Annotated in this window: 62 protein-coding genes, 1 other RNA gene and 3 pseudogenes (2 of these 66 only partly in view); 30 read left to right on the top strand and 36 right to left on the bottom strand. The window is 63.6% G+C overall.

Annotated features, from left to right (window positions below; translation table 11 throughout):
* Positions 1–532, top strand: partial view of a hypothetical protein gene (locus tag ACV7NQ_RS25105; protein ID WP_463361882.1) — the 3' end only. It extends 611 nt beyond the left edge of the window; only the last 532 of its 1,143 coding nucleotides appear in the window; its start codon lies beyond the left edge, outside the window; it ends in the stop codon at positions 530–532.
* 457 nt (positions 533–989) lie between these two features.
* Entirely contained in the window at positions 990–1,142 is a 153-nt protein-coding gene (locus ACV7NQ_RS25100) for a DUF6119 family protein (protein ID WP_463365810.1), read from the top strand.
* Here ACV7NQ_RS25100 and ACV7NQ_RS25095 read toward each other — a convergent pair.
* The gene (locus ACV7NQ_RS25095; protein ID WP_463361881.1) at positions 1,118–1,948 is read right to left on the bottom strand and encodes a transposase family protein; all 831 of its coding nucleotides are present in this window, start codon (positions 1,946–1,948) and stop codon (positions 1,118–1,120) included. The genes ACV7NQ_RS25100 and ACV7NQ_RS25095 overlap by 25 nt on opposite strands.
* 252 nt (positions 1,949–2,200) lie before the next feature.
* Here ACV7NQ_RS25095 and ACV7NQ_RS25090 point away from each other — a divergent pair, with 252 nt between their 5' ends.
* Positions 2,201–3,409, top strand: a complete 1,209-nt coding sequence (locus ACV7NQ_RS25090; RefSeq protein WP_463358437.1) for an ISAs1 family transposase — start codon at positions 2,201–2,203, stop codon at positions 3,407–3,409.
* A 94-nt stretch (positions 3,410–3,503) separates the two neighbouring features.
* A complete protein-coding gene (locus ACV7NQ_RS25085) occupies positions 3,504–3,710 on the top strand; it encodes a TIGR04141 family sporadically distributed protein (RefSeq protein WP_463365809.1) in 207 nt (68 codons plus the stop codon).
* Between the two features lie 432 nt (positions 3,711–4,142).
* Here ACV7NQ_RS25085 and ACV7NQ_RS25080 read toward each other — a convergent pair whose 3' ends face one another.
* Complete coding sequence (locus ACV7NQ_RS25080; RefSeq protein ID WP_463361880.1) at positions 4,143–4,811, bottom strand: phosphotransferase family protein; 669 nt, start codon at positions 4,809–4,811, stop codon at positions 4,143–4,145.
* A 253-nt stretch (positions 4,812–5,064) separates the two neighbouring features.
* Positions 5,065–6,390, bottom strand: coding sequence for a helix-turn-helix domain-containing protein (locus ACV7NQ_RS25075; protein ID WP_463361879.1), 1,326 nt, complete (start codon positions 6,388–6,390; stop codon positions 5,065–5,067).
* Between the two features lie 242 nt (positions 6,391–6,632).
* Between ACV7NQ_RS25075 and ACV7NQ_RS25070 the strand changes: the two genes are divergently transcribed.
* Both ACV7NQ_RS25070 and ACV7NQ_RS25065 read left to right on the top strand, forming a co-directional pair.
* Positions 6,633–7,076, top strand: a complete 444-nt coding sequence (locus ACV7NQ_RS25070) for a hypothetical protein (protein WP_463361878.1) — start codon at positions 6,633–6,635, stop codon at positions 7,074–7,076.
* 2 nt (positions 7,077–7,078) lie between these two features.
* A complete protein-coding gene (locus ACV7NQ_RS25065; RefSeq protein ID WP_463361877.1) occupies positions 7,079–7,393 on the top strand; it encodes a hypothetical protein in 315 nt (104 codons plus the stop codon).
* Between the two features lie 583 nt (positions 7,394–7,976).
* Here ACV7NQ_RS25065 and ACV7NQ_RS25060 read toward each other — a convergent pair.
* The gene (locus ACV7NQ_RS25060) at positions 7,977–9,869 is read right to left on the bottom strand and encodes a GIY-YIG nuclease family protein (RefSeq protein ID WP_463361876.1); all 1,893 of its coding nucleotides are present in this window, start codon (positions 9,867–9,869) and stop codon (positions 7,977–7,979) included.
* A gap of 137 nt (positions 9,870–10,006) precedes the next feature.
* Here ACV7NQ_RS25060 and ACV7NQ_RS25055 point away from each other — a divergent pair, with 137 nt between their 5' ends.
* Positions 10,007–10,324, top strand: a complete 318-nt coding sequence (locus ACV7NQ_RS25055) for a DUF6444 domain-containing protein (RefSeq protein ID WP_463361875.1) — start codon at positions 10,007–10,009, stop codon at positions 10,322–10,324.
* Between the two features lie 211 nt (positions 10,325–10,535).
* On the opposite strand, the pseudogene ACV7NQ_RS25050 reads toward ACV7NQ_RS25055, so the two are convergent.
* The 6 genes and pseudogenes from ACV7NQ_RS25050 to ACV7NQ_RS25025 form a co-directional block, all read right to left on the bottom strand.
* A pseudogene (locus ACV7NQ_RS25050) lies at positions 10,536–11,075 on the bottom strand (helix-turn-helix domain-containing protein); the annotation flags it as partial.
* A 53-nt stretch (positions 11,076–11,128) separates the two neighbouring features.
* A complete protein-coding gene (locus ACV7NQ_RS25045) occupies positions 11,129–11,668 on the bottom strand; it encodes a dihydrofolate reductase family protein (RefSeq protein ID WP_463361874.1) in 540 nt (179 codons plus the stop codon).
* A gap of 63 nt (positions 11,669–11,731) precedes the next feature.
* Positions 11,732–12,661 carry an RNA polymerase subunit sigma-70 gene (locus ACV7NQ_RS25040; RefSeq protein ID WP_463361873.1) on the bottom strand — a complete coding sequence of 310 codons (930 nt, stop codon included), beginning with the start codon at positions 12,659–12,661 and terminating at the stop codon, positions 11,732–11,734.
* Between the two features lie 122 nt (positions 12,662–12,783).
* Positions 12,784–13,647, bottom strand: a complete 864-nt coding sequence (locus ACV7NQ_RS25035; RefSeq protein ID WP_463361872.1) for a hypothetical protein — start codon at positions 13,645–13,647, stop codon at positions 12,784–12,786.
* A gap of 67 nt (positions 13,648–13,714) precedes the next feature.
* Positions 13,715–14,101 carry a hypothetical protein gene (locus tag ACV7NQ_RS25030; protein WP_463361871.1) on the bottom strand — a complete coding sequence of 129 codons (387 nt, stop codon included), beginning with the start codon at positions 14,099–14,101 and terminating at the stop codon, positions 13,715–13,717.
* A gap of 28 nt (positions 14,102–14,129) precedes the next feature.
* Positions 14,130–14,840, bottom strand: coding sequence for an NUDIX hydrolase (locus ACV7NQ_RS25025; RefSeq protein WP_463361870.1), 711 nt, complete (start codon positions 14,838–14,840; stop codon positions 14,130–14,132).
* Between the two features lie 337 nt (positions 14,841–15,177).
* Between ACV7NQ_RS25025 and ACV7NQ_RS25020 the strand changes: the two genes are divergently transcribed.
* From ACV7NQ_RS25020 to ACV7NQ_RS25005, 4 genes are all read left to right on the top strand, one after another.
* Positions 15,178–15,492, top strand: coding sequence for a hypothetical protein (locus ACV7NQ_RS25020; RefSeq protein ID WP_463361869.1), 315 nt, complete (start codon positions 15,178–15,180; stop codon positions 15,490–15,492).
* On the top strand, positions 15,489–15,611 hold the full coding sequence (locus ACV7NQ_RS25015) for a hypothetical protein (RefSeq protein WP_463361868.1): 123 nt from the start codon (positions 15,489–15,491) through the stop codon (positions 15,609–15,611). Before ACV7NQ_RS25020 ends, ACV7NQ_RS25015 begins: the two co-directional genes overlap by 4 nt.
* Positions 15,612–16,252: 641 nt before the next feature.
* Entirely contained in the window at positions 16,253–16,486 is a 234-nt protein-coding gene (locus ACV7NQ_RS25010) for a hypothetical protein (protein WP_463361867.1), read from the top strand.
* Positions 16,487–16,602: 116 nt separating this feature from the next.
* A complete protein-coding gene (locus ACV7NQ_RS25005) occupies positions 16,603–16,815 on the top strand; it encodes a hypothetical protein (protein WP_463361866.1) in 213 nt (70 codons plus the stop codon).
* A gap of 227 nt (positions 16,816–17,042) precedes the next feature.
* On the opposite strand, the gene ACV7NQ_RS25000 is transcribed toward ACV7NQ_RS25005, so the two are convergent.
* The 4 genes from ACV7NQ_RS25000 to ACV7NQ_RS24985 all read right to left on the bottom strand — a co-directional run bounded on the left by ACV7NQ_RS25000 (position 17,043) and on the right by ACV7NQ_RS24985 (position 19,081).
* On the bottom strand, positions 17,043–17,486 hold the full coding sequence (locus tag ACV7NQ_RS25000) for a hypothetical protein (protein WP_463361865.1): 444 nt from the start codon (positions 17,484–17,486) through the stop codon (positions 17,043–17,045).
* 101 nt (positions 17,487–17,587) lie between these two features.
* Entirely contained in the window at positions 17,588–18,163 is a 576-nt protein-coding gene (locus tag ACV7NQ_RS24995; protein ID WP_463361864.1) for a hypothetical protein, read from the bottom strand.
* A 305-nt stretch (positions 18,164–18,468) separates the two neighbouring features.
* Positions 18,469–18,627, bottom strand: a complete 159-nt coding sequence (locus tag ACV7NQ_RS24990; protein WP_463361863.1) for a hypothetical protein — start codon at positions 18,625–18,627, stop codon at positions 18,469–18,471.
* A 256-nt stretch (positions 18,628–18,883) separates the two neighbouring features.
* Entirely contained in the window at positions 18,884–19,081 is a 198-nt protein-coding gene (locus ACV7NQ_RS24985) for a hypothetical protein (protein ID WP_463361862.1), read from the bottom strand.
* A 305-nt stretch (positions 19,082–19,386) separates the two neighbouring features.
* Between ACV7NQ_RS24985 and ACV7NQ_RS24980 the strand changes: the two genes are divergently transcribed.
* Positions 19,387–19,560: a hypothetical protein gene (locus tag ACV7NQ_RS24980; protein ID WP_463361861.1), complete on the top strand. Its 174-nt coding sequence runs from the start codon at positions 19,387–19,389 to the stop codon at positions 19,558–19,560.
* Positions 19,561–19,654: 94 nt separating this feature from the next.
* On the opposite strand, the gene ACV7NQ_RS24975 is transcribed toward ACV7NQ_RS24980, so the two are convergent.
* From ACV7NQ_RS24975 to ACV7NQ_RS24965, 3 genes are read right to left on the bottom strand one after another with little or no spacing between them, the layout of a single operon-like run.
* Positions 19,655–19,837 (bottom strand): hypothetical protein, encoded by a 183-nt coding sequence (locus ACV7NQ_RS24975; RefSeq protein ID WP_463361860.1) that lies wholly within the window; start codon positions 19,835–19,837, stop codon positions 19,655–19,657.
* Positions 19,838–19,863: 26 nt separating this feature from the next.
* The gene (locus ACV7NQ_RS24970; RefSeq protein ID WP_463361859.1) at positions 19,864–20,763 is read right to left on the bottom strand and encodes a hypothetical protein; all 900 of its coding nucleotides are present in this window, start codon (positions 20,761–20,763) and stop codon (positions 19,864–19,866) included.
* 18 nt (positions 20,764–20,781) lie between these two features.
* Positions 20,782–21,480 (bottom strand): hypothetical protein, encoded by a 699-nt coding sequence (locus ACV7NQ_RS24965; RefSeq protein WP_463361858.1) that lies wholly within the window; start codon positions 21,478–21,480, stop codon positions 20,782–20,784.
* A 147-nt stretch (positions 21,481–21,627) separates the two neighbouring features.
* Between ACV7NQ_RS24965 and ACV7NQ_RS24960 the strand changes: the two genes are divergently transcribed.
* A complete protein-coding gene (locus tag ACV7NQ_RS24960; RefSeq protein WP_463361857.1) occupies positions 21,628–21,795 on the top strand; it encodes a hypothetical protein in 168 nt (55 codons plus the stop codon).
* Positions 21,796–21,902: 107 nt separating this feature from the next.
* On the opposite strand, the gene ACV7NQ_RS24955 is transcribed toward ACV7NQ_RS24960, so the two are convergent.
* Both ACV7NQ_RS24955 and ACV7NQ_RS24950 read right to left on the bottom strand, forming a co-directional pair.
* Complete coding sequence (locus tag ACV7NQ_RS24955) at positions 21,903–23,372, bottom strand: HNH endonuclease signature motif containing protein (protein WP_463361856.1); 1,470 nt, start codon at positions 23,370–23,372, stop codon at positions 21,903–21,905.
* Between the two features lie 237 nt (positions 23,373–23,609).
* Complete coding sequence (locus tag ACV7NQ_RS24950) at positions 23,610–23,774, bottom strand: DUF397 domain-containing protein (protein WP_463361855.1); 165 nt, start codon at positions 23,772–23,774, stop codon at positions 23,610–23,612.
* Here ACV7NQ_RS24950 and ACV7NQ_RS24945 point away from each other — a divergent pair.
* From ACV7NQ_RS24945 to ACV7NQ_RS24925, 5 genes are read left to right on the top strand one after another with little or no spacing between them, the layout of a single operon-like run.
* Positions 23,773–24,021 carry a hypothetical protein gene (locus tag ACV7NQ_RS24945; RefSeq protein WP_463361854.1) on the top strand — a complete coding sequence of 83 codons (249 nt, stop codon included), beginning with the start codon at positions 23,773–23,775 and terminating at the stop codon, positions 24,019–24,021. The genes ACV7NQ_RS24950 and ACV7NQ_RS24945 overlap by 2 nt on opposite strands.
* The gene (locus ACV7NQ_RS24940; protein ID WP_463361853.1) at positions 24,018–24,266 is read left to right on the top strand and encodes a hypothetical protein; all 249 of its coding nucleotides are present in this window, start codon (positions 24,018–24,020) and stop codon (positions 24,264–24,266) included. The genes ACV7NQ_RS24945 and ACV7NQ_RS24940 overlap by 4 nt, the downstream gene beginning before the upstream one ends.
* A gap of 20 nt (positions 24,267–24,286) precedes the next feature.
* Positions 24,287–24,580 carry a hypothetical protein gene (locus ACV7NQ_RS24935; RefSeq protein ID WP_463361852.1) on the top strand — a complete coding sequence of 98 codons (294 nt, stop codon included), beginning with the start codon at positions 24,287–24,289 and terminating at the stop codon, positions 24,578–24,580.
* A gap of 27 nt (positions 24,581–24,607) precedes the next feature.
* Positions 24,608–30,961: a DEAD/DEAH box helicase gene (locus ACV7NQ_RS24930; protein ID WP_463361851.1), complete on the top strand. Its 6,354-nt coding sequence runs from the start codon at positions 24,608–24,610 to the stop codon at positions 30,959–30,961.
* Positions 30,961–33,186: a 3'-5' exonuclease gene (locus ACV7NQ_RS24925; protein ID WP_463361850.1), complete on the top strand. Its 2,226-nt coding sequence runs from the start codon at positions 30,961–30,963 to the stop codon at positions 33,184–33,186. The genes ACV7NQ_RS24930 and ACV7NQ_RS24925 overlap by 1 nt, the downstream gene beginning before the upstream one ends.
* A gap of 6 nt (positions 33,187–33,192) precedes the next feature.
* On the opposite strand, the gene ACV7NQ_RS24920 is transcribed toward ACV7NQ_RS24925, so the two are convergent.
* Positions 33,193–33,480: a hypothetical protein gene (locus tag ACV7NQ_RS24920; RefSeq protein ID WP_463361849.1), complete on the bottom strand. Its 288-nt coding sequence runs from the start codon at positions 33,478–33,480 to the stop codon at positions 33,193–33,195.
* Positions 33,481–33,700: 220 nt separating this feature from the next.
* Here ACV7NQ_RS24920 and ACV7NQ_RS24915 point away from each other — a divergent pair, with 220 nt between their 5' ends.
* Entirely contained in the window at positions 33,701–34,090 is a 390-nt protein-coding gene (locus ACV7NQ_RS24915) for a hypothetical protein (protein WP_463361848.1), read from the top strand.
* 232 nt (positions 34,091–34,322) lie between these two features.
* Complete coding sequence (locus ACV7NQ_RS24910; protein ID WP_463361847.1) at positions 34,323–34,664, top strand: helix-turn-helix domain-containing protein; 342 nt, start codon at positions 34,323–34,325, stop codon at positions 34,662–34,664.
* A gap of 79 nt (positions 34,665–34,743) precedes the next feature.
* Here ACV7NQ_RS24910 and ACV7NQ_RS24905 read toward each other — a convergent pair whose 3' ends face one another.
* On the bottom strand, positions 34,744–34,956 hold the full coding sequence (locus ACV7NQ_RS24905) for a DUF397 domain-containing protein (protein WP_463361846.1): 213 nt from the start codon (positions 34,954–34,956) through the stop codon (positions 34,744–34,746).
* Complete coding sequence (locus tag ACV7NQ_RS24900) at positions 34,953–35,795, bottom strand: helix-turn-helix domain-containing protein (RefSeq protein WP_463365808.1); 843 nt, start codon at positions 35,793–35,795, stop codon at positions 34,953–34,955. The genes ACV7NQ_RS24905 and ACV7NQ_RS24900 overlap by 4 nt, the downstream gene beginning before the upstream one ends.
* A gap of 248 nt (positions 35,796–36,043) precedes the next feature.
* On the opposite strand from ACV7NQ_RS24900, the gene ACV7NQ_RS24895 reads away from it, so the two are divergent.
* Both ACV7NQ_RS24895 and ACV7NQ_RS24890 read left to right on the top strand, forming a co-directional pair.
* Positions 36,044–36,526: a DNA-directed RNA polymerase subunit beta gene (locus tag ACV7NQ_RS24895; RefSeq protein WP_463361845.1), complete on the top strand. Its 483-nt coding sequence runs from the start codon at positions 36,044–36,046 to the stop codon at positions 36,524–36,526.
* A 252-nt stretch (positions 36,527–36,778) separates the two neighbouring features.
* Positions 36,779–37,264 (top strand): DUF4254 domain-containing protein, encoded by a 486-nt coding sequence (locus tag ACV7NQ_RS24890; RefSeq protein ID WP_463361844.1) that lies wholly within the window; start codon positions 36,779–36,781, stop codon positions 37,262–37,264.
* A 59-nt stretch (positions 37,265–37,323) separates the two neighbouring features.
* Here the strand turns inward: ACV7NQ_RS24890 and ACV7NQ_RS24885 are convergent, their stop codons facing one another.
* From ACV7NQ_RS24885 to tnpC, 3 genes are all read right to left on the bottom strand, one after another.
* The gene (locus ACV7NQ_RS24885; protein ID WP_463361843.1) at positions 37,324–38,085 is read right to left on the bottom strand and encodes an ESX secretion-associated protein EspG; all 762 of its coding nucleotides are present in this window, start codon (positions 38,083–38,085) and stop codon (positions 37,324–37,326) included.
* Positions 38,082–39,803, bottom strand: coding sequence for a hypothetical protein (locus tag ACV7NQ_RS24880; RefSeq protein ID WP_463361842.1), 1,722 nt, complete (start codon positions 39,801–39,803; stop codon positions 38,082–38,084). Before ACV7NQ_RS24880 ends, ACV7NQ_RS24885 begins: the two co-directional genes overlap by 4 nt.
* A 340-nt stretch (positions 39,804–40,143) precedes the next feature.
* Positions 40,144–41,634, bottom strand: a complete 1,491-nt coding sequence (tnpC, locus tag ACV7NQ_RS24875; protein WP_463365536.1) for an IS66 family transposase — start codon at positions 41,632–41,634, stop codon at positions 40,144–40,146.
* Between the two features lie 196 nt (positions 41,635–41,830).
* On the opposite strand from tnpC, the gene ACV7NQ_RS24870 reads away from it, so the two are divergent.
* The 4 genes from ACV7NQ_RS24870 (at position 41,831) to ACV7NQ_RS24855 (ending at position 46,016) form a co-directional block, all read left to right on the top strand.
* The gene (locus ACV7NQ_RS24870; protein WP_463361841.1) at positions 41,831–42,070 is read left to right on the top strand and encodes a hypothetical protein; all 240 of its coding nucleotides are present in this window, start codon (positions 41,831–41,833) and stop codon (positions 42,068–42,070) included.
* 10 nt (positions 42,071–42,080) lie between these two features.
* Positions 42,081–44,351 (top strand): TPR repeat domain-containing protein, encoded by a 2,271-nt coding sequence (locus ACV7NQ_RS24865; protein WP_463361840.1) that lies wholly within the window; start codon positions 42,081–42,083, stop codon positions 44,349–44,351.
* On the top strand, positions 44,348–44,650 hold the full coding sequence (locus ACV7NQ_RS24860) for a hypothetical protein (RefSeq protein ID WP_463361839.1): 303 nt from the start codon (positions 44,348–44,350) through the stop codon (positions 44,648–44,650). The genes ACV7NQ_RS24865 and ACV7NQ_RS24860 overlap by 4 nt, the downstream gene beginning before the upstream one ends.
* A 91-nt stretch (positions 44,651–44,741) precedes the next feature.
* Positions 44,742–46,016: an IS4 family transposase gene (locus ACV7NQ_RS24855; protein ID WP_463365544.1), complete on the top strand. Its 1,275-nt coding sequence runs from the start codon at positions 44,742–44,744 to the stop codon at positions 46,014–46,016.
* Positions 46,017–46,622: 606 nt separating this feature from the next.
* On the opposite strand, the gene ACV7NQ_RS24850 is transcribed toward ACV7NQ_RS24855, so the two are convergent.
* From ACV7NQ_RS24850 to ACV7NQ_RS24830, 5 genes are all read right to left on the bottom strand, one after another.
* Positions 46,623–47,231 (bottom strand): DUF3558 family protein, encoded by a 609-nt coding sequence (locus ACV7NQ_RS24850; RefSeq protein ID WP_463361838.1) that lies wholly within the window; start codon positions 47,229–47,231, stop codon positions 46,623–46,625.
* Entirely contained in the window at positions 47,228–47,617 is a 390-nt protein-coding gene (locus tag ACV7NQ_RS24845) for a hypothetical protein (RefSeq protein WP_463361837.1), read from the bottom strand. Before ACV7NQ_RS24845 ends, ACV7NQ_RS24850 begins: the two co-directional genes overlap by 4 nt.
* A gap of 495 nt (positions 47,618–48,112) precedes the next feature.
* Positions 48,113–48,373 (bottom strand): hypothetical protein, encoded by a 261-nt coding sequence (locus ACV7NQ_RS24840; RefSeq protein WP_463361836.1) that lies wholly within the window; start codon positions 48,371–48,373, stop codon positions 48,113–48,115.
* Positions 48,374–48,551: 178 nt separating this feature from the next.
* Entirely contained in the window at positions 48,552–49,025 is a 474-nt protein-coding gene (locus tag ACV7NQ_RS24835; RefSeq protein WP_463361835.1) for a DUF1772 domain-containing protein, read from the bottom strand.
* On the bottom strand, positions 49,025–49,567 hold the full coding sequence (locus ACV7NQ_RS24830) for a TetR/AcrR family transcriptional regulator (RefSeq protein ID WP_463361834.1): 543 nt from the start codon (positions 49,565–49,567) through the stop codon (positions 49,025–49,027). Before ACV7NQ_RS24830 ends, ACV7NQ_RS24835 begins: the two co-directional genes overlap by 1 nt.
* Before the next feature lie 60 nt (positions 49,568–49,627).
* Here ACV7NQ_RS24830 and ACV7NQ_RS24825 point away from each other — a divergent pair, with 60 nt between their 5' ends.
* The 3 genes and pseudogenes from ACV7NQ_RS24825 (at position 49,628) to ACV7NQ_RS24815 (ending at position 51,291) form a co-directional block, all read left to right on the top strand.
* On the top strand, positions 49,628–49,990 hold the full coding sequence (locus ACV7NQ_RS24825) for a DUF4267 domain-containing protein (protein WP_463361833.1): 363 nt from the start codon (positions 49,628–49,630) through the stop codon (positions 49,988–49,990).
* Between the two features lie 577 nt (positions 49,991–50,567).
* Positions 50,568–50,912 (top strand): annotated as a pseudogene (locus ACV7NQ_RS24820) (alpha/beta hydrolase); the annotation flags it as partial.
* The gene (locus ACV7NQ_RS24815; RefSeq protein WP_463361832.1) at positions 50,896–51,291 is read left to right on the top strand and encodes a serine aminopeptidase domain-containing protein; all 396 of its coding nucleotides are present in this window, start codon (positions 50,896–50,898) and stop codon (positions 51,289–51,291) included. The pseudogene ACV7NQ_RS24820 and the gene ACV7NQ_RS24815, both read left to right, overlap by 17 nt.
* Before the next feature lie 34 nt (positions 51,292–51,325).
* Here ACV7NQ_RS24815 and ACV7NQ_RS24810 read toward each other — a convergent pair whose 3' ends face one another.
* A complete protein-coding gene (locus ACV7NQ_RS24810; RefSeq protein WP_463361831.1) occupies positions 51,326–51,655 on the bottom strand; it encodes a helix-turn-helix domain-containing protein in 330 nt (109 codons plus the stop codon).
* Entirely contained in the window at positions 51,652–51,915 is a 264-nt protein-coding gene (locus ACV7NQ_RS24805) for a type II toxin-antitoxin system RelE/ParE family toxin (protein WP_463365807.1), read from the bottom strand. The genes ACV7NQ_RS24810 and ACV7NQ_RS24805 overlap by 4 nt, the downstream gene beginning before the upstream one ends.
* Positions 51,916–52,005: 90 nt before the next feature.
* Between ACV7NQ_RS24805 and ACV7NQ_RS24800 the strand changes: the two genes are divergently transcribed.
* A protein-coding gene (locus ACV7NQ_RS24800; protein ID WP_463358517.1) for an IS3 family transposase occupies positions 52,006–53,153 on the top strand; the annotation gives its coding sequence in 2 pieces (ribosomal slippage) (positions 52,006–52,276 and positions 52,276–53,153; 1,149 coding nt in all).
* A 309-nt stretch (positions 53,154–53,462) separates the two neighbouring features.
* Here the strand turns inward: ACV7NQ_RS24800 and ssrA are convergent.
* The 4 genes and pseudogenes from ssrA to ACV7NQ_RS24780 form a co-directional block, all read right to left on the bottom strand.
* Positions 53,463–53,835: a transfer-messenger RNA gene (gene ssrA, locus ACV7NQ_RS24795) on the bottom strand.
* 85 nt (positions 53,836–53,920) lie between these two features.
* Positions 53,921–54,340: pseudogene (locus tag ACV7NQ_RS24790) on the bottom strand (EamA family transporter); the annotation flags it as partial.
* A 3-nt stretch (positions 54,341–54,343) separates the two neighbouring features.
* The gene (smpB, locus tag ACV7NQ_RS24785; protein ID WP_463361830.1) at positions 54,344–54,817 is read right to left on the bottom strand and encodes an SsrA-binding protein SmpB; all 474 of its coding nucleotides are present in this window, start codon (positions 54,815–54,817) and stop codon (positions 54,344–54,346) included.
* Between the two features lie 74 nt (positions 54,818–54,891).
* On the bottom strand, positions 54,892–54,995 hold the end of the coding sequence (locus ACV7NQ_RS24780; protein WP_463361829.1) for a hypothetical protein. Its footprint extends 142 nt past the window's final position; the window shows 104 of its 246 coding nt (coding positions 143–246); its start codon lies beyond the right edge, outside the window — the gene reads right to left on this strand; the stop codon is at positions 54,892–54,894.

The following is a 54,995-nucleotide window of genomic DNA, read 5'->3' as shown; positions in this document are numbered from 1 at the left end:
GGGCTTGGTGCGGGTGGCCGATGACGAGTACATGTGGACGTTCCCGCGTGCCCATGGCCTACTACGCCGCGCCCTGTCGGACAGTATCGCCCGATACAACACACCCCCGAGCAGCGTCACCGAAGCGTTCGGCCTTGTATGGAGCATCGAACGCGCCCTCAGGTGTGCGATGCGCGCTGCCGCAATCGAGAGCTGCCCAAACCAGACGTGGCAGACTCACGCATTGAACGGCGATCTCCCCGACGAAGTACTTAGGCGCGCCTCCGGTGACGCCTACCCAGCCGCCAAGAGCATTAAGGAAATCCGGGATCCACTGGAATGGCTCACTCTCGGAGAGCTCCTGAACCTTCGTCAATCCAGGCCGAAGGTCTATGGAAGTTTAGGTATCGAAGATCACGTGTGGCGGTCATTCACAGTCGAGGTGCCCGCCATTCGAAACAGGCTATCTCATATGAGGCTCCTGCAAGAAGGCGATCTTGGGCGCCTGAAGAAATGGCACACCACGCTCGCACGAAAGTTGAAGACGATCTAAATGTCGATGTCCTTTGAAGGCGGATCTGGCCCCTTTCTGTGATCGACCATGGCTCAATGCCACTTAATTTAGCTTGTGCCGCATAGTGTTTTGATCAGCGGTTTCGTTGGTGGCGGCGATTCGGGTGTGATGCAGCTGGGGTTGACCAGGCGGATGGTAGGTGGTCCGGTGTGTCGGGTTCCGTTGTCGCTGGGGCGTTTCACGCGGTAGCTGTTGTGGCGGCCGCGTTTGACCACGCGGGGGTAGCTGCGGTGGCGGCGGGGGTTGAGGTGGCGGCCGGCGGTAATCTCGGTGACGAGGTAGGCGCGGATGCGCCGCTGCTAATCAGGGGAAAAACCGTCCGGTTCGGCGATGCGTTCGCCGATGAGCCGGACGGTGCGGGTGAACCGTGGCCGAAGGGACCCAAACGGTGGAGGCATTGAACTATGCGACCTGCTCGGCCCAGACGGCGAATGATATGCCCAAGAAGGCCGCATCCACCGCACCCCTTAATCACCTTTTCGCACAGGGAGTAGTCGCGGTTGAGACGTTGAGCAGCGACATAACGATACGCAAAAATTTCATTGAGGTGATCTCAGCAAGATTTCATGCGAGCCTTCGGTGTTCGTAATGGGTGAGAGTGAGTGCGGCTTTGACAAGGGCTCCGATCTTTTCGGGGCTGGCGGTGATGTGGCGCAGAATGCGCCAGCGGCCGACGAGAACGGCGAACCCACGTTCACCGAGGGCGCGCAGCCCGCGTAGCAGCGCGTTGTAGGCACGGTTGTCGACGTGCAGTTCAGCGCCGTCGACAGGGTGTTTGATCGGGGTGTGCACGCCGATGCCGGCGCCGTCGTAACCGCCGTCGGCGAGCGTGGGCAGGTCCAGATGGGCCGCGGCCCAATACAACACACCCAGGACATGCTCACGAGCAGCGGTGATGTCGTGGACCGCGCCGGGTTCGACGTCGGACACCCACAGCGGGAACCCGTCCGACGCAGCCAGCATCTGGATCAGCCCACCGTGCTCACAGGCCTTGCCGGAGTACCACAGATCGATCGTTTTCCCCTTCACGCTGGTGGTTTTCTCCCCGCACCGATCGGCGGAAAAGATCTTGCCGTCGAGGATGAGATGTGCAAGCTCGTCGTGGCTGGCCTGTTGAACGGCTTCGTACAGGTCCGGGGCTCGCGCGGCGAGCACATCGATCCCTTCGTCGATGTAGCGGTAGGCAGTGGCGCGGGAAACACTGTGGTCACGACCCAACGCGGCCGGGTCGGTGCGATCGCGGAACCAGCGCAGCACCAGCACCGCCTGCCGGAAGGGGGTCAGGGCCCGCGTGCCCGTGCGGGTGCCGCGGCGGCGGCGCTCGCCGGCCAGCAGCCGGCTCACCTGCCAGGTGAGTTCGCGGGAGACGTCGAGCATGGCACGATAGGCAATCACGTGGAGTTCTGTGAGATGTTGATCTTGTGGTGAGAACTCGTTCTACCGGGACTCCGCGTCCGTTTTCGGCACCTCAATCGGCATGTCGCCCAAGATATTCCGCCAACTACCCAGGGCTCCGGCGTTGTCGGTCTGCAAGCCGGTGAGCTGCGGTAATTAGCTGTGCGACACGCCGTTTCGGATGCGAGGCGGACACGGGTGGCTCGAGGAGGATGAAGGTTCCTTAGGCCAGAATCTTCCCCGGAGTCGCCCGTGTCCGTCTGTTCAGTATCCCTTGTCGAGCCCGTTGTGGAGGTGTTGGATCGACGGCGCGTCGAACCGGAAACCCACACGGTCGCACCGTGTTTGCTGGAGGTGCTGAAGACGGTTCCCGACCCGCGTGATCCCCGTGGAATCCGGTACCCGTTGGTGGGGTTGCTGGCGATCATGATCCTGGCCACGGCGGCGGGGATGCAGTCGGTGGCCGGGTTCGCCACCTGGGTGCGTACCGCGCCACCGGAAGTGTTGGCAGAACTGGGCATCCGAGTGCGTCGCCCGAGCGAGAAGACGTTGCGAACCCTCATCGCCAGACTCGACGCCGCGGATCTGGATCGCCGGTTGGGTGACTATTTCGCCGCCGTGGCCGCTGCCGCGGACTCCGGCGGACTGATGGCGGTGGCCCTGGATGGCAAAACCGTGCGCGGGGCGCGCCTGGGCGGGGGCCGCGCACCGCACCTGGTGTCGATCTTCGCCCACCACGCGCGATTGGTCCTCGGCCAGCTGGCAGTCGCCGCGAAGTCCAACGAAATCCCCACGGTGCGAAAGCTTCTGAAGGCAATGAACCGGACCGGGCTCATCGCCACGATCGATGCGATGCACACGCAGGTCGCCACGGCGAAACTGATCTGCGGGCAGCTCAAGTCGCACTATTTGATGACGGTGAAGGCGAATCAGCCCAAGCTGTTGGCTCGCATTATCGCCCAGCCGTGGGCCGAGGTCCCCATCGCCCACCGTGACGCCGACGCCAAGCCATCGCACGGCAGGATCGAGACCCGCACCATGAAGGTGCTGAGCGTGCCGCGCGGGATCGGGTTTCCCTACGCCCGCCAGATCATGCAGATCACCCGCGAACGCGTCCAGGTCACCACCGGGAAACTGACGGTCGAGACCGTATACGCCATCTGCAGTGTCACCTTCGAGCAAGCCAAACCCCGACAGTTAGCCGAATGGTTGCGAAACCATTGGGGAATTGAGAATGCGATCCACTGGGTCCGTGATGTGACCTACGACGAAGACCGCAGCACCCTGCGGACCGGCACCGCTCCGCAAGTCGCCGCGACGCTCCGAAACACGGCGATAAGCCTTCACCGCATCGATGGTGCCGCCAACATCGCCGAGGCCTGCCGGACGACAGCCTTCTCACCGAACAGAGGCCTCCACCTGCTGACGAACACCCAAAACCCTTGGTCGCAGGCTAGTTAGGCGACAACGCCGGAGCCCTGGCCAACTACCCATCGCAAGCGGGCCCGACCAGGCTATACGGCCATTCCACTGCAAACCTTGCTGAGATCACCTCATTGATCAGCTAAAAACTCGATACCCCAACCATCGATTGATTCACGACTTCGGTAGTTTGAAGATAGTCTTCAGAATCCTACTCAAAGACGGCGTGGACCTCACCGTGGATTCCCTTTTTGCTTTCGCTCAAGTTTCTCTGATCAACTCAGCCCGCCGCTTGCGCGCAATGAATGCAGAGGTAGAAGTCGTATCGATTAAGCGATGATAATAATAGGCGCAGTAATTCTTCCTACACATTAAGCACCGCTTCCTTATCCCTCCCAGGCACGGTTCGCACCTGCCAGTCAGAACTCGTCCGAGCCAGCCTCAACTAACCACCCGCCAGCGTGCTCACCGACAGCAATGCGCCTGGAACACATTTCATCAATGATCGCGCAGGGTATCTGGAGCGACAGACTTGCGTCCGAGCACGGCCTGACCACCATTTCCATCGCTTACAGCCATATCAAAGGGCGCCGTGCACGGGGTTCGTGCCCGTCGGTCCGGGCGGGACCGATCGCGGTAGGGACCGTCCATACCGCGATCGCGACACCACCGACGGACTTTCGCGAAAAATATAGGCCGAACTCCTGCCATACGGCCGCATCACTATGAGCCTCTAGTCAAGTCACGGCATCGAGTCGATCGTCTTCACTTTTTAATGTCCGTGCGGAACGTAGTGGCTCCATGAGGTTGTCCGGTTGCCTGCGCGAATATCATCGATTCGTTGTCGTAATCGGTCGGCGTGCTCTGCTGAAGCCGTCGCTCGTCGCAGCGGGCCGGTTACCTGAACAAGATCGCGCATGTCTAGTAGCACTGGGTATCCAGACCACTGCGATAAGTCGTAGCCATACTCCTCGATGAAGTTCCGAACCCACGTCTCGTCGCGGCCGTAGCGTACCGCGGCGTGCCATGTCGGTATCAGGTCGACTTCTCGCGGTCCGATGCTGACCCAGTCCCAGTCTCCGAGTATCGATCGCACTGGATTTGTTCTGCTGTCCCACAGCAGATTTCCCGCCCAAGCATCGCCATGGATAAGCCCGACGCCCAACCGCCAGTCGAGTTCACTCAGTTCCTTGCGAATCTCGTCAATGCGCCGCAGCAACCATGACCGCTCTTCGTCGCCTATTGCGCCAGCAGTACTGTCCTCGAGCAGCGCCTCGTGCAGAGACTCGAGGGGTGTCCATCGTTGGAGTTCGACCTCCGGCGTAGGTAGGTCATGCAGCGAACGCAGCAGGTATCCCAGCTCTTTCGATGCCGGTCCGGGGATGTCGGACCGTTGCGGGTAGTACTGCCAAAAGCCGACCGTGTACGCGTTGACCCGCACCGGTTCCACGCCAGGCAACGGAGCCGTAGCACCGAATTTGTGCCGTGTGGTCAGCCACTGAGTTACCGCGTACGTCCGTCTCGGCCTGTCCGGGTCCGCCTCGTTAGTGCTCACCCGTCCAACGGCTGCGTGACGCGGCAGGACGTAAACAGCGTTGCTCGAATGGTGAATGAGTTCCGCGCCAATGGGATCGAGCCCGCAGACTTCGCACGCACGGGATAGTGCCGCATACTCTTCTGATGACATGCCAGCCCTACCCCACCAGTGCGACCGTTGTTTGAAATTCGTTCTCGACGTCTTGAACGACGGGCAGGTCAGCGTACGGTGCGAGGCGACGACGAACGACATTGATCGACTCGATTCCGCGAGCGCTGGTCAATCCCCGAGCGGCACGCATCGTGTCTTGGAGCACCTGACAGGCTTGCTCGATCTCGACACTGTGGCCCGCTGCGGTCTCGCCGGGTTCGGGCACGTAGGACGCCGCCAGGGTCGCCGCTACCAACACCTGCCGCCGCTCCATACCAACGGAGTCCGCCAGAACCAGCGGCGCGCGTTGTTGGACATCGACAGCACGCCGCCCATTGTGCGCCACGTACATGAACTCTGCCGACAATTGCTGCTCGGTGAAGAACCGAATCCAATCCGGCTCGTCATCCGGGCGTGCACGGTTCAATCGCCGCTCTGCCTCCAACATCGCTTGTGCGCAAGCGGTCGTGTCTCCCTTCAGAGCGTGCGCACGCGCCAGCAGTGCGTTGCACCTTGCGGTACTGCTCGGCGAACCCGACTGCTCGGCCGCGCGTACCGCAGCGGTGCCGAACCACAGCGCCTCCTTCGTACGGTTCAGGTAGTGCGCCTGCATCGACATGTCCGTGAGGATATGCGCCCCCAACGCGGCATTGCCGCTTGCCTTCGCAAGCCGCAGGGCCTGCCGAAAGTACTTCTGTCCCAGTCCTTGCCGAGCTGAATCGAAGCACATAAAGCCGCTCAAGTCGCACAGTCGCGCCGCGACCGCAAACAGCTCGGACGCGGTGCGACTGTCGTAAGAGCCACGCAGTGCCGGTCCGACTACGTCATCAAGAAACCGCGCCAGAGTTGCACGCGCGTAGCCGCCGCCGAGATGGTGATCCGCATTAGAGAACACGTCGCACATCGACCACATAACCTCGATATCGGCGGTGCCAACACGCCGATGGTTCTCGCCTGTGGCGAAGACCGGAACGGTCTCGTCCAACCATTCGCGCACCGGATCGAACACATCGCAGCCGACCCACGGCGCGTTAGGCTCGTCCGCTACCAGAGGAACGGGTGAATTCTCTTGTAGCGCTCGCGAATTCATGTCTACCCACATGCGTTCGAGAACGCCACCGGTCGCTAGCGCTTCGTCCATCCGCTCTGCGAAATCTCGTCCCGGACGTCGTTGAGCCTTCTCTACCTTGCCGATGAGCGAACCACTGTCGTGACTGATAGCGCCGAGCTGATTCAGCGACATCTTCCGCAACAGTCGCCAGTGCCGCAGTTCCGCGCCGAAGAACTGCTGCGCCGACTCCATAGCGGCCAGCTCACGCGGTTGTTGGGCCATCGTTTCATCCTCTGTGACCTGGTCGTTTGGGACCGGTTCCGGTACAGCCTCGGATGCGGACAGATTTTCTGTCCGCGTCAAACATATACCGACCTCCGTGCGCCAGGTCACAGACTGAACCTGCGTCCGACGTCGGGCCGATGCCGACTCCTATCTCGGCACATCGACCGGCAGTGCCGCTGGTGGGTGGCGCAAGCCCCCGGCGTCGGGCGCAATCCGAAAATCGCAGGGAGGCAACGCTTATGACTGGGAACGACGAGAAATGCGCCGCGAACGCGACGCCGCTTCACATCAGCCTTTCCGAGGTTCGCCAAGGGCCGGAAAGCGTTGCAGCAGAGTTAAAAAGCGAGATTACAACCGAACAGCCAGGGTGCAGGGGTGATGCCCTACAGGGCAAAGCGGATGCCACGGTGGAGGAGTTGGCACGGCTGGCTTCCGCATTGGAGGCCATGCCAGACGCCAGCCAGCAGTCGGACGAGCTTCCGTGTCAATGGTTGCGTTACGGCGACGCCACCTGGACGCCGGTCTATCCAGACGGTTCGACGGGCCATCGGTTCACCTGGACTCAGATGATGGCCGCCCGTGGCGAGCGCATCGGCGACGTTATCGAGTCCCTAATTGACGTTGGACTCATCCATGAGGTCCAGGAGGCCGGGATTGACGTGTTCGACCACGGCAGGGGATGACGATGGGGTTCAACTGGTGGCGAGAAGCTGAGGCAAACGAAGAGTCACCCCAAGCGATCATCGACCGCGTACAGGCCGAGTGGCGCGCCGAACGTCGACGCGAGCGGGTGAGAGCCGAGCAGCCCGATGCCAGGCTGTGGCCTGCCGGGTGGCCGCACGAGGCTCCTGAGCACCTGCTGAGCGTGCCCGAAGCGCACCAGACGATGCAGCGTCACAGGCAGTGCCGCGCCGATCAGTGCCCGCGCAAGGCAGCAGCTCGGCAAGTGCTGATCGATGCCGGACGGATGAAGCCGGACACCTCACGGGAGCCCCAATGAGGTTCGTAGCCGCAAGCGCACTCGTAGCCGCGAGCGACGGCACTGCCGAACTACACGATCGCCCTACGAAAGCCTCGCCCTCATACCCTGGCCGCACTCGTGTCGACCGGCCACAATCCCAGACCAGAACCCAGCGGTCCGCAATGATTGGTACATCGAATTCCTTTGCCCACCAATATAAATCGGAATTTACCTATCTCGACGTGGCCGCCAACGGCCACGGCCACGGCCACGGCCACGGCCACGGCCACGAGAAGGGTCTACTCGTTTCCTCGCAGCCGTCGAACGCGGCAACAACGACTGCGGCCAGATCTGGGGAAGCTGGCTCGAACGCGAAGGCCGAGAGACCTACGCCTACCTGACTGCTGACGAGCTACTAACGGTGTTCGCCGTCCACTCCGCCGAGACCGACACGGGTACGCCATCAGTCCTCATGCCCGTACAACCGACAGACGTCTTCGTACGAGAACGCCACTACTACAACCGGTTCGTGACCCCCGGCCACACAGCCCGCAACCGATTCAGACGGGGATCACGCAAGTCTGGGCAGCTGCCGCCCCAGCTTCCAGCCGGTCGCGCAAGCCTAAGCTGCACCAACACATTCGAGACTTGCCGTCACAAGTTGCGGACAGTGCGAATTGTTCATCGTGCTCGGCGTTTTGCCTTTCCGCATGATGTGCAAGGCAGCAGTCGCGGCTGCACGTGTGACAGCCGTGTCATCCAGTAGACGTTCAAGGGCGTCCAGGTCAACAGCATGCAGCAGCGTATTCCAGGGACCCGCCTGCTTGTAGCCCGCGGGTCCGTCGTCCACACCGGGATGCCTGCGGAGAAAGCCCACGTAGTTTCTTTCCGTGTCCCCGCTTCCGAGCAGTTCGATATCGTTGACGTGGACGAATCCAGAGAGCTTGCGCGTCTGTCGATGCTGCAGGAGGGTGAGCGTCTCGGTCCACGACACGGTCACGCAGGCGACTCGTGCCCACTCCTTGTTGCCGGTCGAGGGAAGGCAACTGAGCGACCAGTATTGGTGTTCTGTGCGCGCCGGGTAGGGGACGCATCGCTCCACGTAGTTTCCGATGATCCGTGATAGCTGCGCACTGTCATGCGGGTACGTGCGCAACAGCACGGAGTAGGAGTGAGCGGCACCAGCGAACTGACCGGTGTCCAGCCGACGGCCGTTCCAGCCTTCTTCGGCGTTGCATACGTCTGGTGCGGCAAGCCATTGCTCTTGTTCACCGACAGCGACGAGTTCGTCGAAAGCGACATTCGATCCGCTGATGATCGCCATCTCACTTTTATTGCGCGCCAGCGTATCTAGTTGCTGAATGCTGTGGATGAGCTTGCGCTCGCGGGCCAGAAGGTGCCGCCGGGGTTGCTTCATTTGGCCGGCCTCGGGGTCGGGAAGAAGCCGTGCGTGTTTGATATCCTTGTATTTTCGCGGATGCTCCGAACCCACTCGCTGCGGCAAATCGGTGGACTGACCGACGTAGCATTGACCGTCGGTGAACTCCAGCACATAGTATCCGGCGAATCCCTGGCCGAGCTTGGCTAGCTCTCTGCGAAGAATCTTCTCACCCGCCGGCAGCGGCTCACCGAATTGGTTCTCGTCTGCCCAATGTCTGATCTCTTCGGATCGCCGCGCCACCAACTCGGGGCTCGGTGGGTTCTCTTTACCCAGCGGCCGCACCGGAAGTTTCGATTTCGGCTCCGCCGCACCTGACGAGTGCCACATGGCCTCGACGTCAAGCTCAGGCCAGAACGCCCACCCGGGCGCAAGCTGTACGGCCAGCCGAACCAGAGACTCCGCCTGATGCGGAGCATGGTCTCCCCGCACAGTCTCGATCCCGGTCAAACCTTCGTCGAATGACCATTGGCCGTCGCGGTAAACCCAACGCATGCGAATGAAGCCGGATTCGGGTTCACCGTTCCGGGCCTCCCACACTTTCGTGACGGCTTGCGGATCGCTGGATGATGGTGGGCTCGCGCGCACGTCGATCGCGGCGAAGCCCGAGGGAGACCGGAGGTGTTTGACGACTGTCCGCCAGCCGCAGCCGACGATACGAACGAGCGAACTCAAGAAATCGCCGTGTACATCGGCAAGGTAGACGCCGAAATCGTTGAATCGTTCGTCGTCGAGTGCGCATAGCTCGCTGAGTGTGCCCACGTGCCCGCGGAGAGACTCCGGCAGAAGGTAATCCGACAGCACAGGATCGTCATCCGGCTTCTGTGAATCGTCCGCCAAGTCAGCATCAAGATTGTCGGACTCGTCAATCCACTGAGCCTCAGACCATCTGAAATGCCCCACCGTCTCGTACTTGCCGCCGCGGAGCAGTCGCACGTCCAACACCGGCCCGGAGTCCGACAACGTCTCATGCGCAACAAAGGACTCTGCCGAAACCAGGAGTAGCCAGAGAACTCCTGGCGGATCCTCCTCCTGCAAGCGCAGTAATCCGACCGACGACCCGTCGAGTTCATCCATCAATCCGCCTCATCTCGCGTGTGCTCATCTCACCGTAACTGGTCAGGTGGCCCGAGTGGTAGGTCTGCATGTCCTCGTATCATGTTGTGGCACAGTGTGTTTGTGCCGCAGCCGACCTATGAGCAACTTCCGAGTTCGTGGTCACCCAGGCGGCGGAGATCGCGCGTTTGAAGGTTTGCCTCGCCGAGCATGATGCGCGGATCGCCGAGTTGGAGCGGCGATTACGCTCGAACTTGCGGAACTCCTCGAAGCCACCGTCGTCGGATTCACCGTTCGTCAAACCGAACCCGAAGTCGTTGCGAGGCAAGAACGGCCGCAAGCCGGGCGGGCAGCCGGGTTCGACGCTGGCCCTGGTCGCCGATCCGGACGATACGGTGACCCACGAGCCAGCCACATGCGGTGGCTGCGGCTCGCGTTTGACGGGAGCGGAGCAGGTTCGGAGCAGGTGGGTGTGACCCGCCGGCAGGTGTTCGACCTGCCGGAGATCAAGATCGAGGTTGACCGAGCACCGGCTGACATTGCTGTCGAAGCGCTGTTCTGGACCAACTCGACTGTCGCACTCACCGTTACCGCAGCTCAGAGGGTGTTTGCGGGGCAAGCGGGGCTCGAACCCGCGACCAATGGATTACTGTACCGTGGCGATGATGCTCGCCAGGGAAGTGAAAGCGCGGTCTTGCTCTTGTAGCGTGCTGCTGCTCGGGCTTGCTCGGAGTCGCGGCCGTGAACGCGCCAACCACCGCCGTCGGGGATGCGCCCAACCTTCTTCACGTCGACGTGCACCATGTGCCCGGGGCGCTTCGCGAGGATCTTGCCGGGTGTGCGGTTGGTGTCGCCGTCGGGGTCGATGAACTTGCGCCGGTTCAGTCCGAGTCGGTTGATGATCCGGGTGGCGGTCCGGCGGCTGACTTGAGTGCCGTTCTCGGTGAGTTCGAAGGTGATCCGGGCCGCAGACCATTTGCACTCACGCCGCCAGATCTCGATCTGCGCGACAATCTCCGGCGGTGTCGCGGTCGGCTGACGGCGCGGTGTCGATGAGCGGTCGAGTAGGCCGACATCGCCGTAGCGGCGCCACCGATTGACCCACTTCGACGCGCACGCCCGCGAGATCCCCATCTCGGCGGCGACATGAGCGATCGGTCTGGTTCGGCAGCGGGCGATGAGCCGGCGTCTGCCCTCCACCGTCAGCGGAGCGTTGCGGTGGCTCACTTGCTGGCGCCATGGCTCGTGACGTTGGTGACCGGACGGAAGATCGTGGCGGCTCATCTTCTCGGAAGCTCGTAGGTCAGCTTGACGATCTTCGAGAAAGTCTTGACGCCTGCGAGCGTCATTTTGGCGCCCTGCCCTTGTCGGAAGAACTGCTTGCCAGCACCGGCAATGAAGGGGAAGACGGTGAGGTCGATGACGTCTATCAGCCCCTCCCGCAGAAGGCTCTCCCCGAACCGGCCGTGGCCGAGAACCAGCAGGCTGCCGCCGTCTTGTTGTTTGAGACGGCCCACCTCGGCGACGGCTTCGCCTCGAACGATGACAGTGTTGTTCCAGTCGGCCCTCGCTAGCGTCGAGCTGAACACGTACTTCGGGATCGTCGTGAGCCGGTCGGCCCACATCGGCTTGTGGTCCGTGCGACCGTCGTACAGTTCCACGAACGCCTCGTAGGTGGCGCGCCCGAACAGGATCGCATCGCAGGCCGTCAGCAGGCCTAGACCGTCCCGTAGATATGCGTCGTCCTGGTACTCGGCCACTCCCATTCCGACGGGGTCTTCGATGACCCCATCCGCCGAGGCCAGGACGTATTCGATCACTGTTCGCATGGCGCGCACCCTTCTGATTCGGTTACAGCTACCTACGAACGACGGCCCTCGAACTCATCGCGACCGCTCGAACAGCTCGAAAAGGTCCGGGTCCTGGTAGACGAGGAGGTGGGACAGCAGGCCGTCTGCTCCCCCGGTGACGACATGGAGCGTGTGGGGCTGGACGCCGTCGTCCGTGACGCGGTAGAGCAGCAGCCCCGGTTGGTGATTCGCCGAGATGAGGCGTGTCTGCCAACGGGCGCCGCGCCGGCGGAACAGGTCCGCCATGAACGCCCGGTACGAGGCCCGACCGCGCAACCACTGCGGCAGCGGAGGCATCTCCAGCACGACGTCCTGAGTCACCAGCTGCGCCAGCGCCGCCGCGTCCCCCGCTTCGAACGCGCGGGCGTACTGTTCCACTCTCCTAGTCTCGTCGGCTCCCCGCTCGGACCGGGAATCGTCCGACGCCCCAGCGAGGGCACCGCGGGCCCGCTGGAGCGCGGAGTTGATCGCGGGCACCGACGTGCCCAGCGCGGCAGCGGCCTCGGACGACGAGTACCCCAGCACCTCGCGCAGTACGAAGACCGCGCGCTGTCGCGCTGGCAGCGCCTGCAGGAGGGCAGTCACCGCCAACCGGACGTCGCTGCTCCGCACCACAGCATCGGCGGTGCGGTCCTCGCCGAGCCAGCTCGACGGCGCAGGCTGAAGCCACCGGGTGTCCAACCGGGGCACCAGGGGCGCTCCCACCTCGAAGTCCGGATCGCCGAGATCGCGAGGCAGCGTGCGGCGGCCGGCGCTCCGCAGCCGATCCACACACACATTTCGAGCTATCCGAAACACCCACCCGGACATGCTCCCCGTCTCGGCGTTGAAGCGATCTTGCGCCCGCCATACACGCTCGAGCACATCCTGAACAGCGTCCTCGGCATCGAACGGCGAGCCGAGCATCTGATAGCAGAATGCCCACAACTCCCGGTGCTTCTCGTCGAAGAAGGCGTCAAACACGCCCGGCCGTCCCTCATCCATCGGAGGAGAGTATTACCTACTGCAACATGGCCTGGCTGTCCGCGACCACTCAGCCACCGGCCCCACTCCGCATTTGTCAACAACGTCCTGACCCGCAACAGCTAGGGCATTAGCACGTCGTTGAGCATCCTGACGCTTGGCCGGTTCCGCCACGGGTCAAGCGCCCGAACGACTTCAACCACGACGTTCATGGTGCGCTCGGACCGGGTCTCCCTGGCGACGGTGACCGCTGTGGCGGCAACGGTCGCTGCTTCGTCGGGTTCACCGCCGAGAGCCAGCGCCTTGGCCTGTCTGGCCCCGAACAGGCCGCTGTCACGGCGGGACAGCGAGCCACCCGACAGGACGTCACTGAACAGCTGCACCGCCTGGTGCGGCTTGCCTGCTTCGGTATAGCAACAGGCTGAACGCACGAGCAGGGTGCCTTGGTTGAAGTAGGCCCCGAGAGCGCCGTCATCGGCATCCCCAGCTTCGGACAACAACTGCTGCGCGTGGCCGAGATTCTGTTCGACCGCGGCGAGGGGCTCACCCGTCATGGCCAGGCCCAAGGCTTCTTGCTGCACGACTTCGGCGTGGGCACGAGGCGGGAGCTGCCACGGCCCCATCGTTGCGGCCTGTGCCAAGGACAGCACAGTGCCCGCATCTTGTGTGTCGTAGGCCATTTGGGATTTCTTGAGCAGGACGTGCCCCTGAAGGGGCAGACTGCCCGCCGCTTGTGCCCACTCCATCGCACGGTCGTACAGAAAGGTCGCGGTCAGCGGATCGTGCAGATCCCGGTACAGCCAGCCCGCAAATTCGGCACCGTCAGCCCCGACCTCCAGTAGCTGGCGGCGGATCTCAGGTTTGGCATCGCGGCTGTGCCGGCGGATCGCGCCGAGCACGCCCAGAACCAACGGGATCGCCGCCGCAGGCCCAAGGGTGCCATCATCCGCCTTGCATCTGACGAGCTGCTGACGGAAGAAGTCCACGACCGGGCCGTCGAAGTACCGATGCGCGTTGTCGAGCGCCGCGCCGACGCGTTGCAGCTCGTCGGCGTTACCGGCCGGACGCCCTGGTGAGTGGCGTCAGATCGGTGCGCTCCAGGCTCTCGACCACGCCCGGCAGATGTGCGAACCAGGTGCGGGTCTGGTCATCATCGGCCGCCACCACGATCCACGGCGTCACGATGTCGGCGCTACTCGCCGCAGGAACATCGACACCGCGCTCCGACAACCAGCGACGAGTCTCACGGCCACGGTCGTCCATGCCAATCTCGTTGGCAATGAGCAACGTTGACACATCTAACGCCGACAGTGCCGCTGCGGTCATCGGCGCATCGGCGGCAATGGAGTACTCGACGCCTTCGACAGCCGCACCATGATTTGCCGAGGGGAAGTGCGGCACGCTCCACAACTCGGCCAGCGCCAGGTAGCTGACGCACACAACCGGACCCCCGCGTACCGCCATCGAGCTACCAGCCGTAAATCGAGAAAGATGTTCCGTCGGTGATGTGCTTCATCGCCACCCGGCAGTAGTCGATCATGTGGTCCGGCAAGCCACCCAGCGCGAACCAATCAAGCGCACTGCACTTTTCAGGCTCGCGGTTGGTAGGTTCGCCCTGCCAGTCGGTCACGGTGAAGAAGAAGGCCACGCGGCCATCAGACGACGAGTTATGCATGACGTGGCTGAACTGCACGTCTTCGGGCTTGATCGTCACGCCGATCTCTTCTTCGGCCTCGCGGATCAGAGCGGCGATCACGGATTCGTCGGCTTCCAGGTGCCCGGAGGGCAGGTGCCATGCGTCATCCTCGAACCCAGTGTTCTGGCGCTGCCCATAGAGCACACTGTCGCCACGACGCAGCACCAGGTGAACGTCGCCAGTCACCTTGTGCCGCTGCGGCTTTGTTTCCTGGGCAGTTTCGGTTGCCGTACTACTCATAAATGTTTCCTTTCGCTTAGTTGTTGTCGTTGATGCCGCGCCCCGGCGGCTGAAGCTCGTGAAGCGCCCCGAGCCTAATGCGCGGCCAGCGTGCCGAATTTGCGCCGGACGCATACCCGCAAGGGAACCGCTGGCATAGAACCGTTCGGCCACCCGGACCAGGCTCAAACTCGGACCGCCCCACAGCGGCCCGGTCGCAAGGGAAGGAACTCGGACATGACGGAAGACCTGCGGCACATCCACATTGAGTCCGGTGCTCTACGGCTGGACTACAAAGCCAGCGCCGAGCAGGCCCAGAACGTGGCTGACGAACTCGCGCAGGGTTGCTCAGGGCTCAGGTGACGGTTGATGACAACGTGCAGGCTGATCTTCCGCCGTTGCCCTGTGCGCAGCTCTGGGGCTGATGTCGGATGCCGCCGCCAGATCCCCTCGAGCACAGAACCTTTGTCCAAGCGGACAGCATGCTGGCGGAGTTCATGTGCCTCGAAGATCCAAGAATAACTGGATCTTCGAGCCCCGGCTGTGGTCGATGCGATCAACCACGTGACCGGTCATCCAGCTCGACCGGCATGGGGCAGCGATGAGGCCGCAGCCGACCGCGTTGGGCTGGATAGACCCGGACGTTACCGGCATGCCGGAATGGGATGCCGCGCAGGTGCGGCGGCTGGCGCGGCGCCTCGGCTACGCGCTGGTGTGGCCGCCGGATCTCACGCTGGTGCCGCTGGTCGACCAGGTTCGGGCTGCGGAGGTGGATGCGGTGATCACGCCGTCCCCGCTGCACCTGGATGTGCTCATGCTGCACGCGGTGATGTGTGTCGCGGATGTCGAAACCGTCGCTCCGCGATTGTCTTTCGCTCGTTGGACCGCGTTTTCGTCGGGGAAGCAGGGATGGTGAGTTGGAGCACGGCCGGGCTGGTGCTGGCGGCTGGTGTGCCGTTGGCGGTGTTGGTGTGGGCGCTGTGCTGGCCTGTGCGGGTGTCGCCGCGTAAGCCCAAGAGCAAGGTGCGGGAGTGAATCACGGTGACTGACGAGGGGTTCGGCTGCCACGCTGGCGAGTCCGGCGTAGCTGTGCAGGCCGCTCACCACGATGTTGACGACGATTCCTCGCCGGGGGCTACCAAAAGCGGGCTCGCCGCGCGGGTCGTAGTTCGGTTCACAGGTCGTTGGGGATGTCCGCCCGGTGCGCGTAGGCGGCCTCTGTACTTCGGCGATGGCTGACGCCCCGGGTGCGAGGTCAGGCCGCGTCTGCGGCCACAGCAGGTCTTCGGACTCCCCCAGAACCTGCGCGACAACCGCCCGTGTCCGCCGATGCGGAACCCGACCTGCCAACCAGCGGTTGACGGTCTTCGCGTCGACGCCCATGGCCGCCGCCAACGCAGACGAATCCAGCCTCGCGCGCAGCATCGCCGATTCCAACCGCTGGATCATACGGCGCATTTCTGGGACGCACGGGACCTTCGAAATGTCCGCCAAAACGTCCTGCACGCAGTTCACATGCCCACCGCTGACGCATAGCTTCGGTTCCAGCACTCAGGCAGACGGATTCCGCCTCGAGGCGCACCGACCAGAACCAATCACCGACGGATTCGCGAAGTGATCTGCGGGCCACCATGTTTCAGGTGCTCGCGATCCGATGCGTTCGAGAGGAGCCGTCAATGACCGCGCTGCTCCACCGAGCACTCGTCCTGCGGAGCCTGCAACCCGGCGGACAACTCACCGACCACCAGATCGCAGCCAACACCTCCCTGCCCCTCCGCCGAACCAGACGAGCACTGCGCACACTCCATCTCAACGGACTCCTCCGCCAAACACCACACCGCCAGGCCTGGGAACTGTCGACCTGTGGCCAGGCCATGCTCGACGTCCCCCGATCGGCACTCACCCGATGAAACCCACCGCCATCGGATACCTCCGATCCGACATCTCCGGCACCGCACAGAACTGGGATGAGATCCGAATGCGCTCGCTGGCAAAGAGATAAGGATACGACCTCGCGAAGACCATCGTGTTCACCCCACGAACCCTCGACCTGATCACCCGGTTGATCACCATCGCCCGCCGGACCGACACCGAAGCCGTCTTCAGACCCCACCTGAGACACCTCGGAGCGGAGATATCGATCGTCCTTGTCAGCACCTGCGACGTGATCACCGTCGATGACGAGAACACCTACGCAAGACCGCATTTCGGCTGGTCGCTACCAAACCGCGGCAGATGATCGCTGTGGGGAACCCCCGCTGGCCGCGAAGGTACCGTTCACCAATTCAACTCCTAGCATCTACGGAATCGGATACATGGTAATAATGCCGCCGAATCGGTCGGTAATGATCTTGTATCGACTGTTGGCGTGACCACCCAACTATTCTGACACGTTGCCGATGACTTTAAAGGCGGTCGGTATCGCCTTGCCCCGGGCAGAGGCTGGCTCATGGCTTTTGCCAGCCACTACCAAGTCTGGATGGCGTCCCGCAACGCGGGTTCGGGGTCATTGCCGAGAAGCTTCGCCGAGATAGCGATCCGCAAAACCGTCGCAGCCTGGGTGAATATCGGTTCCGAAGAATTCATGACGTCAAAACCTGCACGGTCGACCCGGAGCACACCGGGAGGCAAGGCGATTCGGGGCTCGGCAGTCAGACCGCGCAGGACAGCGTCGGCCATATCCGTCGGCAGACCCGAGGTGAACGGACGTGTCCACAGTCGGCTCGGGCAAGTTGGTTGGTCGGCTCCGTCGAGCAGATCGAAAGGCGCGACTGCGATTTCGATCTGCACAGCCGGATCGTTACCGGCAAGAAACTCCGCGCCGAGCAGAGCACCCGGTGCGATACCGCCGAAGCGGCGTAGCACCTCCACCAGAACCCGGGCGCCCCCACCTATGTTGGGTTCAGCCATCGCGGAAACTGTGGAAGTGAGCACTCGCGCCACCGGATACGCGGCGCTCGTGTCGTCTTCGTCAACAGCAGCGATCCCGTGATTCTCGACCTCGAGCTTCATCATCGCGGCGGCAAGCCATTCTGCTTGCGCCACCATGGGCCGAATTCCGGGTACTTGTCGATCACATCGGGATCATAGTTCTTGCCCGGAGGGTGGGTCTTTAGCGCCTCTTCGTGGGCCTGTTCGTAGGACATACCCTTGTTCATCAGCTCAGCCTCCCTCAACTCGTGCTTCATGAAGTTCTTCTGGGCGGGACCGGGGACCGGCTCGATGCGCGCGACCTTGATATTCGGTGGCACGCCCTGATATTTCGGATCGTAACTATTCGGGTTCAAGGCTTCGGCGGTCTTCCAGTCGGTCGGACTGGATGGTGCTCGGCCGAAGATCTGTTGGAACGCCGCCGCCGACGTATGGAGACGATCAGGATTCGAGCGAGAGTCCTGTTTCTTGTCGTCCTCGATCGTCTTGGTCGCCTCGGTCAGCACCGACTCCGGCGCCATAGCGTCGAGTTCTTGATTCGCCTGCGCGATATTCCCGCCCCACTGCGCATCCGAACTTTCCAGAGTCGAGACCAAGCCCGCGAGTCCCGAAAGCTGCATTCCCGCCTCCGAATTCCAATCCTCCACGCCGTCCACGGTCCAGTCGTCGGCGACGGTGACCGGCGATACAACATAGTGCTGGAAGATGGTTCGGATCTCCGCAAGTGGGTGCGCCATATCTCGGGCTGCGCCAGCGCTCGCGGTTCCGAGATCGTCGTATGCCGTTGCGATTGCACGCATCTGGGTGCGTTCCCGGTCGGCCTTCTCTTCTGCGGTCAGATTTGTCCGTTGCGAGTGAAGTTTTGACATCACTGGATGATCTGAAGGCCCCCGCCGAACTGGCCGGACCGCACGACTTTAAGACGAACTCGGTCGAGGACCAGGGAACTTGCCATACTGCATCAGACCGCGAACACACGCCAGGCATCGATACGGCTGCCGGGCTCGGCACCCGGACCGCCGTCGAACATGATCCGCCGCCCAGACGAGCACAACAGCAGCCCAGCGGGACGATACCGCGGCGAGTTCATCGCCCCGACACCGAGCAGCTTGAACTCCATGCCACTGACCGCTTCCTACCTCGTGCCCCTGCGGAAGAGCATCAATGCGGGCGCGCTTGTGGAGTTACCGGCCCGAATCGTGAGCCGCACTTGCACGGGACGAGTCCGCCATTCCAACTGCCGGATAGGCGACGGCCGATATCGCCGGACAGCGGAGTAAGTGGGGCGGATACCTGCGCCGATGTCCAACGCCAAATGGCGTTGGACATCGCCCGGGACGACAGGAAGAACCCTCGGTACCGGGACGACACCGCCCTCACACGTGGTCGACCAACCCTTTGGCACCCTCGGACACCGCGCAGTGCACGCAGCAGAAGAATCGACCATCTGCCTCCACACCGTGGCCGATGATCTTGCAGTTGCAATGCTCGCAGATAGGTGCCATGCGATGGATCGCACATTCGAAGCAGTCGAAGACATGCCGCGTTCCCTGAGCTTCGACGACGATCGGCATACCGTACTCGTTACCGCAAACCTCGCATGCGCTCATGAAACCGTAGGCTACTCGGCGGAACCAGCACCATGTCGCTACTTTCGGATTATATGCGCATGACCGGCTCGACCTGCGCGGTGGAGATCGTCGCCTCGAGTTCGGCACCAATTGTCCGGGCCGTCGACGCTCAGCCGCAGCGCCCGGACATTCGATACGACCCGGTCGGACGAATTCGTCGTAGATGGGGGCTTGCACACAGATGCGCTCGGTGGACAGCCACACCTCAGGCGGACGAGATCGGGACAGGGTCCGGTAGAGGTCATGGGATGAGTTTCAGACTGGCGGCGTACGCCGTGCGGGTGCGCTGGGATCGCGAACAGCTCATCGGAGGCAAGCCCATTGAGGCTCGTTCCGCGTCCGGCCCGAGGGCGCAGAACTGTTGCTCGACGGTGGTTTTCGGGCGTGGCCCGCGGTTGGGCGCGGGCCGTGGCCCGTCGTAGGAGTGCCGTGATCGGCCCGGACAGGGGATGCACGGCGTGTCCTCCCCGGTCCGGGCGTCGTGGACCTGTGGGATTGCTCGTGGTTCGAGCTCGCTCAGCGCAGGTTGGCGATGGCCAGCTGGAGTGCAGCGGCGCCAGCAGCCTGGATCGGATGTTCGGCGATGATCCGCTGAATGCGCTCTACAGTGAAGGGCTGCAACTCTAGTACGCGCCCTTCGTCGTTGTCGGCCACGATCCCCTCGAACAGGTCATCGAAGACCGGTCCGTCGATGATCACAGCGGTCAACAGATCCGTGGCGAAGCTCAGCGGATCGACACCAAGCCCAGACAGTAAGCCTCGACAGATCCCTCACCGATTCCCTGCGTGAGCCGCGACGCGAAATCCCATGCCCCGTAGCTGATCGGGGCCTCCTCGCTGCCGTGATCTTCATCGGTCCCACACAGTTCTTCGGAGAATTCTCGAATCATGTTGTACCACAATGAGAAATCGTTCTCGATGTTCCAATCGGCGTAGCCGGAGGGCTGAAAAATGCCAACCGGAACCACCTGATACATCCCGCCGGCATGCCCGACCTTGCGCGGGTCGCGCCAATGCAGCAGAAATGACCGCTCGCCGGTATCGCCGTCACGTCGGATCGTCAGTGTGCTGATGGCGAGATTCACACGCCGCTGCCCGGGGTCGCAGGGGTCGGTGATCGCCACACGCACCCCGGGTTCGACCGCTCCGTCGCGGTAGGCCACCGCGAACTCATGTGCGGCCGCTTCACCCACGTCGACATTGTCGAAATAGTGCCCGAGCCCGAACCGCAGCGTCGGTGACTGACCAGCCAACTCGGCGTGAAGCAACCGGTATGTCGGCCGATTCTCGAATACCGCCGGCGCCGCGATCTCACCGACTGCCGCGGAATATGTCTCATATGGTCTACCGCAGGCGCGGGTCGGCAGGATGGGACTATGAGGTAGCCGGGCCGTGGATGGCGATTCCTCCGCTCGGGACCATTCCAGCGAGATGTGGTCCAACGGGATAGGGGCGATCGGCAGCCACTCACGTCGTGCGAGTAGAGCGGATTCAGCCACTCGGTACGCGTCGGGGTAGCCGGCCGCAGCGGCGAGGTCCAGTTCGGGCCGGTGTTCACGCAGATAGGAGCGCGTTCGGGCCCACGCCTGCTCACTGTCGGTCAAGGTGCGCGATTGCGTGGACATGTGGTCTCCGGGTTCGTCTTAGCTGATCAAGCTGTGTCGATGCTGCGATGCCAACGCCAGGCATGCTGCTCCCGGTGCGGCCATTGGTTCAGCTTCCAGCATTCGCGCAACTGATTCTTGGGTGAACGGCACTCCATCCGCGGCTCGGCCATCACCGATGCCGACGACCTCGCCTTCTTCGTTGAACTGCACCACGGCGCCGAAGATCTCGTCGAATATGTCATCGTCGATGATCACCACGGTCAGTAACGTGGCCGCCAACGTCAGCGCGTCGAGCCCGAATCCGAGTAGATGCGCGGTCACCTTCCCCTCGGCACGAGCCGAGCTGAGCCGCTGATAGAACGGCCAACTCTCGTAGTCGATCGGAGCACTTCGTGTCCCGTCATGCTCTGGACAGCCGAGCAGCTCTTCGGAGTACTCCCGAACCATGTTGCGCCACAGGGAGAAATCGTTGCGGCGATCCCACAACCCCATACTGGAAGGCTGGAACTCGCCAGCCGGAATCACATCGTAGACACCGGCTGCAGTCGCAACGCGAGAAGGATCGCGCCAGTGCAGCAGGAACGACGGAGGTGCCGGAAATCTGCGCAGCCGGATCGTCAACGTGGTAACAGCCGGAATGATCGCGCGACGCTTCGGATCGAACGGGTCGCCGATGAGTTCACGGAAGGGCAAGCGTCCCTTCAGATCCGAGACATCAGTGGTCGGATGTGCCAAGACTTGCCGCTGCAGTGACACTCCTAGGCATGGACTCGCGGTGTCGATTCGCCGGCATTGCGGGAGTTGGCGGGTATACATCGAAGTGACTGTCGCGATGCCCTGCACGTGTTTATCACGGCGTTGGTCGAGCTTGGCCTGGCAGACGTGAGCGAGGTGGACTGGTCGGATCGGCAGGCCCGGGTGCTTCTGGGCCGGGCCTGTCAGCACGCCACACGGTTACTGGCCGGTGTGGGAGAGCCTGGCGGGCTCTCCAAGGACGTCGATGTAGAGGACTCGATCATGCTGACGCTGACCCGAAGGGCGGTCTGCTAGGCATCCGTATTTAGCAGTTCCTGGCATGGTGTCACCCAAGGCCAGGGCGAGCTGTTCGCCACCTACCGGTCCATGCCGTGTTCACCGACTCGCCCCGGCAGTAGGTGTCACCGGGGTTCGTCGCGGGGTGGGCGGTGTTGGGGCGCGAGGTATTCACTCGGATGGTGGAAGTGGTTGATCCGACGTGATTGTGTCGGGTCGACGGTTTTGGGTGGAATCCATTGGGTGCGGCCGGGTGTGGGGTGGCCAGCGGGTGCGGGGACGGTGCCCCATTGCAGGTCGCCGTTGCCGATGAGCCGGTGATGCGGTCCACACGCGAAGGTCAGTTGGTCGGCATCGGTGTTGCCGCCGTCGGCCCATTCATCGCGATGGTGTGCCTCACACAGGTATCCGGGTTTGCTGCAGCCTGGATGCGTGCAACCGATATCGCGGGCGTGCAGGATGATTCGCTGATCGGCGGTGGCGATGCGTTTGGTGCGCCCCAAATACAGGGGCCGCCCGTCGGTGTCGTCGAAGATCGCGAGGTAGTGGTAGGCGTGGGCGGCCATCCGGATCAGGTCGTGCATCGGCAACAGACTCCCACCACCGGTGAGCACCGGTGGTCCGGAAACCAACAACCGGTCGCAACCACTGGTCGGATCAGCCTGTCCGACAGCATCTTCGAGATCCTGCAGGGACGTGGTAGCCACCACCGACACCGGTAGTCCGCGATGCTGGCCCAGATCCCCGGAGGCGAGCATGGCGCGAGCGACGGTTTTCAACGCGTCGTGCTGGCGTTGCCCCGCGCTGCGGGTATCACATTGCGCGGCTTCGGGATCCGGCTCTCCATCGACCTGCAGAATGGCGCCGTCGGGATTGCACATGCCGGGTTTGGCGAGCTTGGCGAAGCTCGCCTCGAGGTACGCGCGCAGTTCGGGATCGGCGATCAATGTGCATTTACTCATCAGGTCCGGGCCTTGGCGTCCCATGGTGAAGCTGCGTCGCCGCGCCCGGTCGACCTCGTTGTAGACACCGTCGGGGTTGATAATCGCTTCGACGCGTTGGGCGAGCTTGTGGAGTTGGTCGGGTCGCAAGACTCGTGCGTGGGCGGCGAGTTCGGTTTCGGCTTGGGTCCGGGTCACCACATCGACACAGGAAGGCAGGTGGTGGAAGAAGTCCCGCAACACTTTCACATGCGCGGCCCCGATCACCCCGTCGCGCTGGGCAACCGCGGTTGCGGGGAGTTCGGGTTCGAGGACTTCGCCGTCGAAGTTGATGCGGTGCGCCAACTCCCGGGCCGCGCGACAGCGGGCTCGTGCTTCACCTGGGCTGATGCGTAACCCGTCGGCGAGGGTATCGGTCACATTCGCCGTTGCGAAATCGGTGTTGCTCCACTGCTGATCGATCTGCGCCACCAACTCCAACCCCAACCCCGGCAACGCCCGTACTACGGTTTCGACCCGCTGCAACATGATCAACCGATCGGGGTTGGACAGATTGTCGGTGCGCACCTTCATAATCTGGGCCAGCCCGGCTTCGAGTGCGCATAACGCCGCCTCCACCGACGGATCGGCAATCGAGGCGGAGTTCGAAATCATGTTCGAATTCTACGCCGAATCCCATTGTCGGTCATCCCTTTTCACATTCCATCGTTTGTGAAAACAAGCTGCGAAGACGCCTTTTGAGTGACTGAATCACGCTGTCGTGCAGCGTTCAAACCAGCCTGTGGATATTCAAACCAGCCTGTGGATAAACAGGACTACCAGCCAACCCGCTGACACACAAGGCCCTGTACCTCGAAATCACAACGAGGGCAGGGCCTTACGGTCTTTCTGCTACCTACGGCTGAACTCGCCGTCGATGACGCCTGCGGTGAAGGCATCCCACTCACCCGGGGTGAAGACCAGAGCCGAGCCGGTCGGGTTCTTGGAGTCACCCACGCCGACCAGTCCCCCATCCACGTGAGCGACCTCCACGCAGTCGCGCGGACCGTGGATCATGTGGTCGCACTGCGGATTCGGGAAGTTCGATCCACGCACCAACGCACTGATCGAAGTCGCGTGCCCGTCACGGCATTGCGCGACGTGGGTTGCGCTGGTCGACAGCAAGCTCACCGAACACGAGCGGACCGACGGTGGGCGCTGCCCGTGGATCGGTGTTCGCGTGGTCGACGACCGCGCTGACCTGCTCGGCATGCCGGACAGGATCGTCGACACCGAAGCGGCACGATGGAGTCGCGAGCAATGACGGGCGTCGACGCTTCCCCGCGCCCAGAAGAACCGGACGTGCATCTCAGCGTCTTCCTGCACGGTGCGGGATTCGATTTCGCCGCCTGCCTGACGGCTGCCCTCTTGTTCATCCAAGACCACCAGGCACGTCACCACGCCGACGCCGTGAACGTAATCCCGGTGACACAACAGGATTGCGCCAGCTTCGTGGACTGGGCGCTGATGGGGCAACGATTGTTCGTTCCGACGGCAGCGCGCGGGTAACGAGCGCCGAGCCTCTTCAGGTGGTCGAGTCGGCCGCGCAGCAAGCAGACGTCGTGCTCGCCGCCGATCAGAAGACCGCCGCCCGAGTTGAACGCGTCATCGTGCTCACCGACGGGTTCACCAGCATGTACGGGCTGGAACTGCTGGCCAGTGTTCATTGGGCGGTAACACAGGAGCAGGCACAGGACGATGTGCAGGTGGTTCGGATAGTCCGTGGCTGGACCAGCGAAAGTTCGCTGTTCACCGAGGACCACATCACCGAAGCCTTGACCCAGCTACGCACGCACGATTGGCTTTCCGAACCAGCTGCGTAACAACATAATCAAAAGGAGCACGAATCCGTGGGGGCCCTACTGCCGACCCTGCAGGCCAGCCGCCTGCGGGAGGGATTGACCGACTACCTGGCCACCACATTCGCCCTGACCGACCCCGACGCCCAAGGCGCGCTGTCCGATTTCATCGGCCACCCGAGGGACGGCATGTTCAAGGGGCCGTACGTCCGCCTGCGCCTGCCGTTCGCGCCGGCTCGCGGCAACTGGGCCATGCACCTGGATTGGTGGCCAACGGATTTCGTCCCCTACGGCCACCAGGCGAAGGCATTCGAACGGCTCTCGACCAAGTTCCAGCAGCGTCCGCAGCCGACGCTGGTCACCACCGGCACCGGTTCGGGTAAGACCGAGTCGTTCCTTATCCCGATCCTCGATCATGTGGTGCGCGCCAAGAAGCACGGCGTGGCGGGAATGAAGGCGCTGATCATCTACCCGATGAACGCCTTGGCCAATGACCAGGAGCAGCGCCTCGCCAAACTCATCACCACGCATTCCGAGCTGGCGGGTGTGACGGCGGGCCTCTACACCGGTGAGCAGTCCTCGGGTGGGCGCACGCTGGTGTCGGCGGACGGGCTGATCACCGATCGGCGGCTCATGCACGATTCGCCGCCGGACATCCTGCTCACCAACTACAAGATGTTGGATCACCTGCTGCTGCGGCCGGATCGGGCGGCGATGTGGCGGCAGTCGGCGGAGTCGCTGCAGTACGTGGTGCTCGACGAGTTCCACAGCTACGACGGTGCGCAGGGCACCGATGTGGCGATGCTGTTGCGACGGCTCGGGCTCGCGGTGAAGTCGTATTGGACCGAGTCGTCGCCGGTTACCGACGAAGATCGGGTGCGACCGCTCGGGCGCATCACGCCGGTCGCCACCTCGGCAACGCTCGGTTCCAAGGGGAAGCCGGCGGCGATGCTCGACTTCGCGCACACGGTGTTCGGTGAGATCTTCACCGAGGAAACGCTTATCGGCGAAACGCGGCTCAGCGAGCAAGAGTGGTTGGCGGACCGCGATGCCGCACTGGATCGGTTGTATGTGCCGGTCGCACCGGCAGTTGACGACGCCGTTGCCCGTCTCGACGCGCTGGCCACTACCTCATCCAGCAACGCCCAGCTGGCCGCGGCCGTGCTGGCGAGCCTGTTCGAGCGCACTGGCGACGTCCACGAACCCCCTGACCGCATGACGGCCGCCCTGCGCAGACTCGATGCGGTCGAACAACTTCACCTGCTCAAACAGCACACGTTGTTCGCTCGGCTGTTGAAGAGGTCGACGGAAGCGGTGTCGCTCGCCGAGCTCGCGGGGGCGATCCTGCCCGCGCCGTCCGGCAAAGGGGACAACCTCCGTGCGCGAGCCGCTCAGCAACGCTACCTCGACTACCTATTCGCCGCGCTGTCGTATCTGCGTGCCGAGGTGGGACGCTCCGCGCTCAATGTGGATGTGCACCTGTGGGTTCGGGAGCTCTCACGCATAGACCGCGCAGTGTCCGCCACAGCGCTGTTCAAGTGGGGTGATGACGGCACCGCCGAAGACCCGGACGGTGTCGACTACATGACCGCGCTGTTCTGCAGGCACTGCGGTCGCTCGGGATGGGGTCTGCGCCTTGCTCCGACCGGGAACACCCTCGATCCCGACCAGAAAGCCGTGCGCGGCTATCACGCCACGGGTGGACCCAGGTTTCGTGCGTTGATCTCGGCTCCGGTCGAAGCCCAATTCGAAGCCCCCGTAGAGGGATTGCGCTGGCTGCACGTCGACGAACGCGAGATCACCGACCAGACACCGGATGTGGACAGTGCCGAGGTGCTGGATGGGCGAGTCCTGCCCGTCCTCGTCCTGCACGGTCCGTCGGCCGATGAGGATTCGCAGAAGGACGTGTGCCCGGCGTGCAACTCGGCCGACGGCATCCGATTCCTCGGTAGCGCGATCGCCACCCAACTCTCGGTGGCGCTGTCGAGCATGTTCGGCGACGCCGACCTCGACGCCGACGAGAAGAAGGCGCTCATGTTCACCGACAGCGTGCAGGACGCCGCCCACCGGGCCGGTTTCGTCCAGGCGCGCTCCCACACGCTCAGCTTGCGTTCGACATTGCGAAATGCGTTGGGATCGAAGGCTTCTGGCATCGAGATGTTGACGCTCACCGAACTGTGTGACGCGGTGCTCGACCGAGCAGGCGACGACCCCAGCCGCCGCTACCATCTGCTCGCCCCCGACATCGTCGAACGCGACGAGTTCACCCCCTACTGGCAGAGCGATAAGCCTCCCGGGCAACGGCGCGACGCGCTGCGCAAAGTGCGGCGGCGGGTGCAATTCGACATCGACTTGGAATTCGGTTTGCAGTCCCGTCTAGGTCGTACCCTCGAACTCACCGGCAGCGTGGTCGCCGAAGTCGATCTCGGTTCGCCCGAACGCGTCGCCCAACTGGGCGCCGAGGCATTGAAACGTTCCGAACACCAACTGGCGTTCTCCGATCCGGATGCCGCGGCGGTCACCCACTGGGTGCGCGGCACCGTCGAGCGGATGCGAACCCAAGGCGCCATCCGGCACCCCTGGTTGCGCAAGTTCGTCGAACGTGACGCCAACCGCCGGTGGGTGTGGGGCGGCCGGGCGAAGAGCGAGGGCATGCCCGCTTTCCCGAAAGGCCGTCCGGCTCCGGCATTCCCGGCCCTGGGCGCACGCACCATCCCGGAAGGCTTGGACCCGATCACCGCGCCGGCCTCCTGGTATGCCCGATGGGCGGCTCGGTGCATGAAGGTCTCACCGTTCGAGGGCGGCTTCCTTGCACGCTCGCTGTTCACGATGCTCGCCGAGGAACGCATTCTGACCACGGTCAGCACCGAGAAGTCCCTCACCGCTTATGAATTGAGCGAAGACGGCATCCTCGTCGGCGCACCCTCCGACGACGACCTCGTCGCGGGCCGACACCTTTTGGTCTGCGATGTCTGCCAGACGAACAATCCGGGCAGCACTACCGTCGTCGACCAACTCGACGGCGCGCCTTGCCTGCTCACCCGGTGCCCGGGCACGTTGCACCGCGCCCTGAAACGGGACAACTTCTACCGCAGGCTCTACGACCGTTCGGAGATGAAACGCGTGGTCGCCCGCGAGCACACCTCGCTGCTGCCGACCAAGACCCGACTGGAATACGAGACCAAGTTCAAGCAGAGCAGCGCAGACCCGACCGCTCCCAACGTCCTCGTCGCCACGCCGACCCTCGAAATGGGTATCGACATCGGCGATCTGTCGACGGTGATGCTCGGGTCGATGCCGCGCACCGTGTCGTCCTATCTGCAGCGCGTCGGCCGCGCCGGTCGTCTCACCGGCAACTCACTCGTCCTCGCCTTCGTCCGCGGGCGCGGCGAACACCTGCCCAAGCTTTACGATCCGACCTCGGTCATCTCGGGCGAAGTGCGGCCACCCGCCACCTTCCTCACCGCCGAGGAGATCCTGCAACGTCAGTACGTGGCGCACGTCGTGGATCTGCTCGCGCGACAGCCCGGCGCGCAAGATCCGATCGCCGCGCGAGCTGTGCTCGGCAGTTTCGACGACGACACCTGGATGGCGGCGCTGATCGACACCGCCGACCTGAAAGCCGATGAACTCCTCGACGGCTTCCTCGCCCAGTTCGGCGACCTGCTCGACGCCGACACTCAAGCAAACCTGCGGGCCTGGGCCACACCGACCGAACTCGGCGAACCCAGCGGGATGGTCATCCAGCTGCGGGAAGCGGTGCATCGCTGGAACCGGGACGTCGCCGAACTGACCAACCGGCGCACGGCCGTCGACGCCGCCATGCCGGAATTCGAGCAGCGCGCCAACTCCCCCGCCGCCACCGACGACGACCGCCGCGACCTGCGCACCGCGCGCGGCACACTGCGCCTGCTCGGCAAACACATCAGCGACCTCACCGACGAGCACTGGGTGGGTGTGCTCGAACGCTACGGCGTGCTGCCCAACTACACGCTGCTCGACGACTCGGTGACACTGGACGTCGGCATCACCTGGATCGATCCGGACACCAACGAATACACCGGCGACACCGAGAGCTACCGACGCGGAGCCCGGGTCGCGCTCACCGAACTCGCACCGGGCTCCACCTTCTATGCCCAGGGCTTGGCCGTGCAGATCGACGCCATCGATCTCGGCGCGGGAGAAGCGAATATCCACACCTGGCGGCTGTGCCCGCAATGCGGATGGGCAGGCATCAGCGCGGCCGGCGAGACCACGCCGCCGCCCACACAGTGCCCGCGTTGCCACACCGGCGCCATCGCCGACGTGAGCCAGCAATTGCAGGTGGTCGAGATGTCGAAGGTGTCCGCCGAGGTCCGCCGCGACGAGGCATCGATCACCGATGCCCGCGACGAACGCAAACGGGAGACCTTCACCGTCGTCACCGCCGCCGACATCAACCCGGACAACATCGCGCGGCGCTGGTTCGCCACCGACCACGATTTCGGCGCGGAGTATCTGCGCCGCATCGACATCCGCTGGCTCAATATGGGCAAGCGAACCTCGCAGGGCGGCAAGCGAATTATCGCGGGCAACGAGACCACCAGCGGGCTGTTCCGGGTCTGCTCCGGCTGCGGGCAACTCGACCGCATCGCGGGCCAGAACCAGCCACACGAACACCGCAGCTGGTGCAAATACCGCAAGGCCGCCGACGAGAAACACGTGCGGGAGATCGCGCTGGCCCGGACGCTGAGCACGCAGGCCGTGTTGCTGCACGTTCCGCATGTCATGGAGTACGACACGTTCGCCTACCCCAGCCTGAGCGCGGCGATCCTGCTCGGCTTGCGCCAGGTCATCGGCGGTTCGCCCGAGCATCTGGATGTCGCCACCATCACCGACGCGCTGCACGCGCCGAACCAGCGGGCACTGCTCATCCACGACACGGTGCCCGGCGGGACCGGCTATCTCGCCGAGTTCGCCGACCCGGCCAAGGTCTGGTCGGTCTTGGTCGCCGCCCGCGACGTCGCCGAGAACTGCACGTGCGCAAGCGAATCACGACTCGCCTGCCACAACTGCCTGCTGCCGTTCGCTCCTCCCTACGAGGTCGACAAGGTGTCCCGCAAGGTCGCGGTGAAACTGCTCGACTCGATTCTCGACGCGAAGCCCGGCGCCCAGGCGTCATGGCAGAACTGGTCTGCCTCGATCACCGAAGAGACTCCGGCAAAACCGATCGTCAGCCGCGAATCGCCGCTCGAGCGGGAGTTCTATGTCGAATTCCTGAATCGGCTACGCACCAGGGGCGCCACCATCCAGGAGAAGCCAGGCACCTACGCCAATTCGGCGACGATCACCATGCCCGGCAAGAAGATTCGCAGATGGACGCTGCTTCCCCAGGCGCAGATGGGCAACAGCATGCCGGACTTCGAGCTGAGTACCACCGATCCCGATGTGCCGGTGATCGCCCTGTTCGCCGACGGTTGGAAGTTCCACGCCGTGCCCGGGCCGAACAATCGGGTCGCCGACGACGCGCGCAAGCGCGGCATCCTCCGATCCGGTGGCGTGCTCGTCTGGTCGTTCAGTCACGAAGACCTGCAGCGGTTCAAAGGGAACGAGACGCGCACACCGACCTGGCATACCGACGGCATGGCCAAACTCACCATGCAACGGGGCAACCTGCGGCCAGCGTTGTTCAAGCTGCTCACCGCGGACCCGATCACGCAGCTGCTCGAATTCGTCGACGATCCCGACCGGGAAGCCTGGTCGGCCATCGGCCGATGGCTGCCGATGATGTTCATGCGTGACACGCGCACAAAGGGCGACAGTTCCGCCATCGCGACCTGGGCCCTCGACCTCCTCGACGGCAAGGACACCCCGATTCCCGTGGGCGAATACGCCTGCTGGTCCTACACCGACGGCCCACTGACCGTCACGGCAGCCCTGCGTCCGGATACCGGTGCCGGCACCGCGGTCCTTGCTATGGACGATCGCGACGACAAAATCGGGATCGACGACGGCGCCTCTTGGCGGGAGTGGCTGCGGCTGTCGAACTGGTTCGGACTTCACGACGCTCATCTCGTCACGACCAGAAGCCTGCTGGGCGCCGACAGCCCGACACCGGAATTGGTTGCCGACGACTCCCCTGACGGCCTCTCGCCGGAATGGCAAGCCGTATATGCGGATACAGTCTCCGACTCCGAGCGGACACTCATTCTCGAGCTGGCGTCGGCGGGCACACCGCTTCCGCAGCAGGGGCTGGAGACCGACGAGGGCCACGTCATCGACATCGCGTGGCCCGGCGCCCACGTCGGTGTGCTGTTCGACGGCGGCGTGGAAGCCGCCGAAGCCATAATCGACCAGGGGTGGACGATCTGCCCGCCCGAGCTCGCGCCGATCGTCGCGGCTCTGACAGCGAACGGGGTGATGTGATGGCGAACGTCGTCATGGCGCACAAGAGCAAGTCGCTTCGCGGCCTGGACGGGTCGATCATGCAGCGCGTGGTCAGCTTCCTCGACAAACTTCAAACCGACGACACCGCACCAGGTCTGCACATCGAGCCCCTCAAAGTCGCCGTGGACCCCCGGGTCCGGACGGGGCGCGTCGACCTCAACCACCGCGCGGTGCTCTTCCGTGTCGACCCGAAGGACGGCGCCACCACCTACGTCTATATGGGGACGTGGAAGCACGACGTCGCGAATTCCCTCGCCGAGCGTGCCACCCTGCGCGTCAACCCGATCAACGGCATCCTCGAAGGCGTCATCACCGAGACCGTCGCGGAGCCCACTCCGGCAACCGCGCCCCAACCGGTCGAGAACGCGACCGAGACGCCCATCGGGTTCCTCGCACACGCGGGATTCACGCTCGCCGATCTCACCGAACGACTCGGCATCGACGCCGCGATCGCCGAACGCGCCCTGGCCGCCGCCGACGACTACGCGCTCAACGACGTCGCCGCGACCATCGACGGCTGGCAAGCCGACGCGCTGCTCGATCTGGCGTGCGGCACCGGAATCGATGAGGTCGTCGCTTTGATCCGGGACAAGTACCGGTTCACCGAATCACCGATCGATACCACTGTCGACGAAGACGACCGCATCATCGAAGCGCTCGACCGCCCCGCCTCGAAAATGCAGTTCACCTACGTCGACGGCAGCGAGGAACTGCGCCGGGTCATCGAAGGCGGCGACTTCGCCGCGTGGCGCGTCTTCCTCCATCCCGAGCAGCGCACCTACGTCGAAAAGGACTACAACGGGCCGTTCCGCCTCTCCGGCGGCGCGGGCACCGGCAAGACCGTGGTGGCCATCCACCGTGCCCGAAAACTGCTCGCGCGCAACCCACACGCTCGCATCGTCCTGACGACGTTCAACAGAACCCTCGCCAAGAACCTCGAAGCCGATCTCGTGTCGCTCGACCCGCGGATCCAGCTCGCCGAGAAACTCGGTGACCCTGGCATCTACGTCGAGGGCATCGACAAACTCGCCAACGACATCGTGCGCCAGGCGGGCGATCTCGGCGCGGCGACCGAAGCGGTGCTGGGAACCCGCACGGAAGTACCGACCGCACGCACCAACAAGGACAAGGTGTGGCGCGAAGTCGCGGAAACCATCGACAGCGGTCTCGATCGGCGGCTGGCCACCGCATGGTTCCTCGACAACGAGTACACCGCGGTCGTTCTCGCGAACCAGGTCACCACGCTGGAGCAGTACGCGAGGGTGGCCCGCCCCGGCCGTGGCGTCCGGCTGTCCAGGCCGCAGCGGATCGCCGTGTGGAAGCTGATGGAGGCATTCCGGCGGCGCGGCCGGATGGACGAAACACTCAGCTTCCCTGAGGTTCTGGCCATCGCGGCCGAATACTTGCGCGAGCGTGCCGATTCCGGCCAGCGGCATCTGGTCGATCACGTCATCGTCGACGAGGCACAAGATCTGCATGCCACTCACTGGACGATGCTGCGGGCGCTGGTCGCCGAGGGCCCCAACGACTTGTTCATCGCCGAGGACTCACACCAGCGGATCTATGGCCAACCGGTCGTGCTCGGCCGCCTCGGCATCAAGATCGTCGGCCGCTCCCGCCGATTAACGCTCAACTACCGCACCACCGCCCAGAACCTCGAGTTCGCCGTCGGCGTGCTGAGCGGCGCCGACTACCACGATCTGGAAGAAGGCCGCGAGTTCGCCCTCGACTACCGATCCGCGCGGACCGGCCCCAAGCCGATTCTGCGGCAGTGTGATTCCACCGCGGACGAACTCGAGGTCGTGGCGAACCAGATCAACGAATGGCTGACCGATCCCGACGTCGAACCGTCGACCATTGCCGTGCTGACTCGCAGTGTCAATGACCGGGGGCAGCTGGTACGAGCGCTCGCCGAACGCGGTGTCAGCGCCCGCGCGCTCGAGGACAGTCCGGCCGTCCCCGGGCATGTTCAAGTGCTGACAATGCACCGCTCGAAGGGGATGGAATTCTCCCGCGTGATCCTCGCGGGCATCGACGAGGCCCACGTTCCCTCGAAGGCGAGCCTCTACGGCGTGCCCGAAGAGGAACAAGGCGAGGCGAGGCTGCGCGAAAGGTCGCTGCTCTACGTCGCGGCGAGCCGCGCACGCGACCAGCTCATGGTGACCTGGAGTGGCCGGCGATCCGAACTGCTCGGCGGGAGCTGATCACGGCTACCGCCCGGTCAGCTCAGGATGCGGTGTCATCTGGTGGGGACGCACCGTCTCCCTACATTGACGTAGCCCCCCGGGATTGGGGGCGTAGGTAACAGCGGCCTCACCGACACCGGTAGGGCGTTCATCCGCGACCACATCGGCATCGACGGCCACTATGCCTTCCACCTGCCCGACCTCAGCGGCAACCACAGACCGCTGCGCAATCCCGACAGCCGCGACACCGACCTGACTCAGACCTTCCACCCGGGCGGCGTCGGTGATCGCCCGCAATGGAATCAAGACCATTGCTATCCGCGACCAGTTTCGAGCGGGTGGTCGGCAGCAGCCCCACAAGTACCGGGTTGCGTTTCGCGGATCGGATGTTGAAACATCATGACCCGCAGCACTTCAGGACATAGCGTTCATCGAGCAACTATGCCCCGGAGATCATCTCCCGGATCGATACCGGCTGGGTATTTCCGGGCTGCCATAGAGACCATGGAAGCGTCAGAGGATAAGGATGCCGATGAACATCAACACCGAACGTCTTGGGCGGATCGCCGCGCTCACCACACTGACCAGCGCCGCGCTCCTGATCGGTGCGGGTGCCGCCGCCGCAGACGACTGGCCCTCCAACGGCGGCGGCGCGCTCGCGGTTTATGAGACCAAGGATTTCGCCACCCCCAGCGACCCCGACTATTGGAATCCGCTTTCCGACCGGAACCGGTTGACCTCACCGTTCGGCACGAGCACCCGCATCGTGTGCACCAGCTTCCATGGCGTCCAGCAGGATTGCTGGCAAGCAGACCTCGACGGCAACCCGCACAAGCTCAACACGGCCCCGCTCGACATGCCATATGCCGGCTCCAGCAAAACAGGCCACCCCGGCCCCACCCATTACGTCTACCCAGGCTGATTCCGCCGGGCTCGCAAGGTGCGGCAAATGCTGGTCGCCGCCGTCGATACATGGCGCCGACCAGCACCTGTGGATGTCAGCGAAAAGCCTTGCGGCGTTGGAGGTCCCGATGCCGTCAACTACCTGCGCGAACTGCTGATGGCGACCGGATTGCCCAACAAGTCTGCCAAGCCGAACACGAACCCGCCCACCAAGAATTCGTTCGCACAGCAGAGAGAGGGGACCTGGACCGATGAGCCACGCACGCTGGAAAACCCTCCGGGAACGCAAACTTGCCGAGGGCTACACCGAACCCGAAGATGTCACCGAGGCCCGCCGCGAAATCCGACTCTCCATGGCACTGGCCCAAGCCGTCTACGACCGCCGAACCGAACTCGGACTCACCCAAGCCGACCTCGCCGAACGCGCCGGCCTCACCCAAGCCAAAATCTCGCGCATCGAAGGCTCCGACACCGTGCCAACCCTCCCCCTCCTCGCCAAACTCGCCGACGCCCTCGACGCCACCCTCAACATCGCCCTCGATGCCGACGACACCCGGGTGAACTTCACCAGCCACCACACCGACGCAGCCTGAAGTCGGCACCCCACACATGTCGACCCACCGCGCAGAAAGCCCACACCTTCGTGAGGAGATGCGGGGGTTCTCGTGGAGGCTAGTGATTCGGGCGGTTGAACTCGCCGTCGACCACACCGGCAGTGAAGGCGTCCCATTCGCCAGGTGTGAAGACAAGCGCTGGTCCAGCTGTGTTCTTGGAGTCACGGACACCAACATGATCGTTGTCGAGAAACGCGACCTCGACACATTCCTGAGCGCTGCCACTTCGGCTGCTCTTGAACCACTCGGCTCCGGACAGGTCGGCAGTCACCGGGTTAACTCCTTCGCGATCTCAAGGATGAGTTTCCTACTCTTCGTCTCATCCAGGGCCGAGCGTTCGACGTCGGCCAGTGCCCCATAGTACTTCTCCACTTCGGCGGGGTCGTCTATGTACAGAGCAGACCCCAGCGACGCCTCGATGTACACGACGGGCGGTTCCGACTCGCCCTGTAGCTTCATGCCAGCGAATTCGAGGATGCGGAACGACCCGACATCGGTTCCGCGATACGCACCGGCCGTGAGCGGCACCACACGTACCGAGACATTCGGGTGGCTCTTGCGGTCCGCCAAGTGGCGGAGTTGCGCTGCCATGACAGTGGGACCACCTACTACGCGGCGGACGACGGCTTCGTCCAGATAGACGACGACAGCAAGCACCGGCTTCTTGTCGAGCACGCCTTGGCGTTGCATCCGCAGCTCGACGCGACCGTCCACCTCATCGTCGGTGAGCCCTGGGTCGGACCTGATCACCGCTCGGGCATAGTCTTCGACCTGCAACAGGCCGGGTATCCGTGCCAACTCGTAGACGCGCAACGTCGATGCGGCGGCCTCCAAATCGATATAGATGTCGAAGTTCCCCGGAACGGCGTCGCCGAAGGCGAGCCACCATCCTTTCGCTTTCGCTTCCTGCACAAGCATTTTCAACGTGTCACCCATGTCGGCGGATGCGCCGTAGATTTCACACATCTTGTCGATGTGCCAGTTCTTGATCCGACAGGGACGGCCCGTCAGCATGCGCCAGACCACCTGATATGACAGCTCGAGCTCATCGGACACAGCTTTGACCGTAAGCCCGGATCGCTCATGAAGCCGGGTGAGGATCCGAGCCATCTGCCGGCGCGGCAGGGTGGAGCCACTTTCCATCTCGGGCATCGTGCTGACCCCTGACTCTCGTAGTGGGCGCTTGTTTCTGGAATAGACGGTAGTACTCAACTGGAAGAGTTGAAACGTTTATCCGGAATATTGCAGTTCAGCGTTTGTGCTGGTGTGCTAGACGTATGCCCCGGCACAGCAACAACCCCCTCACCAGAGGGCTCGGGGCGCACCTTCAGTCAACCGATGCGAACCGAGGTCTCCAGATGGACTACATAGCGTTCGGGGATACGCCGTTGTCCCGCTGTCACTTCTACCGGCGGGTGTGTGATCTGCCCGCGAACATCGACCCGCCGCACCTGGGTCGTATCGTCATGAAGGCCGAATACGTGTGGGGCGTGATCATGCCCGTCCCACTCGGACAGGCCGTGAAAGTTCATATGCAGCAACATGATTCGGATGTCGGTCCGGTGTTGTCGCATCCGCGCTCGGGCAGGTGGACATTTTTGATCCGGCCGGACTTGCCTGATGAGGTGAGCCTGTTCGCGGAGATGTTCCGGCTCGATGTCTCGGTAGTGCGGACCGGCGGCACGATCGCGTTGCCCTCACCAACGGACGAGTGTGTGGAGTTCCGGCGCTGGGTGGAACCGCCACGGTGCACGTTCCGGCCGTCGGGTCTTGTGGTGGTCGATTCGGTCCGCGCGTGTGCCGGGCAGCCATTACGACGGAGGGTTGTCGCCCGTGGCTGAGTGTGGATGTGGACCATGGATCACGGTGTCCATGTGTGGGCTCGGGCTGTCCGACCAGGACGGCAACGTGGCGTTCGTGACATGTCCGTCGCGGTTATGCTCTGGGCTGATTCCGGTGGTTGGTGGCCGCATCGGCGAGCATGACGCCCTAGTCGTGCACAGTCGTTGCCCTTGGATCGGGGTCGGCGTGGTCGATGATCGCGCCTCAGCACCGACCGTCACACGCAGCACCATCCAGGAGAGAGAAGCCGCATGATGAAGACGCCGCTGCCGTCGAAGGACATGGTGTTGCAGGCGTGCTCGGGCGCGGTGGTCATCCCGCATCCGGTTCTGGAAGCCGCCTACGAGTTGGCGAGCCTGCATGAGGCGCGAAGTGATGCGGCCGGTGATGCGGTCCGTGAGATCGACCGTGCGCGAGCAGGATTGGTGCACGATGTCGACTGCTGGGTGTCGGAGAAAAAGCCACCGGAGTCCAGGGCCGCGTATCGGCATACTGAGACCGTTGGCATGGTGGTCGATCGCATCGCCGAATTCTCGGTCGCCGCGCACGCCGCGCTTGTGGAGGGCGCATCGGAAATCCGACGACACTACGCGTCGCAGCGGCTCACCGAACTCGCCCTCGCCTACAGCGACTTGTCGTTCGAGATCTCCGCCGGTATCCGCCGACTGCCAGACTTCACTTACCCAGCGGCAGAAGAACATTCGAGCGAAGAGAACGCTCAGCGTGACGAGTCATAGACGGGCCGGTCGATGACGCGCTGATGCGGGGGCGATTGTGGTTGCCGGGCTAGGGCGTTTCAGTAGTGGTCGAGTCCGGCGCGGTGGTGTAGTTCGCTGGCGATGATCTCAGTTGATGCCGGGACAACGGTGGTGTCGTTGTTGTCGACCGTGATGAGGTAGCGGCCGGAGGCGGGGTGGTTCGGGCGGATGTCTATCCAGCTGAGGTAGGACGGTGGGTGTGGGCGTTGGGCGTGTAGGTTGCGTTCGATGCGCAGGTGTCCTTCGGCGGTACGGGGTAGGCGCAGCAGGCCGCGGATGCGTTCCTCGACGGGATGTTGTCCGCTGGCGGAGGTTACCCAGGACGTGGGTGGTTGCTCACCCCGGACGCGGGGGGTGTAGCCGGTCATCTTCCCGGCGGCCCCTGCGGGGGTTGCTGGCATGGTGGCGGCGATGTGTTGACCGAGGTGTGCACGTCGGGTGACGACCAGTTTGATATCGCCGCCGAAATCGGCTGTGGTGCCGGATTTTTGGAACAGGATTACGCCGAGGTCGGCGGTGGCTGCGCCGAGCGTGCGGACTCGCTGGTGGGAGTTGGTGGATCGGCCTTTGCATACGATTCGCAGGTCCGGGTTGGCGAGGACTCGTAGTGGTCCGGTGAGGTCTGCGTCGCCGTGGTGTGGGTACCGGGTGGTAATTGTGGCGGCCAGGCGTGCGTATTCGTCTGCGGTGGTGGGTGTTTCGATGATGCTGATGGGGTCTGGGTATTCGTCGAGTCCGGTTTCGCCCCATATCCACGCGAACACGTCAGGAGGGAAAACCCAGACCGTCTGCGTCTTCACCGGTCGTTGTTCGAATTCGGCTCGCCGGACTCCGGACCCGCGTGTTCGTCGTGGGCGGGTGTGCCGGGCTCGGGGTCCATATCCGGCGAAGTGTCGACATCCCAGCCGTATTGGGCGATGAGATCGTCAAGTCCGGGCCCCGATCCCGAGAATCGGCTGGATTCGGCTGTCGTTGGCTCCGCATTCGGTTCCGTGTCAGCCGGTTTCGGGTCGGCGACGCTCGATTGGGGTGTCGGCTCGGTAGACGCGGGAATAGGGGCGCTACTCGTCGCGGGCGCATTGACTGGCGGTGTCGCGGGGCTGGTGTCGGCGGTGATTCCCGGCGATGAACTGGTCGTGGTCGGATAGGTCGGCGCGGTGGGCTGATACCGGAGGAACGGGTCGTCATCAGAAGCGTTGGCGTCACCGATGACATCCACCGAACTGCCCAAGCCCTCTGTCCAGTCCTCTGCCACGCCCCGCAAGTAATCCGGAGCACGGTGTTCGCCCTCGTCCTCGCCGCCTTTTCGTCGCGCGCCAGCACCTGACGCACCCTGCGCCCCGACACCCGGACGTGTTGCCCCTGGAGTGACCGTGCCCGGCGATCCGGCACTGGGCGTGGTCGTGCCGGGCGTTCCCGGAAGCGAATAACCGGGGCCACCGAGCCGGGGGCTTGTCCCGGACCCGCCGGGGGTGCCGGTCCGCAACCCCGGCCCTGGACCGCCTGGTGTGAGGCTGGGGCTGTTGCCTACACCGGTAGGTGTGGTTGCTGTGCTCGGCGTGTTCGGCCCTCCTCCAGAGGTCAGGCCGGTGCCGTTGGGGTTCGTTCCGGCTGGCGTTGTACTGGTGGGGTTGGTGCCGGTCGGTGTTGTGCTTGTGGGAGTGGTGGCGTCCTGAGGCTGGCCGGACTGGGTTGCGGGCGGGTTACCGGAGGTGGGCGATCCAACGGTGCCGGAGCCTGTTCCAGCGCCACTGGAATTGGCGTTGCCTACGCCTTGGCTTTGATCGCCACCGATCTGCGGCACGGTCGCGTAGGTGGGCACGCCCGTCCCGGCGGGCGGGAACGTCGTCTTGTAAACCGTGTTCAGAGCCTGGATCGCGGCTTGGCGGGCTTGTGTCTGCGCGGTGTCGAGTTGGTCGGAGTAGTCGGGGTTGATCAGGCCGGGCAGTATCGACTGTCCGGGGTTATCAGGGTCCGGGGCAACAGTCACCGTCGTCGGCGGAGCCGGGACCGCGATGCGTACCGCTTCGGCAGCCCAGGACAGAGACTCCAGCCGACCACCCAAGGATTCGAATACCCGCCCGATCTGATTGGCGACGTGGGTGTACTGCTCCGAGGCAGCTTGGGCCGCCGCACCGCTTGTGCCCTGCCAAAGTCCGTTGCCGAAGACCCGATTCAACCCCACCAGGTTGAACGTGGAAGCGTTGACCAACTCCGAGTAGCAGTCGAACAGGGTCTGGCGCAGCCCACGCAACCCGGCCGCGTCCAAGCCGCCGCTACCGTCGGCCCCGCCATGCACGGCCGCATACATGGCCTCCAGTGTCATGCCTTCGAAGTGCTCCTCGGTGCGCACAAAGTCCGGGTCGGTGCCAGCACCGAGGCCGGTGAGTTCGGTATCCGCTCGCCCTGTGTGTGCCTGGACGTCAGCAGCCTTCTGCGCGGCAACCTGACTGTCGCGCTGATCCAGCAGATCCTGTATCCCCGGGATCGCTTCGGCGGGTCTGTCACGATCGCCCATATGTGCATCCCCCTGGATGAGCCGCAAGACCGGTATCTCTGGCAGGCAGATTAACACGGCGGCAACGCCGACAAGTCGCCACCGACGGGGGCGAATCACGTGCTGGGCGGCCCAATCTGAGCGCCCGGGGGGTGCGGGTGCGGGTGTTAATGTGGCCTGGTTCGTGAGTCGGTTCGAGTCGCCACCACCCGGGGGAACGCATGGGAACTTTGAAAGCCGATCTGGAAACCTTGGAGCAACTAGGCGCGCGGTTGCACAATCTGGCGGGCGACGCCGCGAAAGGTAGCTATTCACCTGGGGTGGTGAGGTTTTCGGTGGTCGGTGTGGTATGCGTGCGTGGTTATGGGGCGGCTGCGGGTGTGAGGGCAGGCGGTAGCCACGGACCGGTGGTGAACAGTTGGGTGAGGGCGTCGAGTTTGTCGAGGCCCCATTTATGGGCGGTGTCGAGGTAGGAAGTGACGATCGCGAAGTCGGTGATTCCCTGCAGGGTTCGCCATGCTCCACCACTGGTTCGTTGCTGTATTTTGACTGGTCGGAGCGTTCTTTCGGCTTCGTTGTTCGAAAACGGGACGGTCAGGTCGGTCGCGAACCGCAAGATCATGTCTTCGTAGCGGGTGAACCGGGCCACCAGCTTGCGGGCGTCGGCGGCCAAGGTAGTTTTCCGGTCACGGTTGTCGTCGCGGCCCAGCCCGATCGCACCGGCGTAGGCGCGGCGGATCCCGGTGAGGGTGTCGGCGTCGAGAGCCGATGCCTCAGCGGCGCGGGCCCGGCCAGCGGCGGTGTGGGCGTCGAGCAGGCAGTCGATCATCGCTTTCGCCCATACCTGCCCGGCTGGATCGGCATCGTGGATCGACCGCAAGTCGCGCAGCAGGTGCGCACCGCACCACGCGTGGGCCGCTTTGAGGTGCGCGTACCCGGCGTAGCCGTCGCGGACCAGTACCCCGGTGAACTCGCCGAGCACACCACCGGCATCAATATCGTCGGCGGAGCGGCCACCGACGTGCATCAACGTCAGATAGTCGGTGCAGGCGACGTGCACGTACTTCAACTCCGCGGCGGCGCGGCCGGTGGTTTCGTCGGCATGCAACACCGGCGCGGTGGCCAGCAGAGTTCGCATGTGGACGGAGAACTGTCGTTCCAGCAGCCGCGCGGCGCGGCCACGCACCCCTGCCAGCCAGCCGGTCGAAATATCGAGGCCGCACAGTGCGACGAACAGATCCCGGCTCCGCCCGATCGGTAGGTAATGCCCGCAGGTCAGCAACGCCGCCCGGGCCAGAGCCACCGGCCCGATCCGCACCGGCGACCCCGCCGCCGCGATCACCGCGACATGCTCGGGTGCCGCATCGGCCCAGTCACCGGCAGTCACTGTCCCGCACCCGCATTCGCGGGCGATACGCCGATACTCGGTGATCACCGGCGCCGCCGCCGGTGCCGTGTCCACGACCTGGCGGCGTTCGCAGGCGACCTCGGCGGCACCGTCGAGCGAACACGAACACCCCTGGCAGCGGGGCGGTTCCAACCGGATCGTGTGGTTCGGGTCATCGTGCAGTGGCCGCGACGTGCCTGCCGAGCCTTTCTGCTTACCCGCCGACCGCCCCGACCGGGTCCGCGACGACCGCTTCTTGGCCGGTTTCTTGTCATAGGGCGAGTCCGACCCCGACGACCACCCCGAGTTCGACGAATCCGCAGCCAACCGCCGCTCCAGCACTGCGATCCGATCCGCCTGCGCCGCAGCCTGTTCGGACTGCGACCCCACCAGCGCCTTCAACTCTGTGTTCTCCGAACCCAACTCCACATTCGCGGCCCGCAACTCCGCATTCGCGGCCCGCAACTCCGCATTCGCGGCCCGCAACTCCGCGTTCTCGGCCAGCACCACCCTCACCTGCGCCGTCAACTCGGCCACCCGCTCAACGAGCTGCTCAACCGACGACGCTCCAGACACCCCGCCACTATGCCCGACAGGCCATCACAATCCAACCGACACGCCATCAAACCCCAAGGGGGACAGCTGAATAGCTACCGCGAAAGTGCGACCGAATCGACCGGCAGGTGTCCACACCGACCCGGTCCTGGTGTCGGTGAAGGTCGGTGAGGAAATCACCAAGGATCTGCTCATGAATACCTTGCTGCCCACCGTCAAGGAACGCCTCGACGAAACCGGCGATGTGATGACCAACGTCGCCCGCCAATACAAGAACACCGACGACAGCAACGCCGACAAAATCATGGACCAGTATCGCCAGGCCACCGGCGACTGGAACGCGTGAGGCAACAGGCATGGACCCGCGGACCTTCATCAACACCGCCAAGCCCGAGACGCTCACCGAACTCGGCGACGCCTGGATCGGAATGGGCACCGACCTCGAAGGAATCTTCGCCCAATACCTCGACGCCGTCACCAAGGTCAACGGAACACACTGGGAAGGACGCTGCGCCGACGCAGCCCAAGCGCGCGCATCCAGCGACCAGAAAACGATGCAAACCCTCGCCGACAAGTTGGACGGCATCGGACAGCGGGCCAAGCAGGGCTACGACGAAATCAACGCACCGCTACGTCGTGCGCGGGGAGCCCTGATCGAAGCCGAGAATCGTCGCTACCTCATCGGCAGGACCCTGTCTCTCACCCACCCGGACAAGAATCCATCGGCCGAGGAAGCCCAGAAACTTCTCGATCTTCAGTCAGAACTCAACGACGCCGTCCGTTCGACGATGCAGGCCGACATCGCCGTACACAACGACCTCAACACCGCTCGCGCGGACCTACGGGCATCGTTCATTTCCGCCGCCGCCCTCGGGGCAGACCAAGCCACCAGTGACGGCAAGCAACTCGCGGACGACCCGACGAAGCTGAGTCCCGAAGCGACACAACGGCTTATCGAGTCAGGGCACCTCACACCCGAGCAACTCGCCGCACTGCAACGAGGCTACACCACCACCATCCCCGCATCGCAGATGGAATACCTGAACCAGATCAGCCGATCCCTCGACGGCAAAAACCCGGTGGAAATCCAGCAGATCATGAGCAAACTGCCACCGGACGCCCAGAAGGCATTCGCGAACTCGTTCCAGATCATCTCCAACCCCTCCGTCAACGCGGGGCCGGTGGCCGCCGAGGACAAACAACTGCCCAACGGCGGTAAGGGCGGGCTCAGCCAGGTGCCCAAATCCATGCAAGACGTGCTCACCCACCACTACAGCGTGTCGGGCAAACCCACGAACATCGGCGGACTCGGCCTGTACAAGGTGACCGAAATAATGAGCCAAGCCGACATGGGATCGATGCCCGGCAGCGAGATCAACAAAACGCTCTTGCAACGCGCCGCCGAGATCACTCCCCAGATCACGCCCCACACACAGATCACCGGCGACCAACGCCAAGGCTCAGCCGACGGACTCGCCCAGTACATGGTCAACACCGCAGGCGGTGACAAGGGGGCTGTGCACGACATCCTCAACGGCAACGGACTGGAGCCAGGAAACACCCGAGACAAGATCCTCGACCCGCTGATGCATCATCACTGGAACGACGACGGTGCCGCCGTCGGCAAAATGGTTTCCTGGATCGAAACCGACGCAACCTCCCCCGACACCGAGATCTCAAAACGTGCCGGTGAGGCAGCGCACGGGCTGGCACAGTACGTGTCCAATAATTCGTCCGGTCTCCTGCAACTCGACGGCGACCGGTCGCATTCGCTCGGTGAGGTCAATCCGCGTACAGTGCAGGGTTTATCGCACGCTCTAAGCCCCTACATCGGCAACCTGGCCGGGGTTTCCCGCGATTTCCTCAACACAAATGGGTTCGTCAACGACATCGATGATGGCGACAAGAGTGTCGCCCGCAAACACGCACAACAGATATTTGCGGTGATGAATACCGATCAGGACGCCGCGAAACATTTCAATAGTAATGCTCTACTCACGGCGCAACAGTTGCAGACCCAATGGACACAGTCGGTACTCCGAGATCCTTTGAACCCCGCCACCGAACTGGGGACACAGTCGGGGACCATTATGGGACTTGTCGACAAAGGTCTGGACCTCGAAGTCAATGCGCGGAAGGACGCCAAAATCGGAGATGCCATCCACGCGTTCGCTGATAAGGGAGCCGGGTACGACAGCCTCAAGGGAGTTGTTGGTACCGGGGTCAAGTTTGTGCCGGTCGTAAAAGACGTCTTCGGTCCCATGATTGATATGGGGAACAGCTACGCCAAGATGAATATGATCGGCATGGCCGCGTCGCCGCCGGAATCCGTCGCCCCGAATTTCGACAGCTCCCAGGATTTTGCCTCGTCTCGCCAGTTCTACCAGGTAGCGCAAGCGCTCGAGGGAGCGGACCAACATCTCGCTCATGATCCTCGCTACAACAAATTGTTCGATTCGAGCGGGCACCTACTGGACTACGACCAAGCAGTACACTCCGCTGGTGGACTCGCACAGTTCCATGGCGCGCTGGAAAACATCCTCAACACCTATCAGGGCGGGGCGTTGACGGATCATCTTCAAGACCTGTCGACAAATGTCATCAACGGCAGGACGGCCGTCAAATGAATAATCCCCGGGCAACTCAGACCGCAGCCGAGATCATACGCGTCAGCCGTATCCTCCTCGCGCCGCTGTTCGCCGTCACCCTGATTGCAGGATGTGACGGTCCACCAAAAAACACTCACACCGTGGAGGACTTCTGCAATCCGTGGCTGGACTTCTTCAAAACAGATCTGCAATTCGGAGATGTTCAACTCAATATTGAGGGTGACCCTAAAATGGCAATCTATGATGTCAAAATCGATGCTGGCTGTCGTTTTACACCCGGTCCTTCACCGCTCGGCCCCAGCTCCAATGCCACTTAGCTTGACGTGTTTTCGCAGGTCATCGGCATGATTGCGATGTAGTGCCAGCTGGTTGGTCTGTGAGACTGGTTGGTGTGGAGCGTTTTTGGGCGTGTCGGTGCCGGATCGTGTCGGTGCTGGGGTTAGCGTCGCCGACGTGGTGGATGTGGGTGCGGTGTCGTTGATCGATCAGGTGTCGTTGGGTGTGTTGACCGCTGTGGTGGACCGTGATGCGGTGGAGATGGCGATTTCCGAGCACGGCAAGGCGCCCAAGCGTCGTGGTGGGACGTTGCCGCCGCATTTGGTGATGTATTTCGTGGTCGCGTTGGCGTTGTTCGCAGGTGTGGACTACGAGGGGGTGATGCGGAAACTGGTTGGGCCGCTGCGGCTTTGGCGTTGTTGGGATCCGAAGTGGAGTTTGCCGACCTCGGGTGGGATCACCCAGGCCCGGCAGCGGCTGGGGTTCGAGCCGATGAAAACACTGTTCGAGCGGATCGCGGTGCCGGTGGCGTCGCGGCTGACCCTGGACGCGTTCTACGCGCGACGCAGGCTGGTCTCGATTGATGGCATGGTGTTCGACGTGGCCGACACCGAGGCCAACGCAACGGAATTCGGTAAACCGAGCAAGGGAGTGTTGCCACAGGCACGGGTGGTGACGTTGACCGAATGCGGCTCGCATGTGAGCCTGGGCGCGGTGATCGGGCCGGTCGTGGGCAAGGGCACCGGTGAACGCACCGCCGCGGCCGAACTGATCTGGTTACTCGAACCCGGCATGATGTTGGTGTGTGACCAGGGGTTCTACAGTTTCAAACTGTGGTGCCAGGGCGCCGACACCGACGCCGACCTGTTGTGGCGTCTCGGTGACATTATGGACCTGCCGATCGTGGACCGCCTCGGTGACGGCTCCTATGTGACACTGCTTTTCGCGCCCAAAACCCCGGCGAAAATGCGGGCCGAGCTGCTGGAGGCGGCCATAGCCGGGGAGGAGTTGGACTGGGACCGGACTCGTTTCGCCCGCGTCATCGAGTACGAGATCACCGACCGTGGCGAAGGCGGTGAGCTGATCTGCCTGCTCACCACCATCCTCGACCCGCACGAGGCACCCTCGCTGATCCTGGCCGAGGCCTATCACCAACGCTGGGAACACGAAGCCGCGAACAGGCAAATCAAGACGCAGCTCCGCGGCCCCGCCAAAACCCTGCGCTCGCAAACCCCGGACATGGTCCGCCAGGAAATATACGGATTCCTCATCGCCCACTACGCGATCTGCTCGCTGATCTGCCGGGCCGCGGTCGAGACCGGCATCGATCCCGACCGCGTGAAGTTCACCCAGACCGTCCGACTCGCCCGCGACACCATCGCAGGCCCGGACGGTTTTTCCCCCTGACCGCCAACTCGAGCTCCACACCGAACTCGCCGAACAGATCACCGCAAAACGCCACCTCAACCCCCGCCGCCACCGCTCCTACCCCCGCGTCGTCAAACGCGCCAGACACAACAGCTTCCGAGTAAAACGCAAGGCAGACAAGGGAACCCGTCACACCGGACCCGCTACCATCCGGCTGGCCAACCAAAGCTGCATCACGCCGACACAACGACGACCATCCGCAAAACCGCCGGTCACAGCTCTACAGGGGGCGAGCTAAGCGGCATTGGCCCCAGCTCCCCACTACGGGGACACGCAATGATCGCCCCCATCCGAGACGAGACCCCACCAATCGAAAGTATCGAATACCGAAATAAGAACGGAATAACATCCTTGCCTGGTTATTCCGTAGATATATGGGTTCACGATGAGCGCATTATCGGATCGAAAGATAGATATGGGGTACCGAATACGATGGGGGCAGTGAAGATTACAACCATAGTAGGCCAGCGGTTCGGGACGCTAGAGGTCACCAATGGGAACGACTCATTGGCAGTCACGGACGAGCAAATTGGGCACGCGGCCGAGCTCCTCATCCGCCTCACTCGCGAAATGGGCGCATAGCGCCTACTTGCTAGGAGGCATGGCTGACTCGACGACCCCAGCGATCTCCTGGACATGCCCACAAGCGCGCCAGTCTGTCAGTGCAGCGGTACTGTCCACCCTGACATCGATTGTTGCGTCCGGGCCCGTCATCACGACGTAGCAAGCTTCTGCTTCAGGGGATTCATAGGTAATCGCTTCGCGGCTGTTGACCTTCATTTCCGTCGCCGTGCTACCCTCACGTTTTCGGAACTCATCGAGAGTGACATTAGTGGAGGATATCGTCAGCGACCCCACTCGCAGCGAATCGCCAAGTATAGTTTGCTTGCGGTCGAAAGCACAGCTGATGAACGCATAGCCGTCGTGAACTTGATCGCTGCGTTTGCGGGTTGCCGGATCAAATCCCGCCTTGGTTATCGTGGCGTCACCAAATTCGATACATGGATCAAATTTGACTGGGCTGCGTCCATTGCTCGGCTGATCCGGTGCGGGCTTGACGGTTACGCCGATGACCGGTTTGCTTGTCGTGGCGGTGACCGGCTCCGCGGATTCTCCGCCGTTATTGCCGCTGGCGCAAGCGCCGACCAGAATGGCAGTCACGGCGACGACTGGAACAATGCATATATTTTTCATTTGGCCCCACTGTATTTTCCCAGCAGATTTCCAAGGAGTGCAGTCCTGTCTGCATTGGCCTTGTCGACTTCCGAAATCGCTTTGTCGGCACGCATATAGGCTTCCTGTAACTGCTTCGCACCTTCGATCAGCTGGTCGATTACGTCGACCCCTTCCGCCGCCTTTTTGACGAAACCATCTCGCAGTTCCAGCCCGGACGGGAACCCACCGAACCCTTTGGCGTCCTTGACAGTGTCGAGCTTCTGTCGAATGACCGTCAGGTGGGTAATCATCTGGCTATACAGCCGAACCGCCTCCCGGACGGCCTCCGGATCGAATTGGATGGCTCCGGCTCGTGCTGCTTCGTTGAATGCCGCGATCTGCGTTTGGCCGTAGTCGACGTTCATTTTAGCCATCGTTGCCCCCCAATCGAGTGTCTTGAGCGAGAGTATCAGCCTTGCAGCCGGGGAAGTTGCCGCAGAACGGACACGACATCACCCCGGCAGCATCCGAGTGGCGGGGTCGTGCGGTCAGCCCCGCTCGGCGGTCCTCGGGGCAGTCCTGGAGACGCCCCCCTGTCGAAGGGTTCCCGTTCTGTATCCCAGTCCGGTTGTTGGAAAACGGGGCGGATCCGGGAGTCGAAGAGTGCAAGGAACACCACTCGGGGCCACCCGGTCCCGGGTGGCCCGTTCTTCGTCCCGGTCTGGGTGTCGGAAACGGGCCGGTTTTCCGGAGTTCATTCATACAGGCGTCTGCCCGAGGGCGTCCGAAAAGAGGAGACCGACGATGAAGAGCCAGAACAACCCCCACCAGCCCAAGACCCAGCATCAGCGGCAGGAGATGTTGCCAGAAGTGTCGTGGCTCGATCTCGCGGAGTCGCGGTTGCGGGAGCTGGTAAGTGTTCAGGAGTGTCCGCCGCCGGAGCTGGTGCGGCTGCTGGGCGGGCCGGTCGGTGAGCTGCAGGCGGGTGCTGCGCCCGGCGCGGGCAGATCCACCCAGTCCTTGCCGTATGCAGATACGGCGTACAGCGTCGGGAACGGACCTGGCCCGGGTGGTCGGTAGACGTCGGCTGCTACAAAGCCGCCGTCTCTGGTGGGTATCCGTACATCCCGCTCGACAACGACGGAGCCCTCGCGTATCTCTTCTTCCAGCAGCTTGGCCATGTCTACTCCTGTCCATGTTCGTTGAGCATCGGTCGTCAGCCTTGCAGGCAGAGCGCAACGGCTGAAGCGATGAAAGCGCCGGTCACCACGACGGTCCGCTTGGGTTTGTTCTCGCAGGCTTCCATGTCTCCATCATCGAACGAGCGTTCAGCGCGGGGTCGCGACCGCGCTGTGGGAGTCACGCCGCGGCGAGCCCGACGCACAGTGCAGCAAGTGCGACGGTCTGCAGCGCGACGCGCCCGTTGATGACTGAGTCCCAGCGGGCCTGGAGTTGACGAGCGTCGCCCGGCACCCGGTCGGCGACTGCCGCTGCGGTCAGCGCTGTGTTCACAGGCTTGCTGATCCGGGTGTAGAGCCCTAGGAAGACGATCAGTGCGAGTGTGGCGAGCGCCCCGGCCGCGGTGCTCACCCAGTGCCCGCTCGCGGCGGCGAGCGCGGCCATTGCCACGGCGGCGATCAGGCCGCCGATGCCGATCGCCGCGAACCGGCGGTCGGCGATGCGGTGGACGTGGCCGAGCAGCTGGGTGAGGGTGCGATCATCGACCGCGGCGATGGCGGGGCGCAGGACGATCGCGCCGAAGACGTCGGTGCCGTAGATGACGGCGTTGGCGAGGATCGCGAGGCCGGCGAGGATTTCGATGAGAGTGCGCATCAATGGGTCTCCTGGTGGGTGAGCATGCGGTGGGCGAGGTCGAGCCGGGCCTGCACCTGGCTCGACCGTAGGCGTCCGCTGGCCTGGAGGGTGGCCAGGCCGTGTAGTGCCGACCAGGCGACCTCCGCCCGGGTGCCGTCGGCATCCGGGAATGCGTCGCGGATGCCCGAGAACGCATGCCGGAGCGGTTCGGGGGTGTCGTCGGCCGCGAAGGCCAACCCCGAGGGCATCGAGAACATCGCCTCATAGACCCGGGGGTGCGTGGCGGCGAAGTCGAGGTAGGCACGCATCCGCGCCATGGGCGAGGCGTCCACCGCCTCGAGCACCGCGGCGACGTCACTGAAGCCGTTGAGCGCCACCGCGTCGATGAGCGCCTGGCGGCTGGCGAAGGCCGAGTAGAGCACCGGCTGGGTGACGCCGAGCTCTCCGGCGAGGCGGCGCATCGTGACGGCGGCCCAGCCGTCGGACTCGGCGAGGTCTCGGGCGGCGCGGATGACCTGATCGCGTCTCAGGTCGAGATCTGGAGCCGGTCTAGGGGACATGACCCATAGACTAGCATGGTTATATAACGTTGTTAGACCAATCTGGAAGGACCGTTCACCATGCATCTCACCGCGCTACTGGTCGCGCTCATCGGTTGTGTCGCCGCCATCGCCATCGGCAGCCGCTTCCTCCTGACGCCTCGGCAGGCGACGCTCGCCTTCGGTGTCGCCGCAGACAATCTCCGCGCCCTGACCGAGATCAAGGGCGTCCGCGACATCACCTCCGGGGCGGTGCTGCTCGTGGTCTGGGCCGCCGCCGGCCGCACGGCGTTCGGCTGGGCGCTGATCGCCGCGGCGATCACACCAACCGCGGACGCGCTGATCGTGCTCACCAACGGCGGGAAGCTCTCTACCGCGCTGGGCATCCACGGGCTCACTGCTGGCCTGCTCGTCGCGGCAGGCATCGTTCTGGCGCTGGGGTGAGCGACGCGACCGATGACTGAACCCTGCTGCTCACCGCCGGATGAAGTATGGATAGCACCGCGACGCTTTGGCCGCTGACGCGCTGGAGCCCGGCCCAGATCAGGACATTGATGTGCTCGGGGTGGACGATGTCTGCGGACATGGTTTTCCTTTCGGTTGATGACCGGCTCGGGTGCCGGTCGGCCCAGGTGCGGTGCGACCGTTGGGGTGGCGTTGTCAGACCCCGGAGAGTCCGGGGTGGATGCAGCAGGGTTTTCGGCCCGCGCTCACCGAGCGCGCAGCGCCCTGGGGCGAGCTTGCATAGGGCCGAAAGGTCACTCGGCCTGCGGAATCCGCGACGGGCGTGGGTTGACAACATCGGGGTCCTCGACGGTCATGCTGAGGTGCCCCAGCTGCCGACCGGTCGCCCTCGTCGCACTTGCTCCGATGCCTGCCGTCAGCGTGCGCTCCGGAAGTGCCGTGTCACTGAGCCGGAACCGGCCTCGGTCAGCGAAGCACAGGACGACTTAACGCTTTTCGCGTAAGCCGGTTCGTGTAACCAACGTCATGGAACACCACAACTAGCAGGTAACGGCGAGTGTGTGGAGGGAAGGCTTTCCGCGACGCCGGGTTCGACGTGGCCTGTCCGACGCTGGCAGGTCACGGGACGACACCCGACGACCTCGAAGCGTCGGGGCGCGATGAATGGATCGGCTCGGCCGAACAAGCACTCGAACAGTTGCAAGCCAAGCATTCTCGGGTCTTCGTCGTGGGACATTCCATGGGGGCCACGTTGGCCCTGCAATTGGCCGCCACGCATCGCGACATCGCAGGGTTGATCCTGATGGCGCCTTCGGTCAAGGCCGCCAGCCACGCTAGCAGCCGCGGTTCTCGGCCGTTGGCGTCGTTGACTGCCCCAGCAGCCGATGGCGGTCATGGATCCCTCGACTCGCGACGATCCCAACCTGCGCGGTCACCCGCGCATACCTGTTCGCGCGTTGCGGGAGAATCTGCGACTGACGACAGACACACGCAGGGGTCTGGCAAGCGTGACCGTTCCAGCGCTGCTGGTGGAAGGTCGACACGATCCCCTCGTGGCACGAGGCAGCGCCCACTCCATCGCGGCGGCGATCGCCAGCTCGACGAAGTTCGTCGTCACCGCCCACCGAAGCAGCCACGGACTGCCAGTCGACTACGACAAAGACCATGTTCACAAGCTTGCCCTCGGCTTCATCGCCGAAACAACCGATTTGAAGAAGCTGGTGCGGGCGCTCGTGAGCCACGTCCAGGCGCAGCGCGACTGCGAGGCGCGGGAACACTGAAATCGTAGGCTATGTCGATGTGCTCCGAAACAGGCTAGGCGACTTTGACGCTCCAATCACCAACGTGGGCAACGACATCCAGGGTTCCTCCGAGCGCGACGATGTAATCACGAACCAAATCCATGGACGTGATCTTGCCGTGCTCGATCTGCGATACCCTGGCCTGCGAAACTCCCGTCCGCTCAGCGACCTGGGCCTGCGTCGCCCCGCACTGCTTGCGCAGTTCGGCGAGCTGGTGTCCGCGCTGCTCCGCGCGCATCTGCTCGCGGCTCTCGTCCCGCGCTGCGACGCGCTCTGGGGAATCCCATGTCGGGTCGATTTCACGAGCTCGACGCTTCGCCTCTTCCCAAAGCACACCCTTCATGACTCCTCCTTCGTTACTCGGTAGTCCTTATAGCGCTGTTCGGCGAGGGGGATCGCATCTCGGTACCAACGATTCCACTGGCCGGACTTGTCCCCGGCGACCAAGACGATCGCCTCTCGCGTTGGGTCGAAGACGAACAGCATCCTGATCTCGGAACCCGCCGGGGTTCGAGGGCGAAGCTCTTTGAGGTTGTGCAGGGCTTTGCTGGACTGGATCCGATCGACTAACGGTCTTCCCAGTTCCGGTCCACGCTCGGCCAGTTCGTCCAGTGGCCCGTCCCCAATGAATGAGACCGCTCGGTATTAGAGTCCTGTTGGCCCTGGTAGGGGCCAGAAGGGACGATTGGGATCATGGCTGGAGGACGGAAGCGGCATTCCGCGGAGGAGATCGTGCGGAAGCTGCGCCGTGCCGATGAGCTGGCCGCGGCCGGTAAGTCGGGCGAGGAGATCGCCGCAGAGCTGGAAGTGTCGGCGGCGACGTTGTACAACTGGCGCCGCTCTTACGGCGGTATGGATACCGATGCGGCGAAGGAGCTCAAGGAGCTGCGGGAGCAGAATTCCCGGCTCAAGCGGCTGCTGGCCGAGGCGGAGCTGGAAAAGGACGCCCTGCGGGAGATCAGCCGGGGAAAATTCTGAGCCCAGCGTCCAAGCGCCGTGCCGTCGACATGCTCACAGCAGTGAAGGGCGTGTCGGAACGGTTCGCGTGCAAGGTCGTTGGGCTTGCTCGTTCGACGTATCGGCGGCTGCCCCTCGCGCAGACCCCGGATGATCCGGACGCCGGTTTGCGGGCCTGGCTGCGCTCGTATGCTACGAAGAACCCGTGTCACGGGTTCCGGCGGGCGTGGGCGCGGTTGCGGTTCGACGAGGGCAGCTCGGTGAACAAGAAGAAGGTGCATCGGCTCTGGCGGGAGGAAGGGCTGCAGGTGCGTGAGCACCAGCCGCGTAAACGGGCCGGCGTTTCGTCGATGCCGCCGGTCGATGCGGATGCACCGAAGGTGGTGTGGGCGTTGGATTTTCAGTTCGATTCCACCATCGACGGCAGAGCGGTGAAGATCGCGTCGATGGTCGATGAACACACCCGTGAATCACTATTGCATCTGGTTGAACGCTCGATCACCGCCGAGCGGCTCGTCACCGAGCTCGAGAAGGTCTTCACCACTCATGGTGGGTCGCCGACGGTGTTGCGGATGGACAACGGGCCGGAAATGATTTCCCATGCGCTGCAACAGTTTTGCGCAAACCGGGTCGGGATCATCTACATCCCACCGGGCACGCCGTGGAATAACGGATTCGTCGAATCGTTCAACCGTCGGCTGCGCAAAGAATGCCTCGACCGGAACCACTGGACAAGCCTGCTCGAAGCCCGCGTCGTCATCGGCGACTACAAGGTAGACCACAACCGACGACATCGACATTCGGCGCTGGGCTATCTGACCCCGGCCGAGTACGCTGCCCGCTGCAGCCACAGCCACCACCCGGTGGCCTGCGGCATCAACTGAATACGGATCGAAAACAACCTGGCTCTAAAACCGGGTGGTTCCGTCATCGGGGACCGGTCACCAGCGCTTCCTCAATCTTGTCGGCGATCATCGGCTCGTTCTTCACCAGGTTGGGGAACCAGTCGTTGACTAGCTCAAGTAGCAGGATGCTCCCTTATGCCGGTCGGGGTTCGATGCAGCATCAGGGACATCCTGGGAATCGAACCGCCGTCCGTGCAAATCCACAGGTACAAGCACCATTCACCATGCGACTCGATCCAGTCACCGGAAAAGAAGAACCCGCAGGTCCTTGACCTGCGGGTTCCCGTGAAGTGGAGCTGCCGGGAATCGAACCCGGGTCCTCCGCCGCGTCTTCAGGGCTTCTCCGTGTGCAGTTCGCTAGGTCTCTGCTCGGATCTCCGGGTCTCGCGAACAAGCTCGGATGACGATCCCAGTCACTGTTTGATGTCCCATCCGACTCCGTGACCGAGCCGGACGGTAATTCCCTCTAGCTGATGCCAGTACCCGGGTCGAGGGACGAACCCGGACTGACAGAGACGACCTGGCTACTTAGGCAGCGAGGGCGTACTCGCGCTGATTGGAATCGGCGCTTAATTGGTTGCAACGACGCTTACGGTGGTCTCTTGCCTGCACCGACACGCTTCCCCTAAATCTACGTACGCAGTCGAAACCGTTCAGCCCCGTACGTCCCGACACCTTGCCGGCTAGTCATGTTAACACTCACCGATACCTGGTTCATCCCCTTATCTGCAGCGCCGCGCGAACGGTCAGTTCACCGCGATGAGCGCGACCGCGGCGAGGACGAGCACCATGCCGACCTGCTGCAGGCGCCCGACGCGCGCGCCGAGCAACACCATGGCCAGCAGCACGGTCGCGGCCGGGTAGAGCGAGCCGATGACGCTCACCAGCGACAGCAGCGACCCGTGGAAGGCGTACAGCAACGCCGCGTTGGCGACGGTGTCGAGCACGCCGACGTAGGCCGCCAATCGCAGCGGTTCGCCGTGCAGCGTCTGGAATTCCCCGGCCGCCAGCGCGGTCAGCCACACCACCAGGGTGGCCGCACCTCGCTGCGCGAGCAGTGGCCGCAGGCCGGCGCTCGCGTGTGTTTCGTGCAGGAAGAAGAACGCGAAACCGAAGGCCGCGCCCGATCCGACGGTGAACAACGCGCCTCGCCGCCAGCAGCGCAGCGGTCACCGCATGCCTTTGATCCGCCGCCCTAGCTCGCGGGTGACCTCGCGCTCAGCGGTGCGCTTGGCCAAATCCTGCCGCTTGTCGTAGTCCTGCTTGCCCTTGGCCAGCGCGAGTTCGACCTTCACCTTGCCGTCGGAGAAGTACATCGACAGCGGCACCAGCGTCTGATTGCCTTCGCGCGACTTGCCGACCAGCCGCTCGATCTCGCGCTTGTGCAGCAGCAACTTGCGCACGCGGCGCGGCGAATGGTTGGTCCAGGTACCGTGGCTGAACTCCGGAATGTGCAGCCCGCGCAGCCACACCTCACCGTTGTCGACCGTCGCGAAGGCGTCCACCAGCGAGGCCTTCCCCTCGCGCAGGCTCTTGACTTCGGTACCGACCAGCGCGATCCCGGCCTCGTAGGTGTCCAGGATCGTGTAGTCGTGCCGCGCCCGGCGGTTGGTCGCGATGACCTTGCGCCCCTGTTCCTTCATAACGAGAAGCTTAAAGCGACGCCGCAAGGAGATTATTCCAGGTCATCGGGCGGCGACCGGCGACGTCGAGCGCGTCAGTGGCCGGGCTGGACCACGAAGTACAGCACGAGCAGCGCGAGGAAGGCGGCCACCAGCAATAACGTGGACGTACGCGGCAGTCGGTGCCGACCGAATGGCC

It is taken from the genome of Nocardia sp. Tas62D01, assembly GCF_055232035.1.
The sequence above is the reverse complement of the archived record's forward strand: the minus strand, read 5'-3'. Positions and strand labels throughout refer to the sequence as shown.

Coding starts and splice junctions, on each gene's coding strand:
- ACV7NQ_RS24815 (WP_463361832.1), top strand. CDS start 50,896: ATGGCGGTCATGGATCCCTCGACTCGCGACGATCCCAACCTGCGCGGT.
- ACV7NQ_RS24900 (WP_463365808.1), bottom strand. CDS start 35,795: ATGGCTCGGATCCTCACCCGGCTTCATGAGCGATCCGGGCTTACGGTC.
- ACV7NQ_RS24840 (WP_463361836.1), bottom strand. CDS start 48,373: ATGGCCAAGCTGCTGGAAGAAGAGATACGCGAGGGCTCCGTCGTTGTC.
- ACV7NQ_RS24850 (WP_463361838.1), bottom strand. CDS start 47,231: ATGAAAAATATATGCATTGTTCCAGTCGTCGCCGTGACTGCCATTCTG.
- ACV7NQ_RS25065 (WP_463361877.1), top strand. CDS start 7,079: ATGGGGTTCAACTGGTGGCGAGAAGCTGAGGCAAACGAAGAGTCACCC.
- smpB (WP_463361830.1), bottom strand. CDS start 54,817: ATGAAGGAACAGGGGCGCAAGGTCATCGCGACCAACCGCCGGGCGCGG.
- ACV7NQ_RS24985 (WP_463361862.1), bottom strand. CDS start 19,081: ATGCCGATCGTCGTCGAAGCTCAGGGAACGCGGCATGTCTTCGACTGC.
- ACV7NQ_RS24910 (WP_463361847.1), top strand. CDS start 34,323: ATGAGCCACGCACGCTGGAAAACCCTCCGGGAACGCAAACTTGCCGAG.
- ACV7NQ_RS24955 (WP_463361856.1), bottom strand. CDS start 23,372: ATGATTTCGAACTCCGCCTCGATTGCCGATCCGTCGGTGGAGGCGGCG.
- ACV7NQ_RS24890 (WP_463361844.1), top strand. CDS start 36,779: ATGATGAAGACGCCGCTGCCGTCGAAGGACATGGTGTTGCAGGCGTGC.
- ACV7NQ_RS24970 (WP_463361859.1), bottom strand. CDS start 20,763: ATGTCCACGCAATCGCGCACCTTGACCGACAGTGAGCAGGCGTGGGCC.
- ACV7NQ_RS24950 (WP_463361855.1), bottom strand. CDS start 23,774: ATGATCCACGGTCCGCGCGACTGCGTGGAGGTCGCTCACGTGGATGGG.
- ACV7NQ_RS24915 (WP_463361848.1), top strand. CDS start 33,701: ATGAACATCAACACCGAACGTCTTGGGCGGATCGCCGCGCTCACCACA.
- ACV7NQ_RS24810 (WP_463361831.1), bottom strand. CDS start 51,655: ATGAAGGGTGTGCTTTGGGAAGAGGCGAAGCGTCGAGCTCGTGAAATC.
- ACV7NQ_RS24980 (WP_463361861.1), top strand. CDS start 19,387: ATGAGTTTCAGACTGGCGGCGTACGCCGTGCGGGTGCGCTGGGATCGC.
- ACV7NQ_RS24830 (WP_463361834.1), bottom strand. CDS start 49,567: ATGTCCCCTAGACCGGCTCCAGATCTCGACCTGAGACGCGATCAGGTC.
- ACV7NQ_RS25060 (WP_463361876.1), bottom strand. CDS start 9,869: ATGGATGAACTCGACGGGTCGTCGGTCGGATTACTGCGCTTGCAGGAG.
- ACV7NQ_RS25075 (WP_463361879.1), bottom strand. CDS start 6,390: ATGGCCCAACAACCGCGTGAGCTGGCCGCTATGGAGTCGGCGCAGCAG.
- ACV7NQ_RS25070 (WP_463361878.1), top strand. CDS start 6,633: ATGACTGGGAACGACGAGAAATGCGCCGCGAACGCGACGCCGCTTCAC.
- ACV7NQ_RS24940 (WP_463361853.1), top strand. CDS start 24,018: ATGACGGGCGTCGACGCTTCCCCGCGCCCAGAAGAACCGGACGTGCAT.
- ACV7NQ_RS24845 (WP_463361837.1), bottom strand. CDS start 47,617: ATGAACGTCGACTACGGCCAAACGCAGATCGCGGCATTCAACGAAGCA.
- ACV7NQ_RS24895 (WP_463361845.1), top strand. CDS start 36,044: ATGGACTACATAGCGTTCGGGGATACGCCGTTGTCCCGCTGTCACTTC.
- ACV7NQ_RS24920 (WP_463361849.1), bottom strand. CDS start 33,480: ATGGTCTTGATTCCATTGCGGGCGATCACCGACGCCGCCCGGGTGGAA.
- ACV7NQ_RS25100 (WP_463365810.1), top strand. CDS start 990: ATGCCCAAGAAGGCCGCATCCACCGCACCCCTTAATCACCTTTTCGCA.
- ACV7NQ_RS24825 (WP_463361833.1), top strand. CDS start 49,628: ATGCATCTCACCGCGCTACTGGTCGCGCTCATCGGTTGTGTCGCCGCC.
- ACV7NQ_RS24860 (WP_463361839.1), top strand. CDS start 44,348: ATGAATAATCCCCGGGCAACTCAGACCGCAGCCGAGATCATACGCGTC.
- ACV7NQ_RS24835 (WP_463361835.1), bottom strand. CDS start 49,025: ATGCGCACTCTCATCGAAATCCTCGCCGGCCTCGCGATCCTCGCCAAC.
- ACV7NQ_RS25010 (WP_463361867.1), top strand. CDS start 16,253: ATGACCGCGCTGCTCCACCGAGCACTCGTCCTGCGGAGCCTGCAACCC.
- ACV7NQ_RS24865 (WP_463361840.1), top strand. CDS start 42,081: ATGGACCCGCGGACCTTCATCAACACCGCCAAGCCCGAGACGCTCACC.
- ACV7NQ_RS24990 (WP_463361863.1), bottom strand. CDS start 18,627: ATGGAGTTCAAGCTGCTCGGTGTCGGGGCGATGAACTCGCCGCGGTAT.
- ACV7NQ_RS25000 (WP_463361865.1), bottom strand. CDS start 17,486: ATGGCTGAACCCAACATAGGTGGGGGCGCCCGGGTTCTGGTGGAGGTG.
- ACV7NQ_RS24925 (WP_463361850.1), top strand. CDS start 30,961: ATGGCGAACGTCGTCATGGCGCACAAGAGCAAGTCGCTTCGCGGCCTG.
- ACV7NQ_RS25020 (WP_463361869.1), top strand. CDS start 15,178: ATGAGGCCGCAGCCGACCGCGTTGGGCTGGATAGACCCGGACGTTACC.
- ACV7NQ_RS24880 (WP_463361842.1), bottom strand. CDS start 39,803: ATGGGCGATCGTGACAGACCCGCCGAAGCGATCCCGGGGATACAGGAT.
- ACV7NQ_RS24945 (WP_463361854.1), top strand. CDS start 23,773: ATGTGGTCGCACTGCGGATTCGGGAAGTTCGATCCACGCACCAACGCA.